The organism is Aquirufa sp. A-Brett2-15D (assembly GCF_054558735.1).
This window is the reverse complement of the sequence record NZ_JBSKFT010000002.1, coordinates 114,550-172,220: the sequence shown is the minus strand read 5'-3', so window position 1 is coordinate 172,220 and position 57,671 is coordinate 114,550. Positions and strand designations below refer to the sequence as shown.

Genomic DNA, 57,671 nt, shown 5'->3' with positions numbered 1-57,671 from the left:
CGAAATAACGTCCTCATAATATTCCTCACTCGTATCAATATTGTGATTATAGGCGTATAAACCAGCCTCCTTTAACTTCTGTGCTTGTTCTTCTGATAACATACCCAGGGTGCAGCAAACTTCCATTCCTAAAGAGTTCACCCCTTTCACCATATCTAGCACACGATCAAAGTCTTTGTTATCACGCACTTCGCGCCAAGCAGCTCCCATACAGAAACGAGAACTTCCGCTGTCTTTCGCGCGGTTAGCCGCTTGAATTACCTCTTCGTAAGGCAGTAGTTTTTGCACCTTTACATTCGTGTGATAACGAGCCGCTTGAGAGCAATAAGAACAGTCCTCGGGACAACCACCCGTTTTAATCGATAATAAGGTAGAAATCTGCACCTCATTCGGGTCAAAATTTTCCCGGTGTACCGTAGCCGCTTGATAAACCAAGTCTAAAAATGGCTGATTATAAATTTTTTCTACCTCTTCGCGAGTCCAATTATTACGTACCATATAAGCTTTATTTCTATTCAAATTCCATTAAATAAGGCATCATAGCTAAGAAGCCTTCTCTTTTTTTCCAACGATTCACTTCGAGTACTGCCGAAGACCAAGGAATATTTTTTGCTAAGAAACGCTCCGACATAGATGTTTCGGACATAGCAGAATTCAATAATTCATCGACAAATGATTTAGCTTTTGGATAAATCGCCACTTTATAGGATCCTGGCTTTAATTTCGCCTTAGTCGCCGCAATCTCAATTGCTTTATCTAATCCTCCTAATTCATCCACTAAACCGATCTGCTTCGCCTGCGCTCCCGTCCAAACACGTCCCCCAGCCAAAGACTGCAAACGTTGTAAAGTCATCTTACGTCCAGCCGCAGCTTTCGTAGTAAAGGATAAATATCCTTTATTCACTGAATTCTGTACGACTGATTTTTGAAAATCTGTCAAGGCGCCAGCCGAAGTCATAAAGTTTGAATTCGCGTGTGTATTCACGTGATCTTGCGTAATGCCTAAGGTGTTTTTTAAGAAATTATCCACATTAAACCAGGCAGCAAAAATACCAATGGATCCCGTAATCGTCGTAGGCTGAGCTACAATTACATCCGTTCCCATGGCCATATAATAGCCACCTGAAGCAGCATAATTCGACATCGAAGAAATAATAGGCTTCACTTTCTTCGTCAACTCTATTTCACGCCACATGATATCGGATGCTAAAGAGGATCCACCCGGAGAATCAATTCGAAGCACAATGGCTTTCACTGATTTACTCTCCCGAAGTTTTTTCAACTCCTTAACAAAATCATCTGAACCTATATTGCCATCACTTGCTCTTGTTCCTGAAATCTCTCCCTCAGCCACTAAAACAGCAATGCGATCTTTTCCTTCTACCTCGTCTATCGGATTTTTGGCCTGTAAATAATGATTCACACTAACATAAATTACTTTTTCTTTTGAGCCAGACGCCTTCTTCATTAAAGCCTCAAATTCATCCCAATAACCCTGCTTCACCATCCCTAATTTCTCTGCCGATGATGGCTCGAAAGCCAGTAGACTATCCGCAATCAAATCTAATTTGCGAACGGGAATGTTTTTAGACCGCGCAATTTTATCAAAAATATACGTATTAATCGATTGCAAAAAGGAGGACGTCTGCGCCTTGTTTTCCTCGCTCATATCTTCGCGAATAAAGGGCTCTACCGCCGATTTATATGTTCCCACACGGAAGACCAAAGGCTCTATATCTAATTTATCCAAGGCCTTCTTATAGAAACTGTATTGAACGCTAATACCATTGAAATCCAACAATCCATTCGGATTCAAATAGGTCTTATCTGCCACAGATGAAATATAATATCCTTTCTCTGTATATGAATTAGCATAAGCATAGACGAATTTACCCGACTTTTGGAACTTCTGAATCGCCTCCCGAATCTCCGAAAGCTGGGCATAACCCGCCATCGGAAAACTAGCATCTAAGTAGATTCCTTTAATCTTCGGATCCACTTTCGCGCGCTCTAAAGCTGATAAGACTTGAATCAATCCCAAGTTTTCTGGGGGAGCTAAATAAAGATCCGTCAATGCTGACAAGGGATTGTCTTCCGTCGATGCATTTTCTACGATAGGCCGATTCAAATCCAGTCTTAAAACTGAATTATCTTTCAGATCAAAAACCTCATCCGAGCTTCCGATGGCTGCCCCCACGCCTGCTAAAAGCAGTAATGAAACGATCGCAAATAGAAAAAGACCAAAAACGGTCGCTAAGGAATACTTCACAAATTGCCACATAATTAGTATTTTAAATGGTTTCTAACCAAAGTTTTTACGGTAATCTTCACGTGCCTGACGAATCACTTCAAAGGCCACTTCGCGGCCATAAATATCGTCAATATCTACTGAACTCGAAGACATTTCTCCCGGCAACATTTTATAGGTCCAGAAATAATGCCTCAAACGTTCAACGATATCTTTAGGCGCATCTGCAATATCTTTCCATTTGCCATAAATAGGATCATCCTTTAAAACAGCAATAATTTTATCATCCGCCTCTCCCTTATCAATCATACGAATACCACCAATAGGAATCGCCTGACATAAAATATCCCCGTGCGTAATCGCACGCTCTGAAAGAACTAAAATATCCAAAGGATCTCCATCCCCTCTTTCAATATCTTTTCCTGAATACTTGCGAGCTAATTCCGCAATGCCGTCAGAACAATAGGTTTGTGGCAAAAAGCCATATAAAGCAGGAACAATGTTCGAGAATTTCTGCGGACGATCGATTTTTAGATAGCCCGTTTGTTTGTCAATCTCATACTTCACTGTATCCGTCGGAACAATTTCGATAAATGCCGTCACTAATTCAGGCATTTGATCACCGATTTGAACGCCATGCCAAGGATGTGCCTTAAAGAAGTTTCTATTCATATTCTTTCTATTAATCTCACTTAGGTTAAAAATCACGGCAAATTACGAAAAACAAAGGATAAATTCTGCTAAATTTGTTGTTTGCATTGCGTTCACAAACATGATTTATCCAATTATACCCTACGGGGATCCTGTTTTAAGAAAAGTCGCATCCCCTATTGAATTAGGAAGTGTCGATTTAATCAAACTATCAGAAGATATGTTCGAAACTATGTACGCGGCAAGCGGTGTAGGTTTAGCAGCTCCTCAGATAGGTATGGACATTCGATTATTTGTGGTGGATGGACGCCCCATGAACGAAGGAGAAAAAGAAGAGGATGTGGATCAGTCCTTAATTGGTTTTAAAAAGGTATTCGTTAATCCGACAGTTCTAGAGGAAACGGGGGACGAATGGGGTTTTGAAGAAGGATGTTTATCTATCCCGGGGATTCGAGGAGAAGTGTATCGCCCCGAATATGTTAAAATACACTATTGGACGGAGCAGGGTGAGGAAAGAACGGACCTATTTGAAAGTTTGGCGGCCCGCATCATACAACACGAATACGATCATATCGAAGGCATTTTATTTACGGATCATTTGAATCCCGTGAAAAAGCGCCTCATTAAAAATAAGTTAAGTGATATCACGCGAGGAAAGGTTTCCGTGGATTACAAAATGAAGCTTACCCGTTAATTAGACAGATGAAAATTTCCCTTAATTGGTTACGTGATTTTATTGATATTTCGAAGCTTCCTTCACAGGGCAGCCCAGAAGAATTAGATGTTCTATTAACAAATACCGGACTTGAAGTAGAAGGCATCGAGCCGCACGATAAGATTCCTGGTGGATTAAAAGGATTCGTGGTAGGCGAGGTTTTAACCTGTGAGAAATTCGAGGTAAAAGAGAAATTCTTAAGTCTAACTACGGTGGATGCTGGTTTGGACGAAATTTTAACCATTGTTTGTGGTGCTGCGAATGTAGCAGCAGGCCAAAAAGTAATCGTGGCAACCCCTGGCACCCAATTATACGATAAGGACGGGAAAGAATTGTTCACGATTGAGAAGCGCAAGGTCTATGGACAGCCTTCGGAAGGTATGATCTGCGCAGAAGACGAAATCGGAATAGGATCATCGCATGATGGCATTTTAGTTTTAGACACACAAGCACCTAACGGAACTCCAGCAGCCTCCTTTTTTGACATTGCAGGGGATTTAGTTTTAGAAATCGGATTAACGCCTAACCGCGCCGATGCAGCCTCTCACTGGGGAGTTGCGCGTGACATTCGGGCGGTAACAGGTCTTCCTATTCAATTACCTTCCCCCGCCTTAGTGATCGAAAGCAATGCGCATCCGATTGCAGTGGAAGTGAAAGATGGAGGTTGCGATCGTTTCTGCGGTATCACGATTGATGGTATTCAAGTGGCGCCTTCACCAGCTTGGTTACAAGAACGTTTACAAGCCATCGGATTGCGTCCTATTAATAATGTGGTGGATATTACGAACTTCATTTGCCACGGACTAGGCCAGCCGATGCACGCCTACGATTGGAACGAAATCAAGGGTGGTAAATTAATCGTAGAAAGCTTGCCTGCAGGTACCCTTTTCAAAACACTAGACGGCGTAGAACGCAAGTTAACAGGTGAAGAATTAATGATCTGTGACGCTTCAGGTGCCATCGGATTAGCCGGTGTCATGGGCGGAGAACATTCTAGTATTAAAGATTCCACATCGCGTGTTTTCTTAGAGGTGGCCCACTTCAAGCCAGAGCGTATTCGGAAGGCAAGCCAAATTCATGGTCTGAAAACTGATGCCTCCTTCCGTTTTGAGCGTGGCACTGATATTCAAGCAAAGTTATTCGCAATGGAATATGCGGCACAATTAATTCAAGAATTAGCTGGTGGAAAAATCACCTCTGAGCCTATTGATTATTACCCTACCCCAGTTTCTTTAGTTAAAATCCCCGTGAACGTTCAACGTGTCCAAAAATACATCGGTATTGAATTAGCGGCGGAACGAATAAAAGAAATTTTGACGCTTTTGGATTTCAAAATCGAGGCTGAAAAAGGCGATGATTTCACAGCCATTGCTCCCGCATACCGCGTAGATGTTACGAGAGAGGCAGATATCATCGAAGAGATTTTACGTATACATGGTTTAGATAACATTCCGTTATCTGATCATTTAAGTGCGAACTTCATTTCGGAATTTCCTTTATTGGACAAGGAGCGGGTTCAGTTGAATGTTTCACAGATTTTGACGGCCAAAGGTTTCCAAGAAATCATCACCAATTCACTTACGAAAGCCGATGCTCATGCAGCGATTGCGAAGGATTTATCTTTCGAAACGGTTGAAATTCTAAACCGACTTTCAGAAGATCTAGGGGTGATGAGACAACACATGTCTTTTGCCGGTTTAGAGGTGCTAGCACATAATATTAACCGCCGTCAAAAAGATCTGAAAGTCTTCGAATTTGGCAAAACTTACCATAAAAAAGGAGCTAAATACATCGAAAAAAAGCATTTAGCCTTATTTACCACCGGATTATGGTCAGGAGAGTCTTGGTCTAGCGCTCCCACGAAAACCGCGCTTCACCACCTGTATCAAGTAAGTATCGAGCTTATGCGTTCTTTAGGTGTAACTCAATTCGAGACAGATACCATCGAAAATTCGAGTGTGTTTGCCTTCGGATTACGCATTTCTATAAATAAGAAAGCTTGCCTTGAAGTAGGAATGATTCATCCCAATTTAGCCAGCAAATGGGACGTCAAACAAGAGGTATTCTTCGCTGATTTCGACTGGGATTATTGGGTGAAGCAAGAGAAAGCAGACTTCGTTTACCAAGAGATTTCTAAGTTCCCTGAGGTACGTCGCGACCTATCTTTAGTGATCGATAAAGCCGTTAGTTACCAAGCTATTCGAAAATTAGCTGAACAATACGAGAAGAGTTTACTGAAAAATGTATCCATCTTCGATGTGTACGAAGGCAAAAACTTAGGCGAAGGCAAGAAAGCTTATTCGGTAAGCTTTACGCTACAGGACGAGTCTCAAACCTTAACAGATAAGGTTATCGAGTCCACCATGGATCGCTTAATGAAAGGATTTGAGAAGGAAATAGGAGCGATTATTAGAAAATAATTAGCGCTTTAACATACCGCCTAAATTAGGCATCTTCATCTTTCCGTCCTGAACCTTGTTCATCATCTTCATCATTTTGCGCATGTCCTCGAACTGCTTCAACAGGTTATTCACCTCTTGAATCGACGTTCCTGATCCTGCCACAATACGATTCTTGCGGGATGGGTTCAAAATATCTGGATTTTGACGCTCCTTAGCGGTCATGGAATTGATGATCGCTTCAATCGGCTTGAAGGAATCATTAGAGATATCTACATCTTTCACCGCCTTACTCATTCCCGGCACCATACCCATCAAATCTTTGATGTTACCCATCTTTTTGATTTGCTGCAATTGAGCGTAGAAGTCTTCGAAAGTGAAATTGTTTTGGCGTATCTTCTTATTTAAACGAGCCGCCTCATCTTCGTCAAAAGCCTGCTGAGCACGCTCCACTAACGATAATACGTCCCCCATTCCTAGGATACGGTTCGCCATACGATCAGGATAGAACTGATCTAAGGCCTCCATTTTCTCCCCTGTGGAAATGAATTTAATCGGTTTATCTACAATTTGACGGATAGAAAGGGCCGCGCCACCGCGAGAATCCCCGTCTAATTTCGTTAAAACAACTCCATCAAAGTTTAATCGTTCATTAAAGGTCTTCGCCGTATTCACCGCATCTTGACCCGTCATGGAATCCACAACGAACAAAATTTCCGTCGGTTTAATCGCTTCCTTTACAGCAGCAATTTCAGTCATCATGACCTCATCTACGGCTAAACGACCCGCAGTATCGACGATCACGACCTTCTTGCCCATTTTACGTGCATAAGACAACGCATTTTCAGCAATGCTCACCGCACTTTTATTTTCAGGCTCGGCATATACTTCCACTCCTACTTGCTCACCCAATACTTTCAATTGGTCAATCGCAGCAGGGCGGTAAATATCGCAGGCTACCAAAAGCACATTGCGGCCTCCTTTTTTAATATATTGAGCTAATTTTCCCGAGAATGTCGTCTTACCAGAACCCTGTAAACCTGCAATTAATACAACGGCTGGTTCCCCTTTCAGGTTAATATCCTGCTTTTGACCGCCCATTAATTGGGTTAATTCATCATGAACAATTTTAGTCAATAATTGACCAGGCTCGACGGCAATAAGGATTTTTTGGCCCATCGCCTGATCCTTAATCCGATCCGTAATCTCTTTCGCTACCTTGTAGTTAACGTCCGCATCCATCAAGGCGCGGCGAATTTCCTTCACCGTAGCGGCAACGTTAATATCCGTAATTCTGCCGTTCCCCTTCAGGGTACGCATGGCAGCGGTCAACTTCGAACTTAAATTATCAAACATAGTATTTCAAAAAAAGGACTGCAATTTACGCTTTTTCAGGCAAATTTTAATCAAATAAGGGTATCGAACTTTCACTCTACTGATCTTACCACGCTAACTCAAAAAAAGATCCGATATTTTGACAAAAATACCCTAAAATAATGGAGGAAAAAAGATTTAGTCTTTACCTTTGCAGGATTATCACAACCGATCAAAACATTGAACTAACAAAAATGGAAAAAATTAAAGTTGCCAACCCAGTCGTTGAATTAGACGGCGATGAAATGACTCGAATTATCTGGAAATTCATCAAGGATAAATTAATCTTGCCTTATTTAGATTTAGACATTAAATACTATGATTTAGGCGTAGAGTACCGCGATGAAACAAATGACCAAGTAACTATTGAGGCAGCTGAGGCAATCAAAAAATACGGTGTAGGTATCAAATGTGCTACCATCACTCCAGATGAGGCTCGTGTAACAGAATTTGATTTAAAACAAATGTGGAAGTCCCCTAACGGAACGATTCGTAACATCCTAGATGGTACGGTTTTCCGCGAGCCCATCGTTTGTGTAAACGTACCTCGTTTAGTACCTAACTGGACGGCACCGATTATGATCGGACGTCACGCTTTTGGTGATCAATACAAAGCAACGGATTTCGTAACCAAAGGAAAAGGTAAATTAACGGTTTCATTCCAACCAGAAGATGGTGGTGAGGCACAAACTTTCGAAGTGTATAACTTCAAAGGGGATGGCGTTGCCTTAACCATGTATAATACTGACGAATCGATCAAAGGTTTCGCGCACTCTTGCTTTAACATGGCTTTGAGCAAAGGATGGCCTTTGTACTTATCGACTAAGAACACGATTCTGAAGAAATACGATGGTCGTTTTAAAGATATTTTCGAAGAAATTTTCCAAGCAGATTACAAAGCACAATTCGACGCGGCGGGTATCGTTTACGAGCACCGTTTGATCGATGACATGGTGGCTTCTGCATTGAAGTGGAATGGAAACTTTGTTTGGGCGTGTAAAAACTATGACGGAGACGTTCAATCAGATACGGTTGCGCAAGGCTTTGGTTCATTAGGCTTAATGACGTCTGTTTTAATTACTCCAGACGGAAAGGTAATGGAAGCGGAAGCTGCTCACGGAACAGTGACTCGTCACTACCGCGATCACCAAGCTGGAAAGCCTACGTCAACTAATCCAATTGCTTCTATCTTCGCATGGACTCGTGGTTTAGAGTTCCGCGGTAAATTAGATAATAATGCGGCTTTGATTAATTTCTGCCAAACTTTAGAAAAAGTTTGTGTGGCTACGGTTGAGTCTGGTAAGATGACCAAAGACTTAGCGGTTTGTATCCACGGAAACAAAGTCACTCACGGAGAGCACTACTTATACACAGAAGAGTTCTTAGAGGCGTTAGATACGAATTTGAAGGCAGCACTGGCGTAGTCGCCGCAGGCGGCTCAGTCACGACTTCGTCTTAGTCAAAGAGTCCGGAGGGAAAGAAATTTCTCTTCGGATTTTTTTTGTGCTGACATTTTTGACTAAGTCCGCAGGACGACTAAATCGCACAGCGATGACTAAGTCCTTAGGACGACTAAGCCGAAGGCGACTAGATTTTTTTTGCTGCGCAAAAAAAATCGCGCCGATTGCTCAGCGCGATTCCTACTATTATTTTGTTTCAAATACTATTCTGAAACCACAGAGAAAGCAATCTTGTGCTTTACTTCTTTGTGTAAGTCAAGCGTAGCAGCGTAATCGCCAGTAGTCTTCACTTCTGTATCGAATGAAATCTTCTTACGATCGATATCGAAACCTTTTTCTTTCAGCATTTCTGAAACTTGAAGGCTAGTCACACGACCAAAGATTTTTCCACTATCCCCTGTCTTCGCAGGAATAGTCAATGTCATTTCACCGATAGCCGTAGCTAAATCGAAAGCATCTTGGCGAACTTTCTCCACTTTGTGAGCAGCTTGCTTAATGTTTTCCGCTACAACCTTGCGGTTAGATGGAGTCGCCATGATAGCGAATCCTTGTGGAATTAAGTAATTACGACCGTAACCAGCTTTCACTGCAACGATATCGTTCTTATAACCTAATCCAGCAATATCTGTTTTTAATATAATTTCCATCTTATGTGTACAATCAAATGTTTATTGGATAAGGATCTATTTTAAACCGTCAGCCACGTAAGGCATTAACGCTAAGTGACGAGCTCTTTTAATAGCTTGAGCCACACGACGTTGGAATTTCAAAGAAGTTCCAGTGATACGACGAGGTAAAATTTTACCTTGCTCATTCACTAACTTCAATAAATAATCCGGGTTTTTGAAATCAATGTATTGAATACCAGATTTCTTGAAACGGCAATACTTCTTACGGTTTCCGTTCTTATCTACAGGTTCGTTAACTAGTGTCATATTATTCTTCAATTTTTTCTGGTTTTCTACCTACTAATCCTTTTCTCTTTTTTTCATTATACGCTAAAGCGTGCTTATCTACCGCTAGGGTTAAGAAACGAATAACGCGCTCATCACGCTTAAATTCTAATTCTAATTTAGCGACTAAAGTAGGAGCTGCTGCGAATTCGAAAATTTGGTAATATCCGGTGTGCTTGTTCTGAATCGGGTAAGCTAACTTACGTAAGCCCCAAGCGTCTTCATGAACGATTTGCGCGCCGTTTTCTACCAACAGATTCTTGAATTTCTCAACAGTGTCCTTTGTCTGTTGTTCAGACAAAACGGGAGTTAAAATGAACACCGTCTCATAGTTTTTTAATTCCATAAAAAATTTGTTGTTTAAAAACTGGTAAAAATTTGGAATGCAAAGGTAGGAATATTCCTTCACAATCAAAAGGTTAACAACAAAAAAATAGAATTAGCGGACTTCGAAGGTGCCTAAGCCGATCAAATACCCCTCGGCATAAAGCTCAATTTCATGCTTTCCAGCTTTGAAACCATTTTGCCTTGAATGAATAAATTCCACCGATTGGTGATTGTTTTCGTAAAAAATACGCTGACGACTCGTGAAAGTTAGTTCCCGCCCTTTGAAGTCAAAAGTTCCCGAACCTAAATTATAATCTGAAATCGTAGTTCCTGTAGGCTCAATAATGCGCAGAAAGACGGTTTTGATCTCTTTATTAGCAAATGTATTCTCCTGCAAATGGAACATGACGCGAATTTTATCCACTTTCTTGGCCTTCTGATTATTCACGGAGGACTCTTTGCCTCGAGATGAAATCGCATAAACATTCACCCCCTCAGCGCGCAAGGCTGCAGCCGCAGTTACTTTTTCAGTCAGTTCTTTATTCCTAATTTCAAGGACACGGGATTTTTCACTTAGCTCACGCTCTTTAAGACCAAAAGTCTTACTCGAGTCCTCTAGTGCTTTTTGAATATTCACTAAACCCACTTTTAGAATTTGGGCTTCTCTACTTAAGGAATCGTTTCGAAGGATTAAAACGACGTTTTCTTTCTTCAACTTTTTAATCTCTGCATCTTTTTGACCTAATAAATGCAAGTAATAGGATAGCTTCTTTTCGAATTCTGCTGGATCGATATCATTTAAATGCTTCTGGTCTCCTAAAATTTGTGCCTTTGCTAGCTCTAACTCATTGACCTTTCCACCTAATTTTTTGATTTGGACTAAACGTAAATTCAATTGTTCAGCAACAGAATCTAATTTAACTTGTGCATTCTCTACAAATTCAGCCTGAGATGGTTGCATAATTCGATCGAGAAGGCCTGATTTATCTACAAGGATCCAACCTGCTAATAACAAAACCACTATAGTCAACCACGTCACGCGACGCTTTAAACTATCTTGGTTTGTACTCGAATTATCTGATTCCATTTAATCTGCTTTATTTAATCTTTTACTCCTGAATCAAAAATAATAAATTAATTTTAATAAAATTTTTTAGTTCAAACAAAATTTAGCCTTTCCGCCTAATGGTAATCGCAGAACAAATTTCCTTGATTAACAAGCAATTAAACGATAGTGCTGCTCGACTTATTGTGGTTACGAAGACGAGAAGTCTTGAAGAGTTGCAAGAAACGTATGCAGCGGGGGCCATCGAGTTTGGTGAAAATCGAGTACAAGAGATGGTGGAAAAGCAGGCTGTCTTGCCTAAGGACATTCTTTGGCATCAAATAGGCCACTTACAAACGAACAAAGTAAAATACATCGCCCCCTTCATTCACCTGATTCATTCGGTGGATTCTCTGAATTTATTGAAGGAAATTAATAAGCAGGCCGCTAAAAACGACCGCATTATTGACTGCTTACTTCAAATTTATATCGCGACGGAGGAAAGTAAATTTGGTTTGGATTTTTCTGAAGCGGAGTCTTTAGTAGCCGATCCTGCATTTGCTGAGTTGACAAATATCCGTATTATAGGTTTAATGGGAATGGCGAGTTTTACGGCAGATGAAACGCAGATTCAGAAAGAGTTCAAAAGTTTGGCTGATTTTTTCCAAAAGCTTAAAAACAACAAAACCGGCATCGCGACCGGTCTTGTGGAATGGATTGAATTATCCATGGGTATGTCTGGTGATTATTTAATCGCTGCCGAACTAGGTGCTACGCTGGTTCGGGTAGGATCGGCCATCTATGGCCCGCGTCACTAACGCGTAAAGGATATAATTTCAAATTCTAGTTTGCCTGCAGGAGCTGTAATCTCCGCTAAGTCCCCTACTTTCTTACCTAATAATCCTTTCCCGAAAGGAGATGAAACGGAAATTTTTCCTTCCTTTAAATCTGCTTCCTCTTCTGAAACGAGGTTATAAGTAACAGTCATTCCGCTCTTCGTATTTTTAATTTGAACAATAGAATAGATCGAAACTATAGATAAATCAATCGTTGATTCATCTAAAACACGCGCTATTGAAATAATTTCCTCCATTTTAGAGATTTTTAATTCCAAAAGCCCTTGCGCATCTTTCGCTGCATCGTATTCTGCATTCTCACTTAAATCGCCTTTATCGCGCGCTTCTGCTATTTGTTTGGCCATATCTGAACGACCTGTAATCTTCAAATAGTGTAATTCTGCTTTTAATTTATCTAATGCTTCCGCGGTATAATATTGAAACTTTGCCATGATCTTTTAGGGTTTAACCTCTGTGCTTAAAAACAAAATAGAACGGCCTCCGACCGTTCTACCTAAATTATTTGTAGTTTTGTTTCGGATTCGCAACTAAGGTTTTTGTTTTTCTAACAGCACGAAATTGTTGTTTTGTAAAGGACAAAGGTAATAAAAAATCAGACGGATTCCACAAACAATCAAGATCAAGGATGCGGATTATATTTTTTGGAACCCCGGAATTTGCTGTAGCTAGTTTACAAGCCTTAGTCGAGGCAAAAATGGATGTCGTTGCCGTAGTTACTGCGCCAGACAAACCAGCCGGTCGAGGACAGCAGATTCAGTCTTCCCCGGTAAAAATCTATGCAGAATCTTGTGGCTTATCCATTTTGCAGCCTCTAAAATTAAAAGATCCTGAATTTTTAAACGATTTAGACTCCTATCAAGCCGATTTACAAATAATTGTGGCGTTCCGAATGCTTCCGGAAGCCGTTTGGAATATGCCACGCTTAGGCACCTTTAATTTACATGCTTCTTTGCTTCCTCAATACCGTGGTGCCGCACCGATTCACTGGGCAATTATTAATGGGGAGACCGAAACAGGCATCTCGACTTTCTTTTTGCAACACGAAATCGATACGGGGGATTTATTATTTCAAGAGAAAGAAGCAATCTCTGAAACAGACACGACTGGCGAATTATACGAGCGATTAATGAATATGGGAGGTCATTTAGTGGTCAAAACGGCGAAAGCGATTGAGTCTGGTAATATCCATCCCACACCACAACAAAATATAGTTGAACTAAAATCCGCACCTAAACTACAACGCAGCACGGGTGAGGTTCATTGGACACGTGCTGGAAGGGACATTGTCAACCTTGTGCGTGGCACGCACCCTTTTCCTGGAGCGCATACGGTTTTTCAAGGTAAAAACTGCAAGCTAATTAGCGTGGAATTTCATCCTGAAATCATACCAGATTTAGGAATGGGAGTATGGGATACGAACCAAAAAACTTTCCTAAGAGTAGGTTGCTCCGATGGCTACATTAACATCCTTGAATGGCAAATGGAGGGTAAAAAACGATTAAAAATCGCTGATTTTTTAAGGGGATATAACTCCACCTTTTAGTCTAATTTCCAGCGACCTGTGGAATAAAAATACCCATAAGATCCTTTCTGAATAAAGATATAATTCTCTTTCAAATTCGCTAATACGGTCAATGTATAAGGCTTCAACTGAAGATTTGCAGCAGAACTGGGAAATGGAATTGCTTGAGAGCAGGCGCAAGGTTTATTCTCCCGCAGCTTATTCATTTCGATCAATAAATCCCTAGAATCTTCGACTAACTCTTCTCTTCCAATAGCTACCTTGTTGAAGTAATTTCGTTCATAGGCATTCTTAAAAGGCTCATATTCTAAAGCGACAGCAGGGTATTTTTGAATCAAACTCGCGCTATTATAAAAAGCTTGAATGTGACCTGGGTCTGGAAATCCAACAAAATCGCCGCCCCAAAACAAACCAATTTCCTTTGCTTTGGCCCCATACTGATTATAAACTTCGCCACCACGTAAAGCTTTTCCTTTCCGAGCAATCGACCCATCCGCAGCTAAACCAAAATTATGAAACGAAACAAATGCCTTTGAATATCCTTTTTTTTGCAAGGCTAGTTGCTGTTCTTTGTCACGTAAAGTAGACGTATATTTTAACTTGTAAGGTGAGCGAATTAAGGTGAGTAAACTATCGCGCTTAATCTGAAATGAATCTATTTCTGATGACAATAAATATACCCAAGGCTGATGTAATTCAGAAGAAATTCGCGTTTCACTAGTTCCGTTTGAATTAACTCGAATAAATATATAAGAAGAAACCGAATCCTGCAAAACTGTCGAATCCTGTTGTTTATATAACCACTTAAATTCCTCCCAATCCAGGGATTCTAAACGCTGCGGCTCACAAGTACGACGCTTTGCAAGTGGCTCTTCGAAACCTATGAAAAACAAATAAAGATGGAGCAAACCAATCAGAATCATTTTTTTAATGGAATGATTAAGACTTCACCACGTAGTGCAATATCATCTTTCTTGTGATTCGCATCCATGATGGCTTGCTTCGAAACACCGTATTTTTCAGCAACTTTACGCATGATGTCTCCAGGACCTACCGTGTGCATGGCTTGAATCTTCACATTTAACTTAGTGGATCCACTCTTTATAGCATCTGGATTAACCCCAGGATTCAATGCTTTTAATTGATCGACTTTCAAACCAAATTTTCTAGCTACAGCAGAGAAGGTTTCCCCCTTTTCCACTGTCACCGAATGAGATTTGCCTGAAGGACTTGCGACGTCAGGCACAACTTCCGCTTCTGCTTCTTTCTTTTGATCCGCTAATTCTTCCTCCTCTGACTTACCTATCAATGAATCCTTGGGTACAATTAGCGAATCAGCCGCGTCTACAGTAGAATCAATATCCACTTGCGCCGCTTCTGCTAAAACCTCATCCTCCGGCTCAATAAACTTCTCTGCCTTGATTAATTCATCTTTATCAGGACTCACAAAGTGCTCAAAACCGACCGCGATTAAGCCGACTAAGGTCAATAAAAGAATGCCCAGGGTGATTAGGGGCAATTTGCTATTTTCTTCGTTTTCACTCATTGTTTTGGAAATTTACCTTTTGTTTCTTGACTCATTTCAGCGACCTTATCTTCTAATTCTGCTTTAAATGCCGTGTATTTATCTGCTAAAGATGCGTCTGAAATGGCTAACATTTGGATGGCTAATAATCCTGCATTTTTAGATGCATTTAAGGCGACAGTGGCTACTGGAACTCCATTAGGCATTTGCAGGATGGATAAAACCGAATCCCAGCCATCGATGGAATTAGATGATTTAACAGGCACCCCGATGACAGGCAAAATCGTGGCTGAAGCAATCATTCCAGGTAAATGCGCCGCACCACCAGCTCCAGCGATAATCACTTGGATGCCGCGTGACTTTGCTTGTTGCGCATAAGTCATCATTTTCACCGGCGTGCGGTGTGCAGAAACGATGTCAACTTCATAAGCGACACCAAAATCCTTGCAAACTTGAATGGCATCTTGCATGACTACTAAGTCTGAGCTGCTACCCATTATAATTCCTACCATAGCTATCAATTTATGCGATTACGCGTATGCTTTGTTTAACCAATTCTGCTTTTTGTTCGATCTCTTCACGAGATTCGCCTACTAAAGTAATATGCCCCATCTTGCGAAAAGGCTTCGTGATTTTCTTTCCATATAAAAACGGATGAACGCCCGAAATCCCTAAAATAGTATCTAGGCCCTCATATTTTGCTGGTCCTGTAAAACCGTCGGATCCTAGTAAGTTCAACATTCCGGAGAAACTATGTGCTTTTGTGTCCCCTAAAGGCAATCCGACAATCGCTCTAAGATGCTGTTCGTATTGTGATGTATCATTTGCTCGGATGGTTTGATGACCCGAATTATGCGGACGAGGAGCAACTTCGTTGATGAGAATTTGGCCATCTTTGGTCAAAAACATCTCAACAGCTAAAACTCCTACTAATTCCATTTTCTCAATTAAACTCACCGCGATAGCTGAAGCCTCTTTTTCAATTTCTTCCGAAATGGCCGCTGGTGAAACAAGGAATTCAACTAGGTTTTGAACCGGATGAAATACCATTTCTACTGCTGGGAAAGCCTTAATTTCTCCTTGTGGGTTACGTGCCACAATCACCGCTAATTCCTTCTCAAAATCAATAGCCTTCTCTAATAAGCCGGGGGCTGAAAAACCCTTGGAAGCATCCGCTGCGGTTCCAATGTATTGAACACCTTTCCCATCATAACCTCCCTTACCTAACTTATTAAAGGCAGGTAAAAAGTCTTCATTAGCATTGATTTCTGAGGCCGATTCAATTAATCTAAAATCAGCCGTGGGGAAACCATGGGTTTGAAAAAAGGTCTTTTGGATACGTTTGTCTTGAATCATCCGAAGCAAATGAGGCTGAGGATACACCTTAATTCCCTCCGCCTCTAATTGTTCTAAGGCTTCGATATTCACATGTTCAATCTCGATACTAACTAAATCAAATTGCTTTCCAAACGTATATACCGTATCAAAATCCTGAAAAGAACCCTGTGTGAACTGGGTAGTCAAGGTATGACAAGATGCTTCTGGATCAGGATCAAGGCAGGCAATCTGCAAATCTAAGTCGATAGCAGCCTGCAAAAGCATGCGACCTAGCTGGCCGCCGCCTAATAATCCGATTTTGGGAAGTGATTTAGACATAAATTCGAATTCAATGGGTAAAATTACGGCTTTTGTTTTACCTTTGGAAATTATTTAGACATCGAGAATAAATATTCTTGCTGAATACGTATTAAGACTCATGACAAAAAGAAATACCACGATTATCGCTTTCATCTTACTTGCCATCGCAAGTCGCTTATTGATTTTAGCCGGTCCAGGTTGGGCAAACTTCTCTCCATTAGCCTCTATGGCTCTATTTGTGGGAGCCTATCTACATAGTCGCAAACAAGCGATGGCTTGGACACTACTAGCAGTTTGGGGATCTAATTTGATTTTAAATAATACCTTATACGATGCCTATTTCCCAGGATTCTCTCTAGGAATTGATGCCGTTCACATGGGATTATTTGCTTTAATTTCTTTATTAGGCCCAAACACCACAGCGAGTGCCTCTCGTTTCATCGGGACTAATTTAGCGGCGGCAATGGGCTTCTTCTTGATTTCTAACTTCGCCGTTTGGGCTGGTTCTGAAATAACTTACACGAAAGATCTATCGGGTCTACTGACTTGCTTCGCAGCAGGTATTCCTTTCTTAAAAAATACGCTTGCTAGTCAATTCTTATTTTCGGGATTGTTCTTCGGCGGTTTTGAATTATTGAAAAAACAAGTTCCAGCCTTGCGCTAAACTTTACAGCAGAAAAAAGGGTCGGCTTGCAGATGCGAGCCGACCCTTTTTATTTATACGAATCTTTTAGTTCTTATAGACCTTTCCGTCTTTCATGACAAAGTTCACCTTAGTCATTAATTTTACATCAGCTACTGGGTCGCCTGGTACTGCAATGATGTCTGCCGCTTTTCCCACCTCAATGGATCCTATCAAATCACTTTGGCCTAATAAATCTGCTGCCGTTACAGTCGCTGATTTAATCGCCTCTAAAACAGGCATTCCTCCTTCATTCATCAGTACGAACTCATAGCCATTTTTACCATGGCCAAAAACGCCCGCATCGGTACCAAAAGCTATCTTCACACCAGCCTTATAAGCTTTAGCAAAAGTTCCTTGAATAACCGGTCCGATAGCTGCAGCTTTCTTCGCCACCATTTCTGGGTAATAATTTGGAATCTTGGAAGAATCTGCTGAAGAACGTCCGGCAATTACCGTAGGCACATAATAAGTCCCCATCTTTTTCATCAATTCCATTAGCTCTTCGTCCATGAACGTACCGTGTTCAATGGAGGTAACACCGCCTAAGATTGCGCGCTTCATGCCTTCTTTTCCATGGGCATGAGCGGCTACTTTGAAACCGTAATCCTTAGCCGTTTGTACAATCGCACGTATCTCTTCATCTGTGAATTGAGCTCCAGAACCGTCTTTAGCATAACTCAAAACACCTCCAGTGGCCGTAATTTTAATTAAATCAGAGCCCTCTTTGTAACGCTGACGTACTGCTTTTGCCGCATCGACAATGCCATTCACAACCCCATCTTCAGGACCTAAATCCTTTTTAAATGCTTCGTTAATACCATTGGTATCATCTGCATGACCACCTGTTGTTCCAATAGTTACCCCAGCAGTATAAATCCGCGGACCTTCCACCAGACCTTTATTTATGGCATTGCGAAGACTAATTACCACGTGGGTGCCGCCTAAATCGCGCACGGTGGTGAAACCAGCCATAAGATTACGTTTCGCATAGACCAAAGCTTGGTAGGCCACATCCCCCGGATTCTTTGTAAAGCGATCTAAATAGGCTCCAGGATTGGTTTCAGACTCTAAATGCACGTGAGAATCAATCAAGCCCGGCATTACCGTTCTGTCTTTCAAATTGATGACAACATCCCCTTTCGCAGGCGTGAGGAATCCCTCTGATACGGCAATAATTTTCTTTCCTTCCACTACTATAGAGCGGTTTTTAACTACCGTCTGCATTTTTACGTCGATTAATGATCCACAATGCAGAATGGTTTTTTGGGCAAGGCTAGTGAAAGCCAAAAGGCTTAAACCAAGTGTTAATAATTTTTTCATAGGTTTGATGTTAAGATAAGTGAAATATGTTTCCAGAAACTGGGGTAGCTTTTATTCACTACCGAAGGATCCTTTAGGGTAATTTCTTTTTGCATGGCGACCGGTGCGAATGCCATTGCCATCCGGTGATCGTCATAAGTTTCAATCGGTTCAATGTCCGAGATAGAGGCAAAATCACCTTCTACTACGTATAAATGATTCGCTTCTTTTTCTGTTAAAGTAGCCCCTAATTTCTTCAATTCGTTTTGAAGAGCTAACACACGATCCGTCTCCTTCACTTTTAGGGATTCTAAACCCGTTAATGTTAAGGAAATATTTTTAACCGCAGCGATGACACAGATCGTTTGGGCTAAATCTGGGCAATCCGTAAAATCCCATGCTAGGGAAGACTGAGACGGGATTTTGGTCAAAAGATACCCTCGTCCGGTAAAGGTACTTTTCACCCCCAAAGGTTCCATAATAGCTTTTATAGCTGAATCCCCTTGTAAGGAATCTTCTTTTAAACCCAATAATTCCAAAGAGCAATCCTCAAAAGGCGATAAGGCCACCATGGAATACCAATAACTGGCTCCAGACCAATCCGATTCCACTGAGAAAGGTTGTAAACGGTAGGTTTGGGTAGGTATTTCGATTGTTCCTTTAGTCCAATCAGTGCTTGCTTGAATACCAAAGTGCTTCATTTGCGCCAAAGTCATCTCAATGTAAGGCTTCGAACCCAAAGCCCCCGTGATTTGCAATTTTAATCCTTCCGGCAACAAGGGTGCGACCATCAAAACCGCTGAAATGAATTGAGAACTGACATCTCCGCGGATGGAAATTTCTTTATTTCCTTTAAATGAAAAGCCATTTAATTGCATGGGCGGGTAGCCTTCCATGTTCAAATAGTCGATATCTGCACCTAATGAACGTAAAGCATCGACAAGAATCCCTATCGGGCGTTCGCACATACGTGGCGTTCCGGTCATCGTCTTCTTTGCTCCCGTTACAGCATAATAAGCTGTCAAAAAGCGCATTGTCGTTCCCGCATCTAATACATCCGCTTCCAGACCGTTTTCTGACAGAAGACGAATCATCGTCTGTGTATCTCTCGCCTCCGCTAGATTAGCTAAATTATCAATCGTCCCCTTCGCTAAGGCATTGATCACTAATGCCCGGTTACTTTCAGACTTAGAAGCAGGCAAAGGAATGATTTCAGCAAAAGAGGATGAACGTGGAAATAAAGTAATTTGACTCAAAACAGCTTTGCGACTAACGCAATTTTAAAGTGACTAATGATAAGACTGCCAAGATGATTCCCACGATCAAGAAACGGATAACGATCTTCGCTTCGTGGTAATTTTTCATTTGGAAATGGTGATGCAAAGGGGACATCAAAAAGACGCGACGCCCTTCGCCATACTTTCTTTTCGTATATTTAAAATAAGCCACCTGTATAATGACGGACATATTTTCTATTAGAAAGATCCCACACAAGACCGGAATCAACATTTCTTTTCGAATCACAATGGCTAAGGTAGCGATTACCCCACCTAACATTAAACTTCCCGTATCGCCCATGAAAATCTGGGCCGGGTAGGCGTTATACCAAAGGAATCCGATACATGCCCCCACAAAGGCAGCACAAAAAACGGCGAGCTCCCCTGAGTTAGGAATAAACATCACATTCAAATATTGTGAAATCACTTTATTACCCGATACATAGGCTAAAATAGCTAAGGTGATTCCGATAATGACAGAGGTTCCAGCTGCTAAACCATCAATACCATCGGTAATGTTAGCCCCATTGGAAACGGCAGTAATGATAAAAATAACCACTAGTACATACACGACCCAAACGTATTCATCTGGAATAAAACTAGGCAATAACATGTTATAATCGAACTGGTTATCCTTCATAAAAGGAACTGTCGTCAACAGGGATTTATGATCCACGAAAGTACCATTAGTCGCATATTCACGCACCTTTATATGATCGTTAAAATACATGGTTAATCCCACAATAATGCCTAATCCTATCTGGCCTATAATCTTAAATTTGCCTGATAAACCGTCTTTATTTTTCTTGAATACCTTGATATAATCATCCACAAAACCCACAGCACCTAACCAGATAGCTGATGTTACTAGAAGAACGATATACACGTTCGTGATTTTGGAAAAAAGTAATGTGGGGATTAACAAAGACAATAAAATAATGAATCCTCCCATGGTAGGGGTGCCTTTTTTAGCCATTTGGCCTTCTAAACCTAGGTCACGAATTTCCTCTCCGATTTGTAATTTTTGCAGTCGATAGATAACCGTTTTACCCCAAATAGCTGCTATACCTAAAGACATAATGATCGCGGCGAATGCACGGAAGGTGATATACTGAAATACACCAGCACCCGGGATATTCAATGTCTTATCAAAGTATTCAAAGAGGTAATAAAGCATGTAAAAGGATTTAATTTATAAAATTGCAAAAAATCAAGGGTATTTCAAACTCAATTAAAGGCCTCCCCTAAGACTAATTTGTCATCAAAGTCGTATTTAACTCCTTGTATTTCTTGGTAGTTTTCATGGCCTTTCCCTGCCACTAAAATAATATCGCCCGTTGACGCTAATTCCCTCACCGCATAAAAAATGCCTGCTTTTCGGTCAGCTACCCGATGCACCTTTGATTTTAATTCCAAAGGAACACCTGCCTCCATTTGATCCAAAATCAATTCAGGGTCTTCCTTGCGTGGATTATCTGAAGTCAAAACAACCTCATCACTATACTTAGCAGCTAATTCAGCCATAATAGGCCGCTTACCGGTATCTCGATTTCCACCACATCCTACTACCGTAATAATTCGCTGCGATTTTTCTCGTATAGCTTGAATCGTTTTAAGGACATTTTCCAAGGCATCCGGGGTATGTGCGTAATCCACAATGCCCATTTTATTTTTAGATCCAGCCATTTGCTCGAAACGACCGGGTGCTGTTTTTAAAGCGGAGATTTGAATTAATACTTCATGCGACTCCTCCCCTAACAGGAGGGCAGCCGCATAAATTCCCAATAAATTATAGGCATTAAATGTCCCTATTAGTTGGGCATGGACTTGCTGGTGGTCCATTTCTAATTGCAAACCACCTACGCCATTACTAATAATTTTAACCTTAAAATCTGCCGCATTTAATAGGCCATAGCCGTATTTTTTAGCCGCTGTGTTTTGTAGCATCACCATTCCACGCTTATCATCAACGTTCGTTAAGGCGAATGCTGATGCGGGAAGGGCGTCGAAGAAACCTTTTTTGGCCTTAATATATTCGTCAAAAGTCTCGTGAAAATCGAGGTGATCGCGGGTGATATTCGAAAAAATGGCACCGCTGAACTGTAGAGCATGAATTCGTTTTTGAACGACTGCGTGCGAACTAACCTCCATAAACGCATGACTACAACCCGCCAAAACCATATCGACTAGTAAGGCATTCAAGCTCAAGGCATCAGGAGTCGTGTGCGTAGACGGTATCACCTTGTCTTCAATCTTATTCACTACCGTAGAAATCAATCCACAGCGATGACCTAAGCGTTTGAACAATTCAAACAATAACGTCACCGTAGTGGTCTTTCCATTAGTCCCCGTGATTCCAATCAATTTCAATTTCTTCGATGGATGACCATAAAATTCAGCTGCAGCCTCTGCTAGTGCTGCATTCGAATCCAATACTTGAACACATTGTACATCTGCGGGAACCTCTGCAGGCATCTTTTCAAGCACCCAAAAACGACATCCTTGATCGTAAACCTGAGATAAAAATGAGTGTCCATCTACCTGAGTACCCGGAATGGCAAAAAACACCGACCCTGCCTGAGCTTTGCGCGAATCAAAGCACAAAGCTTCAATTTCACTTCCTTTAAAGAGGGAGATTTGAGCCATATTAGTGCAATTGAATGTAAACTAGACTGTTTTTTGCCGTTGCCGAACCTGCAGCAATTGATTGATTCGTCACCGTCCCAAAACCATTCGCCCGAACTTTCAATCCCTTATTCTCTAATGCAAACAAGGCATCCCGCAAATTCATACCTACTACGTTTGGCACCGTTTTAGGTTTCATGGTAATCGCCTGGTTATTCACTGTTTTCTTTTCTAAATTAAAATTAACCCATTGGCCATTTTCGGCTACTTTAGGCAAACCTAACCGAGAAAATAAAATATTTTGATCGGCTGGATGAAGGGTGTGAGCTAATTTATTTTTGTTCAAGGAATCGGGTAAGTTACCGCGAAGTGTTTGCTGTAATTTCATATCACGCAAATAAATGCGATCTGAAATTTCCTTAAATACAGGCGCTGTTACTTGTCTAGCATAGGTCCCTTCTGAATTACCTTTAGGTTCATCTACTGCCACTAGAATGGTGTATTTAGGTTTCTTAACTGGGAAATACCCTACAAAAGTGGTATAATATACTCCCTTTGTATACCCTTTTACTCCCGCTACAGTTCTTTGAGCTGTTCCTGTTTTACCCGCAATCCCATAAACAGATCCTTTAATATTATTAGCTGTGCCTTTTGTGACTACACCCTCTAACATTATTTTCAGTTTTTGTAAAGTCTCCGGCGAACATAAAGGTTTTGAATCCCGCACTTGAGATAAAGTATAATCCGTAACCACCTCATCACCTCGCGTAGCTTTACTAACAATTATGGGCTGAATCCAATAGCCATTATTCGCGATCGCATTATAAAACGCCAGAATTTGTAAAGGTGGATAATTAGTAGAATAACCTACCGATGACCATAATAATTGTAAACCATCCCATTTAGCAGGAACTGGAAAAACAGGTTTAGGGCTAGGCTTTAATTGAAAATCGAGCGATTCTATCAAATGATATTTCTTTAAGTAATTATAAAATTTCTCGTTATTAGAAGTCCCAAAAGCCTCCTGAACTAATTTCATCGTCCCTACGTTAGAAGAACTTGTAATCACTTGTTCTAAAGAAATGGTTCCCATCGGATGTGAGTCTGACATCACCCCCGTATAATGCCGGAATTTACCGTCCCCCGTATTCACCATTTTTGTTAATGGGTAGCCTTTCTCCTCTAAGACCGCCATAATTGAGGGTAATTTAAACACGGAGCCAGGATCCCTTGATTCGAGTAAGGCGAAATTAAAGGTTTCCGAATAGCCGGTTTTAGAAGCAGGATTTTGCGCTAGATTAGAAAGTGCCTTAATCTTTCCTGTCGAAGTTTCCATTACAATCGCCACCGCATATTTACCTTTAAAAGTCTCCATGCCATTAAGTAAGGCGGTTTCTACAATTTCTTGGATATTAATATCTAAGGTAGAATGTAAATCAACCCCCGCTACAGGTAAAATAGGCTCATCCCCCGGTTCTGGCCTCCAGGTATTTTTATCCATTTTTTCGAACATTCCTTCCCCAAATTGCCCCCTCAATTCCTTATCAAAACTATTCTCAACCCCCACTTTACCTTTTTCCCGCAAATCTCTTAAGTATCCTACTGTTCGATATGCCATTTGACCAAATGGGGCATATCTAACATTAATTTTATCAAATACGACACCGGATACATTGGCATTATCTGCCTCTCTAAACAAGGGAAAACTTAATATTTTTTTCTTTTCTTGAAAATCCAACAGCCTGTTATTGACCAGCAAATAACTCTTTCCACTGCGTTTAGCAGCATCTATCTTCTCTTTGTATTCATCCGCTGTTCTATCTTTATAAAAATTGGATAAAGCAGCAGCCAGTTCATTAATATGTTTTTTATATAAAACTCGGGCATCTTTATTCGTGTTGTACACGGATGGATCAAGACCTAACCGGTACTTAGGCAAAGTGGTAGACAATACGCTGCCATCATCCGAATAGATATTACCGCGCGTCGCCTCAATATTGCGTTTCTTTACGTAGGTAGCCATCGCCTCTGAGCGATATTTAGGTCCTTTTAGTACCACAACCTTGTAAAGGCTAAACAGCAAATACGTGAATACCGCTAAAATGACGATAAAAAACGTATAAAACCGTCTCGCAATTAATCCCCGAATATTGGGTCTTTTCTCCTTAGCCATTATTTTTCTTTGTTGACTTGAATGATGATTTTAGTGGGTGGAATGGTGCTTAGTCCTATTTGATAACGCTTCAGTGTTTCTTCCAAATTGGTTTGTTTGCTGACTTTCATATACTCCGCTTTTTGGGTTGTATAATCTGCTCTATCCTCCTCTAACGAACTTTTTTCTTTCTGAATCTGGTGTAATTTGCCGTCTGCAAGCATGGAATAATAGATATTCACTAATGTCAATAAGGCAACAAATGCTATTCGTTTCACCCACATTACGGGTAATTCCCCGCCTGTGAAATAATCGATATTGAAAATGGAATCAAATATCCCCTCTTTTTTAGGGGATGAGATTCGCTTAGGTTCTCCTTCGGTAGGTTCGATCGGTGTTGCCATATTATAATTTAGAAGCTATTCTCAATTTTGCACTTCTGGAGCGCGGATTTAATTTCAACTCGTCCTCTGAGGCAGTGGTCGGTTTTCTTGTTACGGACTCTAAAGGCCGGTGTACCACCCCAAACAAATCTTTGTCCTCTTTCCCCTGAATGTTACCCGCCTTGATGAAATTTTTCACTAAACGGTCTTCTAAGGAATGAAAAGACATAATCACTAATCTGCCCTCCGGTTTTAAAACGGAGGGGGCTTGTGCTAAAAACTCTTCAATCACGGCTAACTCTTGATTCACTTCAATGCGAATCGCCTGAAAGACCTGAGCAAAGTATTTAAACTCCCGGTGTTTAGGAGCTAATTTATTCAAAATTTCTTTAAATTCTTGCGTTGTCTCTAAGGGTTTTGTAGTACGGGCTTGAATGATAGCCTGGGCCAAAGTTTTGGCATTCTTCACCTCCCCATACATTCCTAAAATTCGCTGCAATTCCGAAGCAGAATATCCATTCAATAATTCCGCTGCTGTCATCGAAGCTGAGGGACCCATTCGCATATCCAATGGACCATCGAAGCGAATCGAAAAACCCCGCTCCGGCGCATCTAACTGAAAAGAGGAAACCCCAAAATCTGCCAAAATTCCATCTACTAACTTTACCCGATGCAGACGCAAATACTTCTCTAAATGGCGGAAATTAGCCGTTATTAAGGTCAAACGCTCATCATCGATCTTCTCCGCCTGTTCCCAGGCATCCGGATCCTGATCAAAAGAAAACAATTTCCCTTCAGGGCCTAATTGAGCTAAAATTGCCTTCGAATGCCCCCCTCCTCCAAAGGTCACATCGACATAAGTTCCCGCCGGATCAATGCGCAAACCATCGATGCATTCGGACAACATGACGGAGGTATGGTAAGTATTTTCTGACATATTTTTGGGTTAAAACAAAAATACAAATTATCCATCGCCTACGCCACGAAAAAAGGAAATTGTCACGCTTTTTTTTGTGACAAGTTTCGAACGTGTATCTTTGCTCAAACGCCACAAAAAATTACCCATGAAAAAAAACCTATTGCTTATATTTTTGGCCCCCCTATTTTGTTTCGGACAAGCTCCTATTTTAGGACTTTGGCGAGCAGAAATTTCGACACACGGAGGAGCATTGCCTATTCATTTTGAAGTGAATCCGGGAATAAAACAAGGTGAATTTGACATTAAACTGGTGAATGGAGCCGAAAAATCAACCTTAGGGGACTCTTATTTTCGAGCTGATTCTCTTTTCATCCCTTTTGACTTATATGACGCAGAACTAGTTTTCTCTATGACAAAATCAACTGAAATGAAGGGTTATTTTGTCAAAAAAAGAAATGGCAAAATGGTGTATCGCTTGGCAGTTTCGGCCTTAGCCGGCCCTGCAGATCGGTTCTTGAATCTAAAACCCGCTTCCGTTAATGTGAACGGTAAATGGATGGCAGACTTCTTCAGTGACGCCACAAATCATAGTCCAGGCGTGGGCGTTTTCGAGCAAAATGGAAACCGCGTGACGGGTACATTTTTACGTACTTCAGGCGATTACCGGTTCTTACAAGGCAACATAAGCGGAGACAGTTTATTACTCAGTTATTTCGATGGAAGTGGAGTAACCATGCTAAGAGCTAAAGTTAGCGGATCTAATTTTACAGGCCGATTTACCTCTGGTCTGAGTGGAGTGAGAATGGTTGAGGCAAAGTTAGATAATAAGGCAGCCTTGCCTGATTTGAAGAAATTGAGCTTTTTAAAGCCAGGTTTTGATCGCATCGATTTTAAGCTTCCTACGACTAAAGGTGAACAAATTAGTCTACGAGACGAGCGGTTCAAGAACAAAGTGGTGGTTATCGAATTAATGGGATCTTGGTGCCCTAATTGCCTGGATGAATCCCGTTACCTTGCTCCTTTTTATAAAAAATACCAAAGCAAAGGCGTAGAAGTCATTGGAATTGCTTTTGAAAATTCAACTGATCTAGTGATTGCGGGGCCTAAGATGGATAATTTCCAAAAGAAAATAGGTATCACTTATCCACTACTTTTTGCAGGAACACCCGAGGACCAAACCATTGCTCAAGTACTTCCTATGTTAAGTAAAATGAACGGTTATCCGACTACCTTTATCATCGATAAAAAAGGAATTGTGAGAGAAATTCATACCGGGTTTTCTGGACCGGGAACAGGAAAATATTATGCCGATTGGATTACGGAATTCGAACATACGGTACAAAGCCTTTTGGCAGAAAAATAATGAGAATCATCGCCCTACTTTGTTTGATTTCCTTTGCTGTTCAGGCCGAGAAACCTTCTTTTAAGAAATGGAAAACTCCGCTCGTTTTAGGTATCGCTAGTGGATTAACCTACAACCCATTTGCGAAGCAAATTCAAACGAATATCGTCGCTCCTGGAAAAGTAACTCCGCTAGATGATTACATTCAATTTGCACCAACAGCGATTAATATAGGTGCTCACCTAGCCGGTTACAAAGGACAAAACGAGGCTTTTGATCAAGCCGGAATTTTTATTCTGGGAACGGGGATTTATGCCGCCACGGCTTATGGTTTGAAAGTAACCGTGACAGAAGCTCGACCTGATGGGAAAGAACATACTTTTCCTTCGGGACATGTGACGACGGCGTTTTTTGGCGCAACGATTTTAGCCCATGAATTTGGAGATACCCATCCAGAATTTGTGATTGCCGGATATACACTCGCTACTGCAACGGCCGCTCTTAGAATAGTAAATAATGAACATTGGGTAACAGATGTGTTGATGGGTTCTGCGTTAGGCATTGCATCAGCGGAACTTGCCTACCTCTTATACCCGAAGGTACGCCATCAATGGCAAAAACTGAATCGTTTTACATTGACACCTCAAGTTGCTCCAGCGTATTATGGAGCCAGCATGTCTATCGGATTTTAATGCAATAAAAGATAAAGTCCAGCTCCAGCGAAATAGCCTAGTAAGGCAAGAAAGCCTATTTTTTTCAAATACCAGCCAAACTCAATCTTCTCCATTCCCATCACGGCCACCCCTGCTGCTGAACCGATGATCAGAATACTTCCTCCAGTACCCGCACAAAAGGCTAGGTATTCCCACATCTCGTGATCCATTGGAAAATCCACTAAAGAATACATTCCCATGGTGGCAGCTACTAAAGGCACATTATCCACTACGGCAGACGCTAAGCCGATGATGGTGATAATGAGGTTTTGATTTCCCAAATAATGGGCTAATTGATCTGATAGTGCGTGCAAATAACCAAATGATTCTAGGCCACCTATGGCTAATAGGATTCCTAAGAAAAAGAGAATGCTGGAGGTGTCGATTTTAGTCAATGCATAACCTACACTCAACTGCTTCTTAGCCTCGTCATCTTTCTCGGAATGCAAGATTTCAGATAATATCCAAACAAGCCCTAAGGCTAGCAAAATGCCCATATAAGGAGGCAAATGAGTCAAAGTCTTAAATACAGGAACACCTAATAAAGAGCCTGCACCCGCGAATAGCATGATTTTACCATCGCGCTCCTCAGTCGCACTCAAGGCTTCAAGCGCAGCCGGCTTTCCTATTGATTCTTTTTTCAACACAAAGGAGGCAACTACTAAAGGCACTATTAATGACAGTAAAGAGGGTAAAAATAAGCCTTGAATAATGCCGGTAGCTGAAATTTGGCCACCTATCCATAACATCGTCGTTGTTACATCGCCTATGGGCGACCAAGCGCCACCTGCATTCGCAGCAATTACTACGATACCGACGAAGTATTTACGTGTTTCCTTATTGCTAATCAACTTGCGCAATAGAGTAACCATCACAATCGCAGTAGTCAAATTATCTAAAACTGCAGACATAAAAAAGGTGATCAAGCCTACTATCCAAAGTAGTTTAATCACCTTATCTGTTTTGATTAATCGAGAAACGAAATAAAATCCTTGGTGCGCATCCACTAATTCGACCAAGGTCATGGCGCCTAACAAGAAGAATAAAATCTCCGATGTAGAGGCTAAATGATGTCCTAAAGCGGAGGCAGAACCCGTTGAAATCGCATACATCGTCCATACTAAAACCCCAGTAACTAATGCTGTGGCCGTCTTATTTACCTTCAAAGGATGCTCGAAAGCAATGGCTAAATAGCCTAAAATGAAGATAATTATGGATGCGATTCCCATCTTATTTTAATTTAGCCACGGCCGCTTTAATGCGATCGCAAGCTTCAATTAATTGCTCATCCGCTGCAGCGGTTGAAATACGCATACAATCCGGTGCACCGAATCCTGAGCCAGCCACAGTCGCCACAAAGGCATCCGCTAATAACCAAGAACAGAAATCATCCGAATCGTTAATTACCGTTTTACCATCTGTTTTTCCGAAATAGTAAGAAATATCAGGGAATGCATAGAAGGCGCCATCCGGCATATTCACTTTAAATCCTGGTATCTCCCGTAATTTCTCCACCACTAATTTACGACGGCGATCATATGCCGCTTTCATCTCGTATGCGTGATCTAATGTACCGTTGAAGGCTGCTACTGCTGCTTTTTGAGCGATAGAGTTTGTACCTGAAGTTACCTGACCTTGTAATTTTTCAACACCATCAGCGATCCATTTCGCCGCTGCGATAAATCCAATTCTCCAACCTGTCATGGCATGACCTTTCGCCACACCGTTCACCGTGATCACACGCTCCTTGATTTCTGGAATAGAACCGATTGAGAAGTGGCCACCTTGAGTGAAGTTAATGTACTCGTAAATTTCATCTGCTAAGACGAAAATATTTTCATGACCCGCTACTACGTTTGCGATATCACGTAATTCTGATTCTGTATAAACTGATCCTGTCGGGTTGTTAGGCGATGCGAACATCACCATCTTCGTTTTAGGCGTGATCGCCGCTTCGAATTGCTCTGGAGTCACTTTGAAATTATTGTCAAAAGCACCTTGAACGACCACTGTTGTGCCTTCCGCCAATTTGACCATCTCAGAGTAAGAAACCCAATAGGGAGCAAAAATAATTACTTCATCACCTGGGTTAATCAAGGCGGCAATCGCGTTTGCTAAAGAGTGCTTAGCTCCCGTGCTAACTACGATATTTTCCGAACCCCACTCTAAATTATTATCCCGCTTTAATTTATTCGCAATCGCCATGCGTAAGTCTGGATAACCAGCTACGGGTGAATATCCGTGGAAGCCATCATCAACTGCCTTTTTAGCTGCCTCACAGATGTGAGCAGGTGTTTTGAAATCAGGCTCGCCTACGGAAAGGCTGATTACTTTATGACCTTGCGCTGCTAATTCGCGCGCTTTTTTCGTCATTCCTAAAGTGGATGATTCATCTAATGCTTGAATTCTTTGGGCTAATTGTGCTTGTGACATGGGATATAAAACGAAAATTTGAGTATATAAATCGGATGTAAATTTACTTTTTTGCGAACGAATAAGCTAATAAAATTTGCAAAAATTAGGCTGTAATACCTTGTGCCAAAACCGCGTAGGCCCCTTTCTTGATCTTCATCAATTCGGTATGAGTTCCGCGTTCGATGATTTCGCCGTCTTGAACCACTAAAATTAGATCCGCATGCTGAATGGTAGACAAACGGTGCGCAATAACAAGGACGGTACGGTTCTCCATTAGATGCCCTAAAGCCTCTTGTACTAACTTTTCTGATTCATTATCCAGCGCACTCGTCGCTTCGTCTAGAATCAAAATCGGCGGGTTTTTTAGAACGGCACGGGCGATAGAGATGCGTTGTCTTTGGCCACCTGATAATTTAGATCCGCGATCACCGATGACCGTTTCATAGCCATCCGGTCCAGCCACAATGAAGTCATGCGCATTCGCAATCTTAGCTGCTGCTTGCACTTCTTCTAAAGTAGCTTCTGTGCCGAAGGCGATGTTATTAAGAATGGTATCATTAAATAAGACAGATTCTTGCGTCACAATGCCCATCAAACCTCTTAGGTCGTCCAAAGCAATGTTTTTCAAATTCACGCCATCTAATGTGATTTGTCCTTTCGACGGATCATAGAAACGAGGTAAAAGATCCGCTAAGGTGGATTTTCCTCCGCCAGATGCACCTACGAGGGCGATGGTTTTACCTTTGGGAATATCAAAACTTACTTCTTTTAAGACGGAGCGATCTTTTACATATTCAAACCCTACTCCTGCGAAACTGATTTTATCGGTGAAATCTTTTACCTCTACGATCGGCTCCTCCGCAATGATCTCCGATTCTGTATCCAGAATTTCTATAATTCGATCAGCAGACGCCACCCCACGCTGAATGCCACTGAAGGCATCGGCGATGGCTTTGGCAGGGCGCATGACTTGAGAAAAAGTGGCGATAAAGGCAATAAAGGTGGACGCAGTTAATTCTCCCTCACCATTAATCACCAGACTACCACCGTATAATAAGATCCCCGTCACGACTAAAACGCCTAAACTTTCTGAAGTGGGTGAAGTTAATTCCTGGCGGAAAACCATCTTTAAAAGTGAATTCCGGTAGCGATCATTTCCGGCTTGAAAACGCGCATCCATCATCCGCTCGGCTCGAAAGGCCTTCACCACACGCATAGCACCGAAGGTCTCATCCAATAAACTAATAATTCCACTCAAATGCTGCTGTACCTCCCCCGCGGCACGCCTTAATTTGCGCGTAATCGTCGCAATCACTGATCCTGAAAGTGGTAAAATGATTAAGGAAAACAAGGTCAATTTTACCGACATACTAGCCAGGAAAACGAAGAACAAGATCAAGGTAAATATCTCTTTAAAGGTGGCCGTAAAGGCACGTCCAATACTATTTTCAACCTCCTGTACATCGGTGGTCAGACGCGACATTAGGTTTCCCTTTTTCTGCTCGGTAAAATAGCTTAGGTCTAATCGTATAGCCCGCTCAAAAACCGCTTGACGCAAAGAGGCGATCGTGTCGGCCTCGACTGTTTTGAGAACTCTTTGGGAAAAATAACGGAAGAAATTCGACAAAATTACCGAAACCATAATGGCACCGCAAGCATATTTTAGCGCACCAATTCGACCAAAATTCTCCAATGCACCATAGAAATAGTGATTAAATAGAAATGAAAAATAGGATGGGCTAAGCGAAAAAACGGGTAAAACGCGGTAGATCTGAATATTCTCAGGCGCTGATTGATTGAACAAAACGTTCAACAAGGGAATCAGCAAGGTAAAATTTAAGATGCCAAACAAACTCGCTAGCAAGGAAAAACCGAAGTATGGAAACACATACTGGCGGATCGAAACGGCGTAGCTTAATAAGCGAAAATATGTTTTCAATGCGGCTTTTTATCAAAATTTTGGTCAAATTACGACAATTTTCAGAAACTAATCCGAATGTCGCCCTTAATTTCCATTGTGATGGCCACTTATAATGGGGAGAAATTCCTCCGAGAACAAGTGGACAGTTTGCTAGCTCAAAGCTATCCCTCATTGGAATTTGTGTTTGTGGACGACGCGTCCTCGGATTCTTCACTTGCGATTTTACAGGAATACGCTCTTTCTGACTTGCGCATTCGCTTGATTGCAAACCCCATTAATCAAGGTTTATTAGCCACATTCGAACAAGGCATTCGGACCGCGAAAGGCGAAATGATTGCTTTGTCGGATCAGGATGATGTATGGATGCCTGAAAAAATCAGCTTGTTGGCAGGAGCTATCGGCGGAAATTCGCTGATTTATGCAGATTCTGCTCTGACAGATGCTGCAGGTGCGGTCACTGGTAAATTCTCAGACATGAATCATTTGTGTGATTACCCGAGCGCTTTGCACTATGTTTTTGGAACCAAAGCCATGGGGCATGCGATGTTATTTAAGCGCGAAATCATCGACCTAGCCTTGCCGTTTCCGGATTATGTGGGGCACGATTATATACTGGGTTTTGCTGCAGCATCACTTAATGGAGTTAGGTATTTCCCTGAGACTTTAGTGAATTACCGTCAACACAGTTCGAATACAATGGGGGCGGATTTAAGTAAAGGGAAGAAGAATTTTAACACGCGGAAGGAGCGGAATGCGCGCATTGTGAAGCGAATGGAATTAATAGCTGAGCGCTGCCCTGCCGGTGGGGATCGAGAGATTTTGCACGGATTAGCTCGAGATTTTGCACTTACTAGCATGGCGGCGCGCGTACAAAGATTTCTTAGCGTCGCTAAATACCACCGAGCGATGCTAGCTTATAAAGGAAAATCCGCTTTGGGTAGTTTCCTATACAGCATTAAATTACTCTTCTCTATTTTCTAAACGGAAGACTCAAACGGTAATACAGATTTTTCAATTGTACCAACACAGGAATCGGACGTTGCACTAGCGGGCCATCGAATTTATCACCACGACGTAAATAGTATTTCGACAAGGTAGACGAGGTCATCCCCCACTTACGAATAAACTGATAATATCCCTTGTTCTGCTTCACGCGTTTCACGGAAATAGACCCAAAATGATACACCCTACTCTGCGATATTCCTTTAAATAAGCGAACTCCAGCCTGCCAGCATTTCATCGAAAAATCGGGGTCAGAATACATTCCCGGAGTAAATTCATTGGAATACCCACCCACTTTATCCCATAAAGAACGGTGCACCACATTAGGTGGCCAAGTAGCCCCCTGCCAATCCTGGAATGGCAAATTAGCATATGTTTCAAGTAACCTAGTCTCTTCGAAAGTAGCTAGCGACCTACCGAAATCCGCTTGAATGGAACAAGCACTTTGGGCTTTGGGCTCGATGGCTGTGGCCGATAAAAAGAATTCTGTGTGCCCGATACTTTCTATTTCTTCTTTCAGAAAACCATCCCAATTAGGCAGCACGTACATATCATCATTCAAATACAAGAAATAATCCGCGCGCGCCAGCTTCACCATTGCGTTCATCGCATAGCAAACGCCTACGTTGCTGGGGCTATAGGAAAAAGCGATGTCTTTTTGTGATTCGACCCATTCTTTCGAACCATCTTTGGCCTCATTTAAATGCAAAATAATCTCAAAAGCCGTCGTGGAATGTTTACGGATGGCTCTCACACATAATTGCAGGTAGGCTAAATTATTCCAGCTCGGAATGAGGATAGAAAAACAGGGCTTTGCGGGAGCATTCGAAGCCGGGAAAAATTGAATCGAATCTTCCATTATAGCATGCGGTAGTTTTTGTATTCGCCCACCCGGTAACCAGTCAGATCTTCGATTTTCTGCAAAATCTTGCGGCGCAAAGTCATTTTCTTTTCTAATTCTACTGGATCGAAATAGAATGGCCAGTTCGATCGCGCCACCCGATCCGCCATCACAGCTGGATGAGTCCCATCAAAACGGAACAAACGTTCCGCATTTCCATAATCAAATTGGTAATCTGCGGGTACGTTTTCGGCTAACCAAGCATCATCGTGGTAGAATTGCGTAAAGTTGCGCACCTTATTATTTAGGCCTTCGGGCGGTTTCACCCAGCCATAATGATTGATATAAGCGGGAATCAGCTTCACATTCATCTTTTTCCCTTCTTTTCTAAAACCTTGCGCATCCTTGTAAGAATGGACACCTGGATGCATTTTCACCACCCGAATTTCTCGCCGATACCAGCGTCTCGATATAGCCACGTGTTGATAAGAGCCGTAAAAATGACGGTAATGGAAGAGTAAACCTTCCACATTTGCATCCGTTAAATTCGCCTCCATCGCGGATTTTACGATGGGCAAATCGGCCTCGTGCACGCATTCGTCGCCTTGAATATAGAAAGCCCAGTCCATATCTTTTGAGATAGCCTGAAGTGCTTTATCGGTTTCTAAGGCAAATGTGGATCCTCCGTCACGTTTAGAATCATCCCAAACCGTCTCCACAATCTTAATTTTATCGGAGGGAATGCCTTGAATTAAGGCCAAAGTATCATCGTCCGACTTCCCTACCGCCACCACAAACTCATCGCAAATAGGCAAGATAGACGTGATGGCTTCCACGATCGCGTAATCGTTCTTCACCGCATTTCGAATAAAAGTAAATCCGGCTATTTTCATCAATATTTCACTTGAATTCCGTGGTATTTCGATTGCTCCACGTAATCTTTCCGAAGCGGATGTCCTTCCCAGTCCTCTGGAAGCAATATTCTACGCAAATCTGGATGACCAGAAAATTGGATGCCTAGTAAATCAAAGGCCTCTCGCTCATGCCAATCCCCTGTTCTCCAGATAGATGAAACAGAGGAAATAGTGGGCGACGACCGATCTAAAATGACGCGCAAATGTAAGGTGAGGTGATTTGGGATAGAATAAAGGGTGTAAATCACTTCCATTTTACCCGCCTCAGGACCTTGATCGATGGCCGTTAGACAGGAAAGTGAATCGAAATAAGTCGCTGGATTTTTCCAAAGAAATTCGCAAACAGGCAAAATCTGCTCTGCCGGCAAAGTCAAACGCCCCATTTCCTCTTCCCATTCGGCCTCGAATTTGAATTGCGTTTGCAGTAAATCTTTGATCGATGCTAAATCCATTCTATTTATGTATGGCAGCTAAAATACGCAATGGCGCAACTAGACTCTCCTGATTAATCTTTTCTTGTAATTTAATGATACCACCTAAAAGGGCCTCAGGGCGAGGTGGACATCCAGGAACATAAACGTCCACTGGAATAATGCGATCCACTCCTTTCACCACGTGGTAGCCGTGTTCCCAGTAAGGGCCACCGCAATTCGCACAAGAGCCCATCGAAATTACGTAACGTGGCTCTGGCATTTGTTCATACAGACGACGGATGCGATCGGCCATTTTAAAGGTGACGGTTCCGGCCACGATCATCACGTCGGATTGACGTGGGGAAGGCCTTGGAAACACCCCAAAACGATCTAAATCATAGCCAGACGCAAAGGCTTGCATCATTTCGATCGCGCAACAAGCTAAACCAAAACTCATGGGCCAAAGCGAACTCGCCCTCGCCCAATTAAATAAATCTTCGACGTTGCTCAGCACAAAGCCATCGGATTCAAATTCTTGGTCTAAAAAACTCTTCATGTTTGGGGTAATTTTCGTAATCGTTCTGTAAATATACCTAAATTCACAAAATTTTTCGTGTATGTCGCTTGTACCTTTTTTCGATACTGATTTAGCCAAACTCCGTGGGATGACTCCTGCGAAGCTGACGCTGCTACAGACCGAACTAGGCATGTTTACTTACGGCGACTTAATTCAATATTTTCCTTTCCGTTACGAGGACCGCACCGTCGTTCATCCCATCGCAACTATTACAGAGGAGATGGACCACGCTCAATTTATCGGCCGGATTCGATTTAAAGAAAAAATAGGCGCAGGCCACCGCCAGCGCATCGTGGCTCAAATTTGTGACGAGACTGGCTGCATTGAAATTGTTTGGTTTCAAGGAGTCAAATGGCTTGAAAAATCCCTAAATATCGGAGTAGACTACCTCTTTTATGGCAAGCCGACTAGCTTCAATGGACAGCTTCAGATGACGCATCCAGAAATGGAAGTCTATAAAGGCGAACAGGCTTCCGGAAAGTATTTTCAGCCGGTTTATCCTTTAACGGAGAAGCTGCGAAAGAAATACATAGATAGTAAAGCCATTGCAACGCTGCAAAAAAACCTGCTCGAGATTGCGTTTCCTTATATCCGCGAAACATTGCCGGAGGAAGTAAATACACAATTCAAATTAATCTCAAAGCAAGAAGCATTATATCATATTCATTTGCCCCAAAGCGAAACTTGGCTTCACCAAGCCAGACGGCGACTAAAATTTGAGGAGCTTTTCTATAATCAATTACGCTTAATTAAGCAGAATTTGATCCGTAAAGTGGCATTCCCGGGACAAGTCTTTTCCTCCGCGGTGCTTTTAACCAAATTCTATCAGGAATACCTACCCTTCGAATTAACGAATGCGCAGAAACAGGTGATTCGAGAAATTTTTGCAGATATGCGAAGTGGACAACAGATGAATCGTTTATTGCAAGGGGACGTGGGATCTGGGAAGACGATTGTGGCTTTCATATCGATGCTTTTGGCGATTGATAATGGGACGCAAGCTTGCTTGATGGCGCCCACAGAGATTTTAGCAGATCAACATTACCAAGGATTGAAGCAATTCGCGGATCTATTAGGACTAACGATTGCAAAGCTGACGGGTTCGGTAAAAAAGAAGGATAGAGTCGGTTTACACGAAGATTTGCAATCGGGTAAATTGCAGATTTTAGTGGGCACGCATGCCTTATTTGAGGATTCGGTGCAGTTCAAAAACCTAGGAATGTGCATCATTGATGAGCAACACCGGTTTGGGGTGGCACAGCGGGCAAAGCTATGGGATAAAAACAAGACCTTCCACCCGCATATTTTAGTCATGACGGCGACGCCGATTCCTCGGACTTTGGCGATGACACTTTATGGAGATTTAGATATTTCGATAATTAACGAATTACCCGTGGGACGCAAGCCCATTCAGACCACGCATCGCTACGACAGCCACCGCTTGCAGGTTTTTGGATTCATCCAAAACGAGTTAAGCAAAGGCCGCCAGATCTATATTGTTTATCCTTTGATTGAGGAATCCGAAAAAATGGACTTCAAAGACCTGATGGACGGATATGAAAGTATCTCGAGAGCTTTCCCGGAGGTGCCTTTGGGCATTTTACACGGAAAAATGAAGCCAGCGGACAAGGATATCGAGATGGCCCGTTTCGTAAAAAATGAAACCAAAATCATGGTGGCTACCACGGTCATCGAAGTCGGGGTAAACGTACCGAATGCCTCTATTATGATCATCGAAAGTGCAGAACGTTTCGGATTATCCCAATTGCATCAATTAAGAGGACGCGTGGGACGTGGGGCAGAGCAAAGTTATTGCCTTTTGATGACGGGCTATAAAATATCGGCAGATACGAAAAAACGTATCGATACGATGGTGAAAACGAATAATGGATTCGAAATCGCTGAAGTGGATTTACAATTACGTGGCCCAGGGGATATTTCTGGCACGCGTCAAAGTGGAGCCATCGACCTAATGATAGCAGATCTAGCAAAAGACGGAGAAATACTGAAAGTGGCTAGAGAAACAGCCCAAAAAATATTAGAAGAAGACCCCAATCTCGAAAAGCCCGGCTATCAAATGATTCGCGAACAAGTCCGTTCTCAGCGCAAAGACACCACGAACTGGGCTAGAATCTCTTAATTTAAATTCGGATCATCTGGATAGGTGGAGAGGACTCTGAAATCCCCGCCTTTGGCATACATAATCTTCCGCCACAAAGCCTCGTGGGATTCGTCAAAAACTAATTTATCATTCCCCGGATGCAAAATCCAGGCGTTCGTTTTCACCTCGCGCTCTAGCTGCCCGGCTCCCCAACCGGAATAGCCAATAAAAAACTTAATTTCATCGAATCCGATCTCCCCCGCTACGACTTTATCTATCGCCACTTCGAAACTACCTGACCAATAAATGCCCGGACCAATTAACACGCCATCTGGAATTAAATCAGGTCTGCGGTGCACAAACTGCATAATCGTAGGATCTACCGGACCGCCGGAATACAAAGGAACATCCTCCAGCACCTTTTCATCCACGAAAGAGTCGAAGACAATCTCCTGCTTATTATTCAGCACTAAACCGAAAGAATGGGCATTGGTATGCTCGCAAAGTAAAATAACCGAACGATGAAAAGACGGATCCTCTAAGAAGGGCTCAGCTAATAAAAGCATACCGGGTTGCAAATCCTCCACAGAATAATTCGGGTGCATAGCGCAGAAATTAGTAATTTTAAGAGATGATCACTCAGCTCTTCCTCTCTTTAGGCGGCAATCTAGGAAATACCCGGGAAATATTCGAAGGGGCTTACCCGCTAATTGAAAAAAAAGTCGGAAAAATATCGGTTTATTCGTCGATTTACCAAACCCAAGCCTGGGGTCCCATCCCTCAAGACGACTTTTTAAATCAGGTTCTGCTCGTGAGCACTACACTAAATCCGCAAGCTTGCTTAACAGAAATGTTAGCGATTGAAAAGGAATTTGGTAGAGAACGCAAGGAACGCTGGGGTCCTCGAACGCTTGATTTAGATCTACTTTATTATGGGGATATGATCATTGTAGAGGCTGATTTAGTCATCCCACATCCTCGAATCGCAGAACGCAAATTTATTTTAACTCCTTTAGCAGAGATCGCTCCTAGGTATGTAGATCCGGTATCTGGCCTGACGGCAAACGCTATGTTACTAGCTTGCGAAGATACCAGTGAAGTTAATCGTTCTGTTTAGGGAATTTCCAGCTCTTCGAGGTAACTCGCTCGTAGAACTTTTCGTACAAAGGCAAGATCTTGATAATATCAAAATCCTGCGCACGCTTTAGCGCATTTGCCTTCATTTTTTCGTGTAAAATAGGATCACTTAGCATCTTAATGGCATTCGCTGCCATATCATTCACATCCCCTATCTCACTCACAAAGCCTGTTACACCGTGAATATTAACCTCTGATATTCCTCCCGCATTAGAGGAAATCACGGGCACTTCGCAGGCCATCGCTTCTAAAGCAGCTAAGCCAAAACTTTCCTTCTCCGAAGTCAATAAAAATAAATCTGCCAGCGACAAAGCCTCCTCAATTCCATCCATCTTTCCTAAGAAACGGACATCGTTTTGCACCTCTAACTCACGGCAAAGGACTTCGATACCTGAACGCTCAGGACCGTCGCCTATCAAAACTAATTTAGCTGGAATCTTCTTGCGCACGAGCGCAAAAACTTTCACTATATCTTGAATCCGCTTCACCTTTCTAAAGTTCGAGGTGTGCATTAATAACTTCTCGCCATTCGGACAAAGAGTTTTCTTAAAGTGATCATGCGGACGCTTTTGGAACCGATGCAAATCAATGAAATTCGGAATCACTTCGATATGACTCAAAATCTCAAATTCATTATACGTATCATTCTTCAAACTCTCCGAAACCGCCGTCACCCCGTCGGATTCATTGATTGAAAAAGTAACCACTGGTTCGAAAGAGGGGTCACGGCCTACTAGAGTAATATCCGTTCCGTGCAAAGTCGTAATAACTGGTACGTGAATCCCTTTGTATTTTAATATTTGCTTCGCTAAATAAGCTGCCGAAGCGTGTGGAATCGCATAATGAACGTGGATTAAATCCAACTTCTCGTTGATGGTTACATCCACCATTTTACTGGCTAATGCAGACTCATAAGGCAGGTATTCAAATAGAGGATACGACGCGACACTCACCTCGTGGTAGTAGATATTCTCAGAAAATATATCTAAACGTGGGGGTTGCGTATAGGTGATAAAGTGCACTTCATGACCAGCCAGCGCTAATGCTTTGCCTAGTTCTGTCGCCACTACTCCACTTCCGCCATACGTCGGATAACAAACGATCCCTATTTTCATATGTTAAATTTAGCTGAAAGAATGTAAATTTGTATTAAACAACTGATAACCTTTGAAAAATCTCGTCTTATTTGCGTCTGGTTCTGGTTCTAATGCCGAAAAAATCATCGAACATTTCAAAGGTTCCGATCAAGTTCAAATCACCCACATCTACTGCAATAACCCCTCAGCAGGCATAATTGCGCGTGCAGAGCGACTGGGAATTCCTTGCCGTATTTTTGACAGAGATTCTTATAAGAACGGAACGGTGCTTAAAGAAGTTCAATCACTGCGAACGGATTGGATTATTTTAGCAGGCTTCCTGTGGTTAATTCCCTCGGAGTTTGTGCAGGCATTTCCACAAAGAATTATTAATATTCACCCGGCTTTATTACCTAAGTTCGGGGGAAAAGGCATGTACGGACATTTTGTACACGAGGCGGTGGTAGCTGCTAGGGAAAAAGAATCAGGGATTACGATTCACTACGTAAATGAGCACTATGATGAAGGTGGGACAATTTTCCAGAGTTCCTTCCCCGTTTTGCCTACTGATACTCCCGAAGATGTCGCTAGAAAAGGTCAGGAATTAGAGCACCGCGATTTTCCGAAAGTAATCGAGTCGCTTGTTAGTCCTTAATTTCCTCGTAGGGAACATAATCTGCATCGTCTGCCGGCTTAGGCTTGGATTTAGAGGCAGATGGCGGCACAAAATCCACATCAATCGACCCTTCTTTACGTGCCTTAGCGGCAGCATGCTTCGAGCGAATATCTTGCTCTGACATCTTCTTGTGCACCTGCGTGATGACGTAACCTTTCAGCAAAAATCGCATCAAAGGAAATAAGACATAATAGAAGACTAATCCTAAAGCCAGTAGTTTAAACAGCATCTTATCTACTTAGATATAAGTTTCTTTCACCATATACTTTGCGGAAGAAATCATCTTTCAAATCATCGATGAAATAGATCGCTTCTCCAGTTGACTTCATTTCAGGCCCTAACTCCATGTTTACATTCGGGAATTTAGAGAAGGAGAATACCGGGATTTTAATCGCGAATCCTTTTTTCACTGGTTTGAAATTGAAATCTTTTACTTTTTTATCCCCTAACATTACCTTCGTTGCGTAGTTCACGTAAGGCTCTTGGTAGGCCTTACAAATGAATGGAACTGTACGGGAGGCACGTGGATTTGCTTCGATAATGTACACCACTTCGTCTTTCACGGCGAATTGGATGTTTATTAAACCTTTGGTCCTTAATGCCACCGCAATTTTACGGGTATGATCTTCGATTTGCTTGATTACATGATCCGACAAATCGAATGGAGGTAATACCGAGTGAGAATCCCCAGAGTGGATACCCGCAGGCTCGATGTGCTCCATCAGTCCGATTATGTACACATCTTCGCCGTCACAGATTGCATCTGCCTCCGCCTCAATCGCGTTCTCTAAGAAGTGATCTAATAAAATTTTATTGCCCGGAATATCGCGTAGAATATCCACCACATGTTGCTCTAATTCTTGTTCGTTGATCACGATTTTCATCGACTGACCTCCTAAAACGTAAGACGGACGAACTAATAATGGATAACCTAATTCTCGACCTAAAGCCGCAGCATTGTCTGCATCTTCACATACCCCAAATCTAGGATACGGAATAGCTAAATCTTTTAATAAGCTCGAAAACGCACCGCGGTCTTCTGCTAAATCCAAGGCTTCGAACGAAGTACCTAGGATCTTGATACCGTATTTCGATAACTTTTCGGCTAATTTCAGGGCTGTTTGGCCGCCTAATTGAACGATAACGCCTTCTGGTTTTTCGTGCTGAATGATGTCATACACGTGCTCCCAGAATACCGGCTCAAAATATAATTTATCTGCGATGTCAAAGTCCGTCGAAACCGTCTCTGGATTCGAGTTAATCATAATCGTTTCGTATCCTGCTTCTTTCGCCGCTAACACGCCGTGAACACAAGAATAATCGAACTCGATTCCTTGGCCGATACGGTTTGGTCCAGAACCCAATACCACTACTTTTTTCTTTTTAGAAGCGATTGACTCATTATCTAAAACTGCTGAGGCTCCTTCTTGCCCAAAAGTCGAGTAATAATAAGGTGTCTTCGCTTCGAATTCCGCCGCACAAGTATCTACGCATTTGTAAATACGCTTGATGCCTACCGCGTTACGCTTGTCGTAAACCTCTGATTCGAGGCAACGCAAAGTGTGAGCGATTTGGCGATCTGCGAAACCTTTGTGCTTCGCCTCTTCTAATAAGATCGTCGGGATATTGTGAATAGAGAATTTCTCCATCTCTTTCTCCACGCGCACTAAATCTTCAATTTGGTTTAAGAACCATTTATCGATTTTCGTTAATTGCTGAATCGTTTTGAACGAAATGCCCATCTTAAAGGCATCGTAAATATGGAATAAACGGTTCCAAGATGGATTCGCAAGGGAGTATAAAATGGCATCTTGATCACGCAATTCCTTGCCATCTGCGCCCATTCCGTTCCGCTTAATCTCTAATGATTGACACGCTTTTTGAAGGGCTTCCTGGAAATTACGTCCGATACCCATGGTTTCTCCCACCGATTTCATTTGCAATCCTAAGGTGCGATCCGCTCCTTTGAACTTATCAAAATTCCAACGAGGTACTTTCACAATTACGTAGTCTAAAGCCGGCTCGAAATAAGCAGACGTCGTTCCCGTAATCGCATTCGTTAATTCATCTAAATTATAACCGATCGCCATTTTCGCAGCGATCTTTGCAATCGGATATCCTGTTGCTTTAGAGGCCAAAGCCGATGAGCGTGAAACCCTTGGATTAACCTCAATCGCGATAATCTCATCCGTTTCTGGGTTCAAGGAGAACTGAACGTTACATCCACCCGAAAACTGACCGATGGCGTTCATCATCTTGATCGCCATGTCACGCATGCGCTGGTAGATCGTATCTGGAAGTGTCATCGCCGGAGCTACAGTAATCGAATCCCCAGTGTGAATACCCATCGGATCGAAATTTTCGATCGAACAGATGATAATCACATTCCCTAAATTATCTCGTAGAAGCTCTAATTCGTATTCTTTCCAACCCATGATGGATTGCTCTACAAGCACTTCGTGGGTAGGGGATGCGTGAAGACCTTTGTTTAGGGCCGCATCAAAATCTTTAGGATCATGCACAAAACCACCACCTGTTCCACCTAAGGTAAACGATGGACGGATAACTAAAGGAAATCCTGTTTCTTGTGCAATCTCTTTTCCTTCCAGAAAAGATCGAGCCGTACGTCCTTTACAAACGCCCACCCCGATTTCGATCATCTTCAATCGGAATTTCTCGCGATCTTCTGTTGTCTCAATAGCCGCGATGTCTACGCCAATAATCTTCACTCCGTATTTTTCCCAAATCCCCGCCGCATCACAATCAATCGCTAAATTCAAGGCTGTTTGACCTCCCATGGTAGGTAAAACCGCATCGATTTGATGATTTTCTAAAATGTGAATGATCGAAGCTTTCTCTAAAGGCTTTAAATATACGTGATCCGCATTCATCGGATCCGTCATAATTGTCGCTGGATTTGAGTTAATTAAGATCACCTCAATGCCTTCTTCCCGTAAGGAACGGGCGGCTTGGGAACCAGCATAATCAAATTCACAAGCTTGACCGATCACAATGGGGCCAGAACCAATAATTAGTACGGATTTAATCGAGGAATCTTTAGGCACAGGTGGTATAAATTAATTTTGAAAGGATACGTGTATTTTCAGGGCTTTGATTGAGCTCCAAAATTGTGCAAAGTTAAGGTTTCGGGGGTCGATTTCCAAAATAAAACATAGACTTTTGTGCAGGTGCGGCAGAACCCGAAAAAACCCTTATTTTTGACAACAAATAATTGAAATCGTGATAAAAATACTCGTTGCTTTTGATGAAAATAGGGTCATTGGAAAAAACAATGAACTGATTTGGCATTTGCCTGCAGATCTGAAAAGATTTAAGTCCTTAACTACGGGTCATGTCATCATCATGGGGCGTAAAACCTACGATTCCATCGGCAAACCGTTACCGAACCGCACCACTATTGTTATTTCTCGCAATCCTGATTTGCAAATCGAAGGTGTTATCTGTACTTGCTCCATGGAAGAAGCTATTTTAAAGGCTAAATCCCTGAGCCGCGAAGAAATTTTTATTGTGGGAGGCGCTGAAATTTACAAGCTTAGTTTAGCTGTAGCTGATCAAATTTTGGTCACCCAGCTTCACGATATTTTCGAAGGAGATACCTTTTTCCCAGAAATCGTGGCGGACCAATGGGAGGTAACAGAAAGGGAGCGAGGCGTGACGGATGAAAAAAATCCCTACCAATACAGTTTTTTGACCTACAGCAGAAAATAATGATCCACAAAATCGATCTATGTGCGGAAGCGATTTCGATCGATCCTTACTACCAATTCTTGCAGGATCCGGTGGCAGGAGGAATCTGCCTTTTTATAGGCACAATCAGAAATAAGAATCAGGGAAAAGACGTTAAGGCTTTGACGATGGAGGCCTATCCTCCTATGGCTTTGAAACAAATCGAGTTATTGTGTGAACAAGCGGCTTCGAAATGGCCTATAGAGCGCATTGCGCTAGTTCACAGAACGGGGCCTTTAGACATCGGGGATATCGCCGTATTAATAGGAGTTACATCTGTACACCGAGCAGAAGCCTTTAAAGCCTGTGAATGGTTGATTGATACACTGAAGAAAGAAGTGCCTATTTGGAAAAATGAATTTTACGAAGACGGTTCCTCCTGGCTAATTCCCCATCCCTGAAACCATCAGGCTGCAGCCGCGCATTTCCGAATTATCGAAACGGCCTAAGACTTTAAATCGAATCCCATCTTCCTCTAAGGAACCTAAATCTCGTGTTTCAATAAAGGAACAGGAATCTATATTTCCCAAATCCGCGATTTTAATCCCCCCCGTTTTATGCGGCTGGGTCACTAATGTAAATGGATCACTCACCTCCCGCAAACAAACCCGCATGGTATAGGCTGGGGTGAAAATACCTTGCGCTTTCGCATGGCCTTGCGAAAACAATTCAGTCATTCCATATTCTGAGGCGATCGAATCAAGCCCCATCTTTTCTTGTAAATAGGCATGCACTTTATCGCGAATCCACTCCTCGCGGCGACCTTTCATCCCACCGGTTTCCATCACAATCAAGCGATCTTTGTGTTCTTTCAAGAAGGACAAATCAATACCTGAATCTACTAAATCCAATAATCCGAAGGTCACTCCCATCAACCATACCTTTTTTTCTGTCGCTAACGCTGCGCGTAAAGCATCAGCGAGTTCTTCGTATTGGTTTAAATAAAACCCCGATAAATCAGAGCCCGATTCCTGTATGAAATGATCCATCATGAATACAAGCGAGGAGGTAGTGCGCTCTAGATAGGATGGCAACAAGGCAAAAATATGGTAATCACTCAAAGGTCCATATTCTTGCTCAAAGGCAATTTTAGAAATTTCTTGGTAGAATTTAGGATCGCAAACGGGATGTTTCGACGGGATTTGGCCTGTCGTACCGGAGCTTTCGAAGGAGAATAAAACAGGCACGGAGCCTGTTAAAACCTGGTGATTTTTAAACAATTCAATCGGCAGAAAGGGGATTTCGGTCCAATGATTTACCTTTTCAGGATCGACTCCAGACAAGTTTATATACTGATGGTAAAGTGGATTGAATGTTGCTTGAAAACGAAACACCTCTAAAGCAAGCGCCTCAAAATCGGATTCCTGCATGTGCAGAACGCGCCTTTTTAATTTTTCTCGCCACGACTCGATCGTTTGATCCATTTGATTTTACCTGATGTAGCACAAAATTAACGCAAATCATTAACTTTACTGTTGAAATTTTCAAAGGATTCGATGCGGAAATTAGCCGGCTTGTTCGTGATGGTATTAGTAGGACTAGGTGCTTGTGTTCAAGAACCTAGCTTTAGCTCTACGCCTGCTATTCAATTTAAGTCGATTCAGAAGATTACGAAAACGAGTAATGACGGTTTTGGCGGAACAATTAAAATTGATTCCGTGATTATGAGTATTAATTTTCAGGACGCAGAAGGGGATTTAGGCCTAACCGAAGCTCAATTAAAGTCCGACATCAAATACAAGGATTTTCGCAATTTCGAAGTAGCTGTATTATTGCAAAAAAATGGGGTTTTTATCCCGATTACCTTTAACCCAGCCTTAGGCGGATTAATGAATTTTAAATTCAAGCCAAATCAAAAATCTGGACCTATTGAAGGCAGCATCGATTATTCTACTCAATTTGTGTATGCTTTTTACAAAGGATATAGCCCGCAGTTTACAGCTAAAAACGATACCCTGAAATTCAAGATTTTCATCCGTGACAACGCGTTAAATAAAAGCAATACGATCGAAACAGATCCTATCATTATTTTTAAAGACTAAAGCGACTTTATTTTATTAAAAATTTCAGGCTGAAGTCGATAAGTAAACATCCGTTGATCGCGCTCATCTAATTGAATGTCCATAATTTCCACGTCAGGAAAAATCAAGCCTAAAGTCTTATTGAAATTCTCAATCAATTTTGCCCTAAACTGCCTTTGCGATTCAGGTGAACTTTTATGCTTGCCAAAGAAGGCAATAATCTGATGTCCATTCACAAAACCTTGCTCATAATTCAAAATCATAAAATCTAAGAACAATCGCTCGTTTGCCCCTAACATTAAGCGAATAGATTTTTTAAGTTTATTGCGCTTGAATCGTCGAAATAACTCAAAAATTAACCCGAAAATCAATAAAGCAGCTACTATTAAAATCAAATCCTTAAATTTCTCTAGCCAAGTTCCCTCATCCAGCGTTCCGATATATTCAGCTTCGCTTATTAAGGTCTTGATGGAAGCCACGGTAAATCCCGGCTCATTTATCGATGCCTTCACCACATTATTCGACCAAGTTAAGGAATCCCCACTTACATGCATATAGGCCTCTTTTTCATCCCCTCTTTGCGCATTTAAATAGATTCGATGTGGGTTTTTCCATTGATAAACTTTGAAATCATCCTCTAAGTCAATAAAAAACATGGTATCATAAGCAAAATTTTTATTCGGCTTATCTGTAATAATAAAGTAACGGCCATTAAATACAAATGGCTTTGTTTCCTTGGAATCCAAGAAATTCAACACCGTTTGCAATTTTATTTCCCCTAAGCGACTGAATTTTTGATTGAAAAAATCATATTCATAAATACCATAATCGCGATTAAATGACATCTTCTTTTCGGTATCATTCATTTCCACGGTACTTAAGAGGTAGAATCTATCCTTTTTAGGGGAATAACCTGCAAATCCATCGAATATAGCTGCAGGAACATCTCCATCGGCTGCGATACTCAACCACTCTTTAGCTAAAAAATCATACTTCGTTAATATATTAGTGGACCTCCAAAAGCCATAACCACCAAAGGAATAAATATCATCCCCCCGCATAAATACGGTGCTTAAACAATTAGAACCGCGGTGAAAGGTCTGATCTAATCGCTTTAATGTCCAAGTGGACTTATCAAGTTCATACATTTGACCCGTACAATGTATGGTTAAATAATATTTAGATGATTGGTTAATTTGAAATTCGTTAATCCCTTCTGAAGTAGGCAAAATATCCTTATAGTCTACCCCAATCGACTTAATTGTATCCAATTTTGCCCAACCTGTGGCAGGATTATAGCGATCTATTTCATGCGTCACTAAATTTAATCGCAAAAAACTAGCTGAATTATCCTCTTGCCATTTAATAAACTGAGATGAGCCTTTAAAGGCAAATAGGAGGAATAGAAATAGGAATAGACTCGCTTTTTTTAACATGGTATTGTGGTTGCGTCCCCAAAAATAACTAATTTTGTAAATTAACAAGTTTATTTAGTATTCAGCGCATGACATTACACCGAGAAGGACGAACCTTATTAATCACCTCACTGATCCTAGTGATGATCATCAATGGCCTAGTGGCCAATTTCTTTCCAGAAAATGTTTTCTTGAGAGAAACGATTGTGGTTATTACGTCCCTATTCTATTTAATCATCCTGCAATTCTTCCGTGTTCCTAAGCGCACAACCGTGCTTAATCCGAAGCATATCATCGCCCCAGCAGATGGCAAAGTCGTAGTGATCGAAGAAACGGTAGAAACCGAATATTTTAAAGGTCCGCGCCGCCAGGTTTCGATCTTTATGTCCCCTATAAATGTGCACATAAACTTCAACCCTATCTCAGGGATTGTTTCCTATTTTAAATACCACCCGGGAAAATTCTTAGTGGCATGGCATCCAAAATCGAGTACAGAAAACGAGCGTACTACCTATGTAGTTAAGCACGAAAATGGTACAGAGGTTCTTTTCCGCCAAATCGCGGGAGCCTTAGCCAAACGTATTTGTTGGTATGCGAAGGAAGGAGAATCTGTCGTTCAAGGGACAGAATTTGGTTTTATTAAATTCGGTAGTCGTATCGACATCTACCTTCCACTAGACGCAGAAATCTGTGTTAATCTGGATGACAAACCGGTAGGAGGAGAAACGGTGATTGCTAAATTAGCTTAAGACCAAGACATCCAAGAATCTTCAATTAGTCCGATAATTTTTTCGAGACCTTGTTGATCCACTTCAGAAAAATCTGCTAATTGATCTGAATCTAGATCAAATACGAGCACGACTTCGCCATTCACGATGGCAGGTAAAACAATCTCCGATTTCGACGCAGACGCACAGGCGATATGACCAGGAAAGGCCTCTACATCTGGCACTAAAACTGTTTTACGCGTGGTATACGCATGGCCGCAAACTCCTTTATGAAAGGGAATTCGTGTACAAGCAACTGGACCCTGAAAAGGTCCTAAGACTAATTGATTCTCTTTTGTCAGATAAAAACCTACCCAGAAAAAACCAAATACTTCCTTCACCGCCGCCGCGATATTTGCGAGATTCGCGTATTTATCTGTTTCTCCGGCTAAGAGCGATTGAATTTGCGGGAATAAGGCGGCATATTTCTGAGAACGAGTGCCATCGATTTTGACTAGATCCTCTGCCATGTTATGCGAAGTAACGTTTTAACCAAGTGGTGTCTGCTCTTTGTAACCAGCCAGCGCGGTAAGTGCCTAGCGATTCTGTTTGAAGTGGGATCACTTGGTTAGCAGGGGTTAATAAAGGATTGTTTTTTAATGCCGTTAAAGGAAGTAGCGTGACCTCGTCTTCTTCCACAACCGCTGTACTGCGATCGAAGAAATCGATTCCTAAGCTAGCCCCCATTTCCTTGAACCAGCGTGTCGAGGCATCGATCGAGCAGCCAGACGCAGCGTTCACCGTTTCGTCTACAGCGATCACAATGACCTGCTGAAAGCGAATCTCGAAAGAGGCATTCAAACCTGCTCCATGTGCCGCCCACTGGGTTAAGGCCGGGACTAAATAGTCCTGGATTGCTTGCGCCTCTGTTTCAGAGAAAGATCGATTCGCCTGATAGACCCATACGCGGGAATGATCGGGCATTTTTTCAAATGATAAATACATATTTTACATGGATTGCTGCACTAATTCAGCTAAATCTACTACTTGGATTTGTTTTTCTTTTCCCACTTTATTCAAGCCATCTTGGACCATGACCATACAGAAAGGGCAAGCTAGGGCGACTTTCGTGACACCAGAATCAACCATTTCTTGTACTCTTTTGACTTGCACATCTTCACCGCCAGCTTCCGGCTCTTTGAATACTTGTGCCCCACCGGCTCCGCAGCAAAGCCCTTTTGTTCTACAACTTTTTAACTCGATTAGCTCCTTTTTTAATCCGGAAATAATTTCGCGTGGTGCTTCGTAAACTCCGTTTCCTCGACCTAAATAACAGGAATCGTGGTAGGCAACTTGTTCAAGAGCCGAATCTTCTGAGGCTTTAATCTTTCCGGCGTTGATTAATTCTGCCAAAAGCTGGCTGTGGTGAATCACCTCATAAGTTCCGCCTAGAGAAGGATATTCGTTTTTCAAGGTATTGAAACAGTGAGGGCAAGCCGTCACAATTTTCTTTACCGCATATAGATTTAATAACTCGATGTTAGCCATGGCCTGCATTTGGAACAGAAACTCATTACCTGCGCGGCGTGCTGGATCGCCAGTACACGATTCTTCCGTTCCTAAAACTGCGAAACTGATACCTACTTTTTGTAGAATTTCAGAAAAGGCCCGTGTCACTTTCTTGTGACGATCATCGAAGGAGCCAGCGCAACCTACCCAAAAAAGAAATTCCGGCTGTTCCCCCGCTGCAGCGAATTCAGCCATCGTTTTGATCGTCTCCATTATTTCTTTTGTTGCTCCCGCATTTGAGTAACTGTTAATCGGCTTCCATCATCGCTCCAACCCGGAGGGCCGAACACATATCCGAACATGGATTTAATACTTTTCGCATGCCAAACATCTTTCGCCATCTGCACCCACTCATAGAAGGCAATCTTGGCTGGATTATAACTTTCAATCTGCTTTGTTAAGCCATAATTAGGTCTTTTATCTTCGGACACAAACGATCCAAACATCCGATCCCAAATAATCAATACCCCGGCATAATTCGTATCTAAATAATTCAAATCTGTCCCGTGGTGAACCCGGTGATGCGAAGGTGTATTCAAAATATATTCGAACCAACGCGGCATCCTATTAATCAATTCCGTGTGAATCCAGTATTGATATAACAAGCTAGTTTGCTGAAAAAATATGACGATAAACGGATGAACACCTACTAATGGAAGCCAAAGCCAGAAAACAAAACTACCGGACAAATTCCCCGTCCAAGTTTGGCGCAAGGCTGCAGCTAAATTGTATTTAGGTGACGAATGGTGTACCATATGAGAAGCCCAGTAAAAACGAATCTCATGGGAGATGCGGTGCAACCAATAATAGGTCAAATCTTCGCCTAAAAAAGCGAATACCCAAACGGGCCAGCTTTGGCCTAAATCAAACAATTTCCAGTTATTGTACACGTAGAAAGACGCGCCTAAAGTGATCGCCTTCGTCACTAACCCAATCCCTAAATTCCCCAAACCTAAACCGATCGAAGTCATCGAATCCTTCGCCTCCACAAAATCACGGTGCATTTTATAGACGATATACGATTCCACCAATACTGTAATAAGGAAAAAAGGAACGGCATATAAAATCAAGGTAGGTTCCATCTTAGTTTAGTTTAACCACATTTCGTAAAAATAATTCAGACGACGCAATCGGCCTATCTGTCAATTTTCCTAATAAATTAGAGGTAATCACATGATTGCCTGAATTAGGGAAAGCCTCTGATTTTTTTAAACTAGCCGGCGTACCTAATTGTTCAAACATCACTTTCATCGCATCGACGGAAACCACCAAATCTTGGTGCGCCTCATCCTTATAATAATAGCCCATAAATACAGGTATTTTCACCTTCTCGAATACCTCTTGTGTCATAGCGTGAGTCAATAAATTTTGAACCGCCACAACCCCTTCCAAACGGTAATGTAAACTCCAATTCTCCGCATGACCAGGAGCCATCACCGGAATATCACGGTAGTCACTACCGGTTATCAAGTGAGCCATTTGCAATCCCCAAGGATTATCCAATAGAGTCGCGTTCGGATCTTTAATCGCAATGCAAGGGCCATAGAGCATCAGCGCCTTAATTTCTGGGTGATTCGCCGCTAAAACCAGCGACATCGCTCCTCCAAAAGACGTACCTAAAACGACTACCTCATCGCCTAATTTCTTCGCGATGGCATAGTAATTTTCGACGCTTTGGTAATATTCATCTGCCGTCACCTGCGCATACGTTGAATCCGAATCAGGAACTCCGTGACCCGCCACGCGAGCTAATAAAAGATTTGCGCCGAATTTTTTCGCTACTTCCCGATGTAATGGATCTCCTTCCATAGGCGAAGCGGAAAATCCATGCACATACATAAAAACGACTTTGGTCTTTTTAGGCTGAATAGAATCTGCCCAAATAATGCGCGCCTGATTACCTGCCTTCAAAATCGTCGCTGATTCTTTAGCTGCAATGTAGGCGTCCAAAGCACGTGCTGAATCCGGAATCGATGTCCAATTAGCGCTGGGCGTCAGTACAGGGGCCTCCGGCTTTGGTCCTAAAAAATAGGCACCTATCAGCACCGCTAACACGAGTAATACTTTTTTCATAGTTTATTCTTTGGCCCAATTCAAACGATCGGACGGATTAAATTTCCAAGGACTTTGGTTCGTCTCCACATTCGCAAACATAGCATTCCAAGCACCTGGCGCATCAGAAAGTTCCATAATTTGGAAGCGACGCATTTCTAAAATAATACTCAAGGGGGAAAGTTCCATGGGACACGCCTCTACGCAAGCCTGACAAGAGGTGCAGGCGCGTAATTCCTCAGCAGAAATTCGATCGAATAAAGATTTTCCATCGTCCACAAAAACTCCTTTATTCGCCTTTAAAACACCTCCCACTTCCTCTAAGCGATCACGAGTGTCCATCATAATTTTGCGAGGGGAAAGTGCACGACCCGTTTGATTCGCCGGACATTGCTCCGTACACCGACCGCATTCCGTGCAAGAATAGGCATCAAGTGCATTCTTCCAGGTCAAATCCATCACGTCTTTAGCCCCAAACTTCGCATCCGTCACCGCCTGTTCCGCTACCGGCTGGCCTAACATCAGTTTAACCTCGTGTGTCACCGCTGGCATGGCCGACATCTTTGCTGATGATTCTAAACTAGAAAAATAAGCGGACGGGAAAGCAAAGAAAATATGCAAATGCTTAGAATAGGTCACATACAGCGCAAAGGCTAAAATACCCGCTATGTGAAACCACCAGGCAGCACGCTCCACTAAAATAAGAGTCCCTGTAGAAAATGCTTCAAAAAAATGCGTCAGTTCTCCCGAAATCACAAAGGATCCCACCGGCTGATAATGCTCCACGCCTCTGGATTGCAAAACGGCATCCGACCCATTCATCGTCCACAAAGCCATCATTAAAACGACCTCAATGAGTAAAATAAAGTAGGCATCCTTTACAGGAAAACCCTTCAGCTCCTGGTGATTCGAAGCCTGTAACCGATTGGTGCGGAATACCCCGCGACGTAAAAAGAAGACCACACAGGCCACAAAAACCCCGCCTGCTAGGACTTCAAAGAAGTTCAGTAAACTCGGATAGAAAGACCCTAAAAAAGGTGCAAATAAGCGATGCGTTCCTAGTAAACCATCCAAGATGATCTCCAGAACTTCAATATTTATTAAGACAAATCCAATGTAGATCAGGAAGTGAAAAAAGCCAACAAGGGGCTTAGAAAACATTTTCTTTTGACCGAACGCTAATAAAGCCATTCGCTTGAAACGCTCTGAAGGACGATCGCTTAATTCAACAGGGCGTGCTAAACGAATCGTCTGTAGGATAAGGGAAAAACGCTGAAAAATCAGGTAAGACATACCCCCTAAAAGGGCGATAAATAGTAACTGAGGCAAGTAAGTCATCGTTGATGTAGAAAGTACATAAATGTAATAAAAATTCTACGATAATTCTTTTTTCAAAAAGCGTCCTGTATGACTATTTTTTTCTTTCGCAATCTGCTCCGGTGTTCCGCTAGCCAGTAATTGTCCACCCGCATTTCCACCCTCTGGACCCATATCGATGAGGTAATCGGCGACTTTGATCACGTCCATATTATGTTCGATAATCAACACCGTATTCCCCTTATCTACTAATTTCTGCAATACATCTAAAAGTAGGCGCACATCTTGAAAGTGCAAACCTGTAGTAGGTTCGTCTAGGACGTAAAGTGTCTTCCCCGTATCTTTTTTAGATAATTCCTCAGCCAGCTTTACCCGTTGCGCCTCGCCACCTGATAAGGTCGTCGCGTGTTGACCTAAAGTGATATAACCTAAGCCTACTTCAGATAAAGTATGCACACGGCGGAAGATCCGGGGTTGGTTTTCGAAGAATTCCAAAGCCTGTTCCACCGTCATATCTAATATATCTGAAATCGACTTTCCCTTAAATCTAACCTCTAATGTCTCCCGATTAAATCGCTTGCCTTTACACGTCTCGCATTCGACTAAAACGTCTGGCAAGAATTCCATCTCAATCTTCTTACGACCCGCTCCTTCGCAACTTTCGCAGCGACCTCCTTTCACATTAAAACTAAAACGTCCGGCTTTATATCCGCGAATCTTCGACTCCGGTAATTCACAATAGAGCGTGCGAATGTCGCTATACATATTGGTATAGGTGGCCGGATTAGAACGAGGTGTGCGGCCGATGGGACTTTGGTCCACTTCAATCACTTTATCGATATTTTCCAAACCCACAATCGACTTATAGGGCATCGCATCCCGCTTCGTCCGATCGAAATGTTGCTTTAATTTCAAGACAAGGGTATCGTGAATCAAGGTCGATTTCCCCGAACCAGAAACACCGGTCACCACCGTCAAAGTGCCTAACGGAAACTTCACCGATACATTCTTCAAATTATTTCCCGTCGCACCCTTTAATTCAATGGTCAATCCATTGCCTTTTCTGCGCACAGATGGAATCTCAATCTCCAATGCTCCATTTAAATAAGCCGCTGTAGGCGTCTTTAATTTCAAAAACTCGGCCGGTGTTCCAGCCCCCACGACATTCCCTCCGTGACGACCTGCTCCGGGACCTATATCCAAAATATAATCGGAAGCCAGCATCATATCTTTATCGTGTTCCACAACTAAAACTGAATTGCCTAAATCACGCAAATCTTTTAGCGCATGAATCAACTTTTCATTATCGCGCTGGTGCAAACCGATACTCGGTTCATCCATAATATATAAAACACCTACTAACTGCGTCCCTATTTGGGTGGCTAAACGAATTCGTTGTGCCTCGCCACCTGATAGACTTTTCATCGGACGATCGAGGGTTAAATAAGTTAACCCGATTTGGGTCAAAAAGCCCACCCGCTTTCTAATCTCTTTCAATACTTCCACCCCGATCTGCTGCTGGCGATTACTCATCCGCTTTTCCACGTCTGCGAACCAAGCCTCCAGCTCGGTGATATCCATTTGAGCTAATTGCCCAATGTGCTTATCTGCGATGCGAAAATGCAAGGATTCTTTTTTTAAACGGAAGCCGTCGCACTCTGGGCATTTTTTAATCATCATAAAATCCTTCAACCAGTCCTGGGTCTTTTCTGAACCCGATTCTTGCTGGCGTTTTAGGAAATTGACGATGCCATCGTATTTCGTATTCCACTCCGTTCCTTCGTATTTCTTCGAGGGTACCGCGACTGGATCATCAGAACCATATAACATCAATTCTACTGCCTCCGCAGGGAACTTAGCGATAGGCGTAGAAAGACCCACCTTAAAAGGCTTTAATAGCACCTCTAATTGCTTGAAAATCCACAGTTCCCGGTATTCTCCAATGGGAGCAATCGCACCGCGGATAATGCTTAAAGAACGATCAGGAATAACCGAATCTTCTGTGATCTCTTCCACCACACCCAAACCATTACAGCAAGGGCAAGCGCCATACGGGCTGTTAAACGAGAAGGTATTGGGGGCTGGTTCATCATAAGACAAACCCGTCGCCGGATCCATTAAGGTTGAAGAGAAGTAATGTAATTTATGTGCGGCATCAAGGACATAGACTTGTCCTTTGCCTTGGTTCATGGCGGTTTGTAGGCTTTGGGATAAACGCAAACGTTCGTCTTCTCCTACTACTAAACGATCCACGACTATTTCAATATCGTGTACTTTGAATCGATCCACCTGCATCTTCGGTTCGATATCCATAATCTCCCCATCAATACGCACTTTCGTATAACCCCACTTCGCGATTTGGACGAATAATTCGCGGTAATGTCCTTTACGGCCTTTGACCACAGGCGCAAGCAATACCACTTTCCCTTTATTGAATTGGGTTAATAAGGTCTCGATGATTTGATCGACAGACTGCTTCACCATTTTCTCGCCAGACAAGTAAGAAAAGGCCTCCCCAGCACGCGCATAAAGTAGACGCAAGAAATCATAGATTTCGGTGGTCGTGCCTACGGTAGAACGGGGGTTTTTAGAGGTGGTCTTTTGTTCGATGGAGATCACCGGTGAAAGTCCTTCGATCTTGTCTACGTCTGGGCGCTCCATATTTCCTAGGAAGGAGCGGGCATAGGCGGAGAAGGATTCCATGTAGCGTCTTTGGCCCTCTGCATAAATCGTATCAAAGGCTAAAGATGATTTCCCTGAACCAGAAATTCCCGTCACTACCACTAATTGATTACGAGGAATGGAAACGTCAATATTCTTTAAATTATGCTCACGCGCACCCAACACTTGAATATGGGTAAATCCAGTAGAATCTGACGCTTTTGAAGCCATAGTTTGGGAATCGTTCGATCTGCAAAGGTACAAAAAAAGAGGCTGCCCTTAAAGGGGCAGCCTCAAACAAATGTAAATAATTCTTATTTGTTCAACAATTCGTCAAACGTAATGCTTACATAGTAAATGCTGCCCACTAATGGGTTAGCCCATCCAGTTGTATAAGCAACACCGCCTAAGTTCGTACCACCCACTTTGATGATCGACTTAATCTGCGATACTTTTTTGCTCACTTGCATATCCAAAGTTTGGAATGCAGGAATAACTGACAATTGTTGTTGATTCACCACTTGGTTCACAATAGATGATTGCCAAACAAATTGATCTTGGTATCTCCATGTTGTATTGAAGCCCCAACCTGAATTTCCGATGTTACGATTACCAAAAGTAACGTTTGTACGGTAGTTCGGAGTGTTGAAACCTAATTGGTAATCAGCTAATCCACCGTTGTCTTTTACAGCATTATAAGAAACGTTTGTCCCTATTGCCCAACGATTTCCTAAGTCATAGTCAATTCCTAAACCCCAACCATTAGTCGCCACTTCGTTATCCACGTTAGATGGGAAAGAGAAGTAGTTTAATGTTCCTGCCAAAGTCGCGCTAGGTTGCGCTACCACTTGACCAGCTGAGAAGTTCGTGAAGTTTGATTGGTAAGCATAGAAATCAACAAACATTTTAGGAGTAATCATTCCTTTATAACCTAATTCAAATGTTTGTACTTGCTCTGGCTTCCAAGCCTTAGACTTGTAAACAACCCATTTAGATGGAT

The 57,671-nt window shown here is 42.2% G+C and carries 57 protein-coding genes (2 of these 57 only partly in view); 16 read left to right on the top strand and 41 right to left on the bottom strand.

What is annotated here, in order from left to right; all coding sequences use genetic code 11:
- The 3 genes in view from bioB to ACST14_RS05975 are tightly spaced (at most 21 nt apart) and all read right to left on the bottom strand, a layout consistent with a single transcriptional unit that may run on beyond the window.
- On the bottom strand, window positions 1–498 hold the beginning of the coding sequence (bioB, locus tag ACST14_RS05985) for a biotin synthase BioB (protein WP_459461595.1). 522 nt of this gene lie to the left of the window's left edge; the window shows 498 of its 1,020 coding nt (coding positions 1–498); it begins with the start codon at window positions 496–498; the stop codon falls past the left edge of the window.
- 13 nt (window positions 499–511) lie between these two features.
- Window positions 512–2,281, bottom strand: a complete 1,770-nt coding sequence (gene sppA, locus ACST14_RS05980; RefSeq protein WP_459461593.1) for a signal peptide peptidase SppA — start codon at window positions 2,279–2,281, stop codon at window positions 512–514.
- Between the two features lie 21 nt (window positions 2,282–2,302).
- The gene (locus ACST14_RS05975; protein WP_459461591.1) at window positions 2,303–2,920 is read right to left on the bottom strand and encodes an inorganic pyrophosphatase; all 618 of its coding nucleotides are present in this window, start codon (window positions 2,918–2,920) and stop codon (window positions 2,303–2,305) included.
- Between the two features lie 100 nt (window positions 2,921–3,020).
- Between ACST14_RS05975 and def the strand changes: the two genes are divergently transcribed.
- A complete protein-coding gene (def, locus tag ACST14_RS05970; RefSeq protein ID WP_459461589.1) occupies window positions 3,021–3,593 on the top strand; it encodes a peptide deformylase in 573 nt (190 codons plus the stop codon).
- An 8-nt stretch (window positions 3,594–3,601) separates the two neighbouring features.
- A complete protein-coding gene (gene pheT / locus ACST14_RS05965) occupies window positions 3,602–6,034 on the top strand; it encodes a phenylalanine--tRNA ligase subunit beta (RefSeq protein WP_459461587.1) in 2,433 nt (810 codons plus the stop codon).
- Here pheT and ffh read toward each other — a convergent pair whose 3' ends face one another.
- Window positions 6,035–7,369, bottom strand: a complete 1,335-nt coding sequence (gene ffh, locus ACST14_RS05960; RefSeq protein ID WP_459461586.1) for a signal recognition particle protein — start codon at window positions 7,367–7,369, stop codon at window positions 6,035–6,037.
- A 212-nt stretch (window positions 7,370–7,581) separates the two neighbouring features.
- Between ffh and ACST14_RS05955 the strand changes: the two genes are divergently transcribed.
- Window positions 7,582–8,811 (top strand): isocitrate dehydrogenase (NADP(+)), encoded by a 1,230-nt coding sequence (locus ACST14_RS05955; RefSeq protein ID WP_459461585.1) that lies wholly within the window; start codon window positions 7,582–7,584, stop codon window positions 8,809–8,811.
- Window positions 8,812–9,050: 239 nt separating this feature from the next.
- On the opposite strand, the gene rplI is transcribed toward ACST14_RS05955, so the two are convergent.
- The 4 genes from rplI to ACST14_RS05935 form a co-directional block, all read right to left on the bottom strand.
- Window positions 9,051–9,494: a 50S ribosomal protein L9 gene (rplI, locus tag ACST14_RS05950; RefSeq protein WP_459461583.1), complete on the bottom strand. Its 444-nt coding sequence runs from the start codon at window positions 9,492–9,494 to the stop codon at window positions 9,051–9,053.
- 36 nt (window positions 9,495–9,530) lie between these two features.
- Window positions 9,531–9,782, bottom strand: coding sequence for a 30S ribosomal protein S18 (gene rpsR / locus ACST14_RS05945; RefSeq protein WP_130894912.1), 252 nt, complete (start codon window positions 9,780–9,782; stop codon window positions 9,531–9,533).
- Between the two features lies 1 nt (window position 9,783).
- Entirely contained in the window at window positions 9,784–10,146 is a 363-nt protein-coding gene (rpsF, locus tag ACST14_RS05940) for a 30S ribosomal protein S6 (protein ID WP_459461581.1), read from the bottom strand.
- A 93-nt stretch (window positions 10,147–10,239) separates the two neighbouring features.
- Window positions 10,240–11,214, bottom strand: coding sequence for a hypothetical protein (locus tag ACST14_RS05935; protein ID WP_459461579.1), 975 nt, complete (start codon window positions 11,212–11,214; stop codon window positions 10,240–10,242).
- 98 nt (window positions 11,215–11,312) lie between these two features.
- Here ACST14_RS05935 and ACST14_RS05930 point away from each other — a divergent pair, with 98 nt between their 5' ends.
- Window positions 11,313–11,990: a YggS family pyridoxal phosphate-dependent enzyme gene (locus tag ACST14_RS05930; protein WP_459461577.1), complete on the top strand. Its 678-nt coding sequence runs from the start codon at window positions 11,313–11,315 to the stop codon at window positions 11,988–11,990.
- On the opposite strand, the gene greA is transcribed toward ACST14_RS05930, so the two are convergent.
- A complete protein-coding gene (gene greA, locus ACST14_RS05925; RefSeq protein WP_459461575.1) occupies window positions 11,987–12,460 on the bottom strand; it encodes a transcription elongation factor GreA in 474 nt (157 codons plus the stop codon). The genes ACST14_RS05930 and greA overlap by 4 nt on opposite strands.
- A gap of 194 nt (window positions 12,461–12,654) precedes the next feature.
- Between greA and fmt the strand changes: the two genes are divergently transcribed.
- The gene (gene fmt / locus ACST14_RS05920) at window positions 12,655–13,572 is read left to right on the top strand and encodes a methionyl-tRNA formyltransferase (protein ID WP_459461573.1); all 918 of its coding nucleotides are present in this window, start codon (window positions 12,655–12,657) and stop codon (window positions 13,570–13,572) included.
- On the opposite strand, the gene ACST14_RS05915 is transcribed toward fmt, so the two are convergent.
- Genes ACST14_RS05915 through ACST14_RS05900 form a run of 4 tightly spaced genes read right to left on the bottom strand, consistent with a single transcriptional unit; the run spans window position 13,569 to window position 16,732 of the window.
- A complete protein-coding gene (locus ACST14_RS05915) occupies window positions 13,569–14,474 on the bottom strand; it encodes a M15 family metallopeptidase (RefSeq protein ID WP_459461571.1) in 906 nt (301 codons plus the stop codon). The genes fmt and ACST14_RS05915 overlap by 4 nt on opposite strands.
- Window positions 14,471–15,097: a LysM peptidoglycan-binding domain-containing protein gene (locus tag ACST14_RS05910; RefSeq protein WP_459461569.1), complete on the bottom strand. Its 627-nt coding sequence runs from the start codon at window positions 15,095–15,097 to the stop codon at window positions 14,471–14,473. Before ACST14_RS05910 ends, ACST14_RS05915 begins: the two co-directional genes overlap by 4 nt.
- Window positions 15,094–15,588: a 5-(carboxyamino)imidazole ribonucleotide mutase gene (purE, locus tag ACST14_RS05905; RefSeq protein ID WP_459461567.1), complete on the bottom strand. Its 495-nt coding sequence runs from the start codon at window positions 15,586–15,588 to the stop codon at window positions 15,094–15,096. The genes ACST14_RS05910 and purE overlap by 4 nt, the downstream gene beginning before the upstream one ends.
- A 10-nt stretch (window positions 15,589–15,598) precedes the next feature.
- Window positions 15,599–16,732, bottom strand: coding sequence for a 5-(carboxyamino)imidazole ribonucleotide synthase (locus ACST14_RS05900; RefSeq protein WP_459461565.1), 1,134 nt, complete (start codon window positions 16,730–16,732; stop codon window positions 15,599–15,601).
- Between the two features lie 100 nt (window positions 16,733–16,832).
- Here ACST14_RS05900 and ACST14_RS05895 point away from each other — a divergent pair, with 100 nt between their 5' ends.
- Window positions 16,833–17,378, top strand: coding sequence for a DUF6580 family putative transport protein (locus ACST14_RS05895; protein WP_459461563.1), 546 nt, complete (start codon window positions 16,833–16,835; stop codon window positions 17,376–17,378).
- A 66-nt stretch (window positions 17,379–17,444) separates the two neighbouring features.
- Here ACST14_RS05895 and ACST14_RS05890 read toward each other — a convergent pair whose 3' ends face one another.
- The 7 genes from ACST14_RS05890 to rsmH are packed head-to-tail and all read right to left on the bottom strand — an operon-like array spanning window position 17,445 to window position 26,072.
- Entirely contained in the window at window positions 17,445–18,719 is a 1,275-nt protein-coding gene (locus ACST14_RS05890; RefSeq protein WP_459461561.1) for a metal-dependent hydrolase family protein, read from the bottom strand.
- The gene (locus ACST14_RS05885) at window positions 18,716–19,954 is read right to left on the bottom strand and encodes a 3-phosphoshikimate 1-carboxyvinyltransferase (protein WP_459461559.1); all 1,239 of its coding nucleotides are present in this window, start codon (window positions 19,952–19,954) and stop codon (window positions 18,716–18,718) included. Before ACST14_RS05885 ends, ACST14_RS05890 begins: the two co-directional genes overlap by 4 nt.
- A gap of 13 nt (window positions 19,955–19,967) precedes the next feature.
- Window positions 19,968–21,152 (bottom strand): phospho-N-acetylmuramoyl-pentapeptide-transferase, encoded by a 1,185-nt coding sequence (gene mraY, locus ACST14_RS05880; RefSeq protein ID WP_459461557.1) that lies wholly within the window; start codon window positions 21,150–21,152, stop codon window positions 19,968–19,970.
- A 50-nt stretch (window positions 21,153–21,202) separates the two neighbouring features.
- The gene (locus ACST14_RS05875) at window positions 21,203–22,621 is read right to left on the bottom strand and encodes a UDP-N-acetylmuramoyl-L-alanyl-D-glutamate--2,6-diaminopimelate ligase (RefSeq protein ID WP_459461555.1); all 1,419 of its coding nucleotides are present in this window, start codon (window positions 22,619–22,621) and stop codon (window positions 21,203–21,205) included.
- Window position 22,622: 1 nt separating this feature from the next.
- Window positions 22,623–24,773, bottom strand: a complete 2,151-nt coding sequence (locus ACST14_RS05870) for a penicillin-binding protein (protein ID WP_459461553.1) — start codon at window positions 24,771–24,773, stop codon at window positions 22,623–22,625.
- Window positions 24,773–25,156, bottom strand: a complete 384-nt coding sequence (locus tag ACST14_RS05865) for an FtsL-like putative cell division protein (RefSeq protein WP_459461551.1) — start codon at window positions 25,154–25,156, stop codon at window positions 24,773–24,775. Before ACST14_RS05865 ends, ACST14_RS05870 begins: the two co-directional genes overlap by 1 nt.
- Window position 25,157: 1 nt before the next feature.
- Window positions 25,158–26,072 (bottom strand): 16S rRNA (cytosine(1402)-N(4))-methyltransferase RsmH, encoded by a 915-nt coding sequence (gene rsmH / locus ACST14_RS05860; RefSeq protein ID WP_459461549.1) that lies wholly within the window; start codon window positions 26,070–26,072, stop codon window positions 25,158–25,160.
- Window positions 26,073–26,199: 127 nt separating this feature from the next.
- On the opposite strand from rsmH, the gene ACST14_RS05855 reads away from it, so the two are divergent.
- Entirely contained in the window at window positions 26,200–27,417 is a 1,218-nt protein-coding gene (locus ACST14_RS05855) for a peroxiredoxin family protein (protein WP_459461547.1), read from the top strand.
- Window positions 27,417–28,088 carry a phosphatase PAP2 family protein gene (locus ACST14_RS05850; RefSeq protein WP_459461545.1) on the top strand — a complete coding sequence of 224 codons (672 nt, stop codon included), beginning with the start codon at window positions 27,417–27,419 and terminating at the stop codon, window positions 28,086–28,088. The genes ACST14_RS05855 and ACST14_RS05850 overlap by 1 nt, the downstream gene beginning before the upstream one ends.
- Here the strand turns inward: ACST14_RS05850 and nhaD are convergent.
- The 3 genes from nhaD to ACST14_RS05835 all read right to left on the bottom strand — a co-directional run bounded on the left by nhaD (window position 28,085) and on the right by ACST14_RS05835 (window position 32,463).
- Window positions 28,085–29,338 (bottom strand): sodium:proton antiporter NhaD, encoded by a 1,254-nt coding sequence (nhaD, locus tag ACST14_RS05845; RefSeq protein WP_459461543.1) that lies wholly within the window; start codon window positions 29,336–29,338, stop codon window positions 28,085–28,087. The two genes, ACST14_RS05850 and nhaD, sit on opposite strands and share 4 nt — an antisense overlap.
- 1 nt (window position 29,339) lies before the next feature.
- Window positions 29,340–30,542, bottom strand: coding sequence for a pyridoxal phosphate-dependent aminotransferase (locus tag ACST14_RS05840; protein WP_459461541.1), 1,203 nt, complete (start codon window positions 30,540–30,542; stop codon window positions 29,340–29,342).
- An 85-nt stretch (window positions 30,543–30,627) separates the two neighbouring features.
- Window positions 30,628–32,463 carry an ABC transporter ATP-binding protein gene (locus ACST14_RS05835; RefSeq protein WP_459461539.1) on the bottom strand — a complete coding sequence of 612 codons (1,836 nt, stop codon included), beginning with the start codon at window positions 32,461–32,463 and terminating at the stop codon, window positions 30,628–30,630.
- 57 nt (window positions 32,464–32,520) lie between these two features.
- Between ACST14_RS05835 and ACST14_RS05830 the strand changes: the two genes are divergently transcribed.
- Window positions 32,521–33,426, top strand: a complete 906-nt coding sequence (locus tag ACST14_RS05830; protein ID WP_459461537.1) for a glycosyltransferase — start codon at window positions 32,521–32,523, stop codon at window positions 33,424–33,426.
- Here the strand turns inward: ACST14_RS05830 and ACST14_RS05825 are convergent.
- From ACST14_RS05825 to ACST14_RS05810, 4 genes are read right to left on the bottom strand one after another with little or no spacing between them, the layout of a single operon-like run.
- Window positions 33,416–34,306, bottom strand: a complete 891-nt coding sequence (locus ACST14_RS05825; RefSeq protein ID WP_459461535.1) for a glycosyltransferase family 2 protein — start codon at window positions 34,304–34,306, stop codon at window positions 33,416–33,418. The genes ACST14_RS05830 and ACST14_RS05825 overlap by 11 nt on opposite strands.
- Window positions 34,306–35,181 carry a glycosyltransferase family protein gene (locus ACST14_RS05820; RefSeq protein WP_459461533.1) on the bottom strand — a complete coding sequence of 292 codons (876 nt, stop codon included), beginning with the start codon at window positions 35,179–35,181 and terminating at the stop codon, window positions 34,306–34,308. The genes ACST14_RS05825 and ACST14_RS05820 overlap by 1 nt, the downstream gene beginning before the upstream one ends.
- On the bottom strand, window positions 35,181–35,654 hold the full coding sequence (locus ACST14_RS05815) for an NADH-quinone oxidoreductase subunit C (RefSeq protein WP_459461531.1): 474 nt from the start codon (window positions 35,652–35,654) through the stop codon (window positions 35,181–35,183). Before ACST14_RS05815 ends, ACST14_RS05820 begins: the two co-directional genes overlap by 1 nt.
- Window position 35,655: 1 nt before the next feature.
- On the bottom strand, window positions 35,656–36,171 hold the full coding sequence (locus ACST14_RS05810; RefSeq protein ID WP_459461529.1) for an NADH-quinone oxidoreductase subunit B: 516 nt from the start codon (window positions 36,169–36,171) through the stop codon (window positions 35,656–35,658).
- Window positions 36,172–36,232: 61 nt separating this feature from the next.
- On the opposite strand from ACST14_RS05810, the gene recG reads away from it, so the two are divergent.
- A complete protein-coding gene (gene recG, locus ACST14_RS05805; protein ID WP_459461527.1) occupies window positions 36,233–38,332 on the top strand; it encodes an ATP-dependent DNA helicase RecG in 2,100 nt (699 codons plus the stop codon).
- On the opposite strand, the gene ACST14_RS05800 is transcribed toward recG, so the two are convergent.
- Window positions 38,329–38,898 (bottom strand): YqgE/AlgH family protein, encoded by a 570-nt coding sequence (locus tag ACST14_RS05800; protein ID WP_459461525.1) that lies wholly within the window; start codon window positions 38,896–38,898, stop codon window positions 38,329–38,331. The two genes, recG and ACST14_RS05800, sit on opposite strands and share 4 nt — an antisense overlap.
- A gap of 26 nt (window positions 38,899–38,924) precedes the next feature.
- Here ACST14_RS05800 and folK point away from each other — a divergent pair, with 26 nt between their 5' ends.
- The gene (folK, locus tag ACST14_RS05795; protein ID WP_459461523.1) at window positions 38,925–39,410 is read left to right on the top strand and encodes a 2-amino-4-hydroxy-6-hydroxymethyldihydropteridine diphosphokinase; all 486 of its coding nucleotides are present in this window, start codon (window positions 38,925–38,927) and stop codon (window positions 39,408–39,410) included.
- Here folK and bshA read toward each other — a convergent pair.
- Window positions 39,394–40,545 (bottom strand): N-acetyl-alpha-D-glucosaminyl L-malate synthase BshA, encoded by a 1,152-nt coding sequence (bshA, locus tag ACST14_RS05790; protein WP_459461521.1) that lies wholly within the window; start codon window positions 40,543–40,545, stop codon window positions 39,394–39,396. The two genes, folK and bshA, sit on opposite strands and share 17 nt — an antisense overlap.
- A gap of 52 nt (window positions 40,546–40,597) precedes the next feature.
- On the opposite strand from bshA, the gene purN reads away from it, so the two are divergent.
- Window positions 40,598–41,161: a phosphoribosylglycinamide formyltransferase gene (gene purN / locus ACST14_RS05785; protein ID WP_459461519.1), complete on the top strand. Its 564-nt coding sequence runs from the start codon at window positions 40,598–40,600 to the stop codon at window positions 41,159–41,161.
- On the opposite strand, the gene ACST14_RS05780 is transcribed toward purN, so the two are convergent.
- Window positions 41,151–41,411: a hypothetical protein gene (locus ACST14_RS05780; RefSeq protein ID WP_459461517.1), complete on the bottom strand. Its 261-nt coding sequence runs from the start codon at window positions 41,409–41,411 to the stop codon at window positions 41,151–41,153. The genes purN and ACST14_RS05780 overlap by 11 nt on opposite strands.
- Window position 41,412: 1 nt before the next feature.
- The gene (gene carB / locus ACST14_RS05775; protein WP_459461515.1) at window positions 41,413–44,247 is read right to left on the bottom strand and encodes a carbamoyl-phosphate synthase large subunit; all 2,835 of its coding nucleotides are present in this window, start codon (window positions 44,245–44,247) and stop codon (window positions 41,413–41,415) included.
- Between the two features lie 175 nt (window positions 44,248–44,422).
- On the opposite strand from carB, the gene ACST14_RS05770 reads away from it, so the two are divergent.
- Both ACST14_RS05770 and ACST14_RS05765 read left to right on the top strand, forming a co-directional pair.
- Window positions 44,423–44,911, top strand: coding sequence for a dihydrofolate reductase (locus ACST14_RS05770; protein WP_459461513.1), 489 nt, complete (start codon window positions 44,423–44,425; stop codon window positions 44,909–44,911).
- Window positions 44,911–45,330: a molybdenum cofactor biosynthesis protein MoaE gene (locus ACST14_RS05765; RefSeq protein ID WP_459461511.1), complete on the top strand. Its 420-nt coding sequence runs from the start codon at window positions 44,911–44,913 to the stop codon at window positions 45,328–45,330. The genes ACST14_RS05770 and ACST14_RS05765 overlap by 1 nt, the downstream gene beginning before the upstream one ends.
- On the opposite strand, the gene ACST14_RS05760 is transcribed toward ACST14_RS05765, so the two are convergent.
- Window positions 45,313–46,353: an acyl transferase gene (locus ACST14_RS05760; RefSeq protein WP_459461509.1), complete on the bottom strand. Its 1,041-nt coding sequence runs from the start codon at window positions 46,351–46,353 to the stop codon at window positions 45,313–45,315. The two genes, ACST14_RS05765 and ACST14_RS05760, sit on opposite strands and share 18 nt — an antisense overlap.
- Before the next feature lie 72 nt (window positions 46,354–46,425).
- Here ACST14_RS05760 and ACST14_RS05755 point away from each other — a divergent pair, with 72 nt between their 5' ends.
- Complete coding sequence (locus ACST14_RS05755; protein WP_459461507.1) at window positions 46,426–46,971, top strand: hypothetical protein; 546 nt, start codon at window positions 46,426–46,428, stop codon at window positions 46,969–46,971.
- Here the strand turns inward: ACST14_RS05755 and ACST14_RS05750 are convergent.
- Window positions 46,968–48,386 (bottom strand): hypothetical protein, encoded by a 1,419-nt coding sequence (locus ACST14_RS05750; RefSeq protein WP_459461505.1) that lies wholly within the window; start codon window positions 48,384–48,386, stop codon window positions 46,968–46,970. The genes ACST14_RS05755 and ACST14_RS05750 overlap by 4 nt on opposite strands.
- Window positions 48,387–48,454: 68 nt before the next feature.
- Between ACST14_RS05750 and ACST14_RS05745 the strand changes: the two genes are divergently transcribed.
- Window positions 48,455–49,114, top strand: a complete 660-nt coding sequence (locus ACST14_RS05745; protein ID WP_459461503.1) for a phosphatidylserine decarboxylase family protein — start codon at window positions 48,455–48,457, stop codon at window positions 49,112–49,114.
- On the opposite strand, the gene ACST14_RS05740 is transcribed toward ACST14_RS05745, so the two are convergent.
- From ACST14_RS05740 to ACST14_RS05705, 8 genes are all read right to left on the bottom strand, one after another.
- Window positions 49,111–49,602 (bottom strand): GAF domain-containing protein, encoded by a 492-nt coding sequence (locus ACST14_RS05740; RefSeq protein ID WP_459461501.1) that lies wholly within the window; start codon window positions 49,600–49,602, stop codon window positions 49,111–49,113. The two genes, ACST14_RS05745 and ACST14_RS05740, sit on opposite strands and share 4 nt — an antisense overlap.
- A gap of 1 nt (window position 49,603) precedes the next feature.
- Window positions 49,604–50,077: a hypothetical protein gene (locus tag ACST14_RS05735; protein WP_459461499.1), complete on the bottom strand. Its 474-nt coding sequence runs from the start codon at window positions 50,075–50,077 to the stop codon at window positions 49,604–49,606.
- Window positions 50,078–50,080: 3 nt separating this feature from the next.
- Window positions 50,081–50,854, bottom strand: coding sequence for a (Fe-S)-binding protein (locus ACST14_RS05730; RefSeq protein ID WP_459461497.1), 774 nt, complete (start codon window positions 50,852–50,854; stop codon window positions 50,081–50,083).
- The gene (locus ACST14_RS05725; RefSeq protein WP_459461495.1) at window positions 50,854–51,723 is read right to left on the bottom strand and encodes a sterol desaturase family protein; all 870 of its coding nucleotides are present in this window, start codon (window positions 51,721–51,723) and stop codon (window positions 50,854–50,856) included. The genes ACST14_RS05730 and ACST14_RS05725 overlap by 1 nt, the downstream gene beginning before the upstream one ends.
- 1 nt (window position 51,724) lies before the next feature.
- Window positions 51,725–52,714 carry an alpha/beta hydrolase gene (locus ACST14_RS05720; protein WP_459461493.1) on the bottom strand — a complete coding sequence of 330 codons (990 nt, stop codon included), beginning with the start codon at window positions 52,712–52,714 and terminating at the stop codon, window positions 51,725–51,727.
- 3 nt (window positions 52,715–52,717) lie between these two features.
- Window positions 52,718–54,031 carry a 4Fe-4S dicluster domain-containing protein gene (locus tag ACST14_RS05715; RefSeq protein ID WP_459461491.1) on the bottom strand — a complete coding sequence of 438 codons (1,314 nt, stop codon included), beginning with the start codon at window positions 54,029–54,031 and terminating at the stop codon, window positions 52,718–52,720.
- A 36-nt stretch (window positions 54,032–54,067) separates the two neighbouring features.
- Window positions 54,068–56,902 (bottom strand): excinuclease ABC subunit UvrA, encoded by a 2,835-nt coding sequence (uvrA, locus tag ACST14_RS05710; protein ID WP_459461489.1) that lies wholly within the window; start codon window positions 56,900–56,902, stop codon window positions 54,068–54,070.
- An 83-nt stretch (window positions 56,903–56,985) separates the two neighbouring features.
- Window positions 56,986–57,671 carry the 3' end of a TonB-dependent receptor gene (locus ACST14_RS05705; protein WP_459461487.1) on the bottom strand. 2,221 nt of this gene lie beyond the right edge of the window, so the window shows 686 of its 2,907 coding nt (coding positions 2,222–2,907); the start codon falls outside the window, past its right edge — the gene reads right to left on this strand; its stop codon occupies window positions 56,986–56,988.

Bases quoted from the DNA above. Each gene is read 5' to 3' on its own strand.
- ACST14_RS05715 (WP_459461491.1), bottom strand. From the start codon at position 54,031: ATGACTTACTTGCCTCAGTTACTATTTATCGCCCTTTTAGGGGGTATG.
- ACST14_RS05890 (WP_459461561.1), bottom strand. From the start codon at position 18,719: ATGAAAAAATTATTAACACTTGGTTTAAGCCTTTTGGCTTTCACTAGC.
- ACST14_RS05765 (WP_459461511.1), top strand. From the start codon at position 44,911: ATGATCCACAAAATCGATCTATGTGCGGAAGCGATTTCGATCGATCCT.
- ACST14_RS05855 (WP_459461547.1), top strand. From the start codon at position 26,200: ATGAAAAAAAACCTATTGCTTATATTTTTGGCCCCCCTATTTTGTTTC.
- purE (WP_459461567.1), bottom strand. From the start codon at position 15,588: ATGGTAGGAATTATAATGGGTAGCAGCTCAGACTTAGTAGTCATGCAA.
- ACST14_RS05915 (WP_459461571.1), bottom strand. From the start codon at position 14,474: ATGATTCTGATTGGTTTGCTCCATCTTTATTTGTTTTTCATAGGTTTC.
- nhaD (WP_459461543.1), bottom strand. From the start codon at position 29,338: ATGGGAATCGCATCCATAATTATCTTCATTTTAGGCTATTTAGCCATT.
- ACST14_RS05725 (WP_459461495.1), bottom strand. From the start codon at position 51,723: ATGGAACCTACCTTGATTTTATATGCCGTTCCTTTTTTCCTTATTACA.
- ACST14_RS05755 (WP_459461507.1), top strand. From the start codon at position 46,426: ATGCGGAAATTAGCCGGCTTGTTCGTGATGGTATTAGTAGGACTAGGT.
- ACST14_RS05800 (WP_459461525.1), bottom strand. From the start codon at position 38,898: ATGCACCCGAATTATTCTGTGGAGGATTTGCAACCCGGTATGCTTTTA.
- ACST14_RS05865 (WP_459461551.1), bottom strand. From the start codon at position 25,156: ATGGCAACACCGATCGAACCTACCGAAGGAGAACCTAAGCGAATCTCA.
- ACST14_RS05825 (WP_459461535.1), bottom strand. From the start codon at position 34,306: ATGGAAGATTCGATTCAATTTTTCCCGGCTTCGAATGCTCCCGCAAAG.
- ACST14_RS05875 (WP_459461555.1), bottom strand. From the start codon at position 22,621: ATGGCTCAAATCTCCCTCTTTAAAGGAAGTGAAATTGAAGCTTTGTGC.
- greA (WP_459461575.1), bottom strand. From the start codon at position 12,460: ATGGCAAAGTTTCAATATTATACCGCGGAAGCATTAGATAAATTAAAA.
- folK (WP_459461523.1), top strand. From the start codon at position 38,925: ATGATCACTCAGCTCTTCCTCTCTTTAGGCGGCAATCTAGGAAATACC.
- ACST14_RS05750 (WP_459461505.1), bottom strand. From the start codon at position 48,386: ATGTTAAAAAAAGCGAGTCTATTCCTATTTCTATTCCTCCTATTTGCC.
- ACST14_RS05815 (WP_459461531.1), bottom strand. From the start codon at position 35,654: ATGGATTTAGCATCGATCAAAGATTTACTGCAAACGCAATTCAAATTC.
- ACST14_RS05955 (WP_459461585.1), top strand. From the start codon at position 7,582: ATGGAAAAAATTAAAGTTGCCAACCCAGTCGTTGAATTAGACGGCGAT.
- ACST14_RS05820 (WP_459461533.1), bottom strand. From the start codon at position 35,181: ATGAAAATAGCCGGATTTACTTTTATTCGAAATGCGGTGAAGAACGAT.
- bshA (WP_459461521.1), bottom strand. From the start codon at position 40,545: ATGAAAATAGGGATCGTTTGTTATCCGACGTATGGCGGAAGTGGAGTA.
- ACST14_RS05735 (WP_459461499.1), bottom strand. From the start codon at position 50,077: ATGTATTTATCATTTGAAAAAATGCCCGATCATTCCCGCGTATGGGTC.
- uvrA (WP_459461489.1), bottom strand. From the start codon at position 56,902: ATGGCTTCAAAAGCGTCAGATTCTACTGGATTTACCCATATTCAAGTG.
- ACST14_RS05720 (WP_459461493.1), bottom strand. From the start codon at position 52,714: ATGAAAAAAGTATTACTCGTGTTAGCGGTGCTGATAGGTGCCTATTTT.
- ACST14_RS05760 (WP_459461509.1), bottom strand. From the start codon at position 46,353: ATGGATCAAACGATCGAGTCGTGGCGAGAAAAATTAAAAAGGCGCGTT.
- ACST14_RS05840 (WP_459461541.1), bottom strand. From the start codon at position 30,542: ATGTCACAAGCACAATTAGCCCAAAGAATTCAAGCATTAGATGAATCA.
- ACST14_RS05935 (WP_459461579.1), bottom strand. From the start codon at position 11,214: ATGGAATCAGATAATTCGAGTACAAACCAAGATAGTTTAAAGCGTCGC.
- ACST14_RS05895 (WP_459461563.1), top strand. From the start codon at position 16,833: ATGACAAAAAGAAATACCACGATTATCGCTTTCATCTTACTTGCCATC.
- ACST14_RS05830 (WP_459461537.1), top strand. From the start codon at position 32,521: ATGTCGCCCTTAATTTCCATTGTGATGGCCACTTATAATGGGGAGAAA.
- ACST14_RS05745 (WP_459461503.1), top strand. From the start codon at position 48,455: ATGACATTACACCGAGAAGGACGAACCTTATTAATCACCTCACTGATC.
- ACST14_RS05780 (WP_459461517.1), bottom strand. From the start codon at position 41,411: ATGCTGTTTAAACTACTGGCTTTAGGATTAGTCTTCTATTATGTCTTA.
- ACST14_RS05850 (WP_459461545.1), top strand. From the start codon at position 27,417: ATGAGAATCATCGCCCTACTTTGTTTGATTTCCTTTGCTGTTCAGGCC.
- ffh (WP_459461586.1), bottom strand. From the start codon at position 7,369: ATGTTTGATAATTTAAGTTCGAAGTTGACCGCTGCCATGCGTACCCTG.
- ACST14_RS05910 (WP_459461569.1), bottom strand. From the start codon at position 15,097: ATGAGTGAAAACGAAGAAAATAGCAAATTGCCCCTAATCACCCTGGGC.
- fmt (WP_459461573.1), top strand. From the start codon at position 12,655: ATGCGGATTATATTTTTTGGAACCCCGGAATTTGCTGTAGCTAGTTTA.
- sppA (WP_459461593.1), bottom strand. From the start codon at position 2,281: ATGTGGCAATTTGTGAAGTATTCCTTAGCGACCGTTTTTGGTCTTTTT.
- pheT (WP_459461587.1), top strand. From the start codon at position 3,602: ATGAAAATTTCCCTTAATTGGTTACGTGATTTTATTGATATTTCGAAG.
- ACST14_RS05870 (WP_459461553.1), bottom strand. From the start codon at position 24,773: ATGGCTAAGGAGAAAAGACCCAATATTCGGGGATTAATTGCGAGACGG.
- ACST14_RS05975 (WP_459461591.1), bottom strand. From the start codon at position 2,920: ATGAATAGAAACTTCTTTAAGGCACATCCTTGGCATGGCGTTCAAATC.
- rplI (WP_459461583.1), bottom strand. From the start codon at position 9,494: ATGGAAATTATATTAAAAACAGATATTGCTGGATTAGGTTATAAGAAC.
- rpsR (WP_130894912.1), bottom strand. From the start codon at position 9,782: ATGACACTAGTTAACGAACCTGTAGATAAGAACGGAAACCGTAAGAAG.
- ACST14_RS05810 (WP_459461529.1), bottom strand. From the start codon at position 36,171: ATGAAGAGTTTTTTAGACCAAGAATTTGAATCCGATGGCTTTGTGCTG.
- recG (WP_459461527.1), top strand. From the start codon at position 36,233: ATGTCGCTTGTACCTTTTTTCGATACTGATTTAGCCAAACTCCGTGGG.
- mraY (WP_459461557.1), bottom strand. From the start codon at position 21,152: ATGCTTTATTACCTCTTTGAATACTTTGATAAGACATTGAATATCCCG.
- def (WP_459461589.1), top strand. From the start codon at position 3,021: ATGATTTATCCAATTATACCCTACGGGGATCCTGTTTTAAGAAAAGTC.
- rsmH (WP_459461549.1), bottom strand. From the start codon at position 26,072: ATGTCAGAAAATACTTACCATACCTCCGTCATGTTGTCCGAATGCATC.
- ACST14_RS05930 (WP_459461577.1), top strand. From the start codon at position 11,313: ATGGTAATCGCAGAACAAATTTCCTTGATTAACAAGCAATTAAACGAT.
- ACST14_RS05740 (WP_459461501.1), bottom strand. From the start codon at position 49,602: ATGGCAGAGGATCTAGTCAAAATCGATGGCACTCGTTCTCAGAAATAT.
- ACST14_RS05730 (WP_459461497.1), bottom strand. From the start codon at position 50,854: ATGGAGACGATCAAAACGATGGCTGAATTCGCTGCAGCGGGGGAACAG.
- rpsF (WP_459461581.1), bottom strand. From the start codon at position 10,146: ATGGAATTAAAAAACTATGAGACGGTGTTCATTTTAACTCCCGTTTTG.
- ACST14_RS05900 (WP_459461565.1), bottom strand. From the start codon at position 16,732: ATGTCTAAATCACTTCCCAAAATCGGATTATTAGGCGGCGGCCAGCTA.